50 protein-coding genes (2 of these 50 running past the window's edge) are annotated in these 57671 nt (G+C 37.8%); 19 read left to right on the top strand and 31 right to left on the bottom strand.

What is annotated here, in order from left to right:
- Together tdh and Q4493_RS06200 are read right to left on the bottom strand one after the other, a co-directional pair.
- A protein-coding gene (tdh, locus tag Q4493_RS06205; RefSeq protein WP_303450385.1) for an L-threonine 3-dehydrogenase crosses the window boundary here: on the bottom strand, positions 1–538 show its 5' portion. The gene continues 491 nt to the left of window position 1, outside the view; only the first 538 of its 1029 coding nucleotides appear in the window; it begins with the start codon at positions 536–538; the stop codon falls past the left edge of the window.
- A 10-nt stretch (positions 539–548) separates the two neighbouring features.
- Positions 549–1757, bottom strand: a complete 1209-nt coding sequence (locus Q4493_RS06200; RefSeq protein ID WP_303450383.1) for a glycine C-acetyltransferase — start codon at positions 1755–1757, stop codon at positions 549–551.
- 175 nt (positions 1758–1932) lie between these two features.
- Here Q4493_RS06200 and Q4493_RS06195 point away from each other — a divergent pair, with 175 nt between their 5' ends.
- Positions 1933–2361, top strand: coding sequence for an Lrp/AsnC family transcriptional regulator (locus tag Q4493_RS06195; protein WP_303450381.1), 429 nt, complete (start codon positions 1933–1935; stop codon positions 2359–2361).
- 5 nt (positions 2362–2366) lie between these two features.
- On the opposite strand, the gene Q4493_RS06190 is transcribed toward Q4493_RS06195, so the two are convergent.
- Positions 2367–3125: a hypothetical protein gene (locus Q4493_RS06190; RefSeq protein WP_303450379.1), complete on the bottom strand. Its 759-nt coding sequence runs from the start codon at positions 3123–3125 to the stop codon at positions 2367–2369.
- 260 nt (positions 3126–3385) lie between these two features.
- Between Q4493_RS06190 and waaA the strand changes: the two genes are divergently transcribed.
- Positions 3386–4738 carry a lipid IV(A) 3-deoxy-D-manno-octulosonic acid transferase gene (gene waaA / locus Q4493_RS06185; RefSeq protein ID WP_303450377.1) on the top strand — a complete coding sequence of 451 codons (1353 nt, stop codon included), beginning with the start codon at positions 3386–3388 and terminating at the stop codon, positions 4736–4738.
- Complete coding sequence (locus tag Q4493_RS06180) at positions 4731–5243, top strand: GrpB family protein (RefSeq protein WP_303450374.1); 513 nt, start codon at positions 4731–4733, stop codon at positions 5241–5243. Before waaA ends, Q4493_RS06180 begins: the two co-directional genes overlap by 8 nt.
- Positions 5244–5277: 34 nt before the next feature.
- Here Q4493_RS06180 and Q4493_RS06175 read toward each other — a convergent pair whose 3' ends face one another.
- A complete protein-coding gene (locus tag Q4493_RS06175) occupies positions 5278–6900 on the bottom strand; it encodes an alpha-glucosidase (RefSeq protein WP_303450371.1) in 1623 nt (540 codons plus the stop codon).
- 267 nt (positions 6901–7167) lie between these two features.
- Between Q4493_RS06175 and Q4493_RS06170 the strand changes: the two genes are divergently transcribed.
- Complete coding sequence (locus tag Q4493_RS06170; protein ID WP_303450369.1) at positions 7168–8946, top strand: alpha-amylase family glycosyl hydrolase; 1779 nt, start codon at positions 7168–7170, stop codon at positions 8944–8946.
- Between the two features lie 108 nt (positions 8947–9054).
- Positions 9055–9531, top strand: a complete 477-nt coding sequence (locus tag Q4493_RS06165; RefSeq protein ID WP_303450367.1) for a GNAT family N-acetyltransferase — start codon at positions 9055–9057, stop codon at positions 9529–9531.
- Positions 9532–9571: 40 nt separating this feature from the next.
- Here Q4493_RS06165 and Q4493_RS06160 read toward each other — a convergent pair whose 3' ends face one another.
- Positions 9572–11062: a tryptophan halogenase family protein gene (locus Q4493_RS06160; protein ID WP_303450365.1), complete on the bottom strand. Its 1491-nt coding sequence runs from the start codon at positions 11060–11062 to the stop codon at positions 9572–9574.
- A 125-nt stretch (positions 11063–11187) separates the two neighbouring features.
- A complete protein-coding gene (locus Q4493_RS06155) occupies positions 11188–13998 on the bottom strand; it encodes a TonB-dependent receptor (RefSeq protein ID WP_303450363.1) in 2811 nt (936 codons plus the stop codon).
- Between the two features lie 717 nt (positions 13999–14715).
- Here Q4493_RS06155 and pulA point away from each other — a divergent pair.
- From pulA to Q4493_RS06135, 4 genes are all read left to right on the top strand, one after another.
- A complete protein-coding gene (gene pulA, locus Q4493_RS06150) occupies positions 14716–17538 on the top strand; it encodes a pullulanase-type alpha-1,6-glucosidase (RefSeq protein ID WP_303450361.1) in 2823 nt (940 codons plus the stop codon).
- Between the two features lie 71 nt (positions 17539–17609).
- Positions 17610–19439: a glycoside hydrolase family 13 protein gene (locus Q4493_RS06145; protein WP_303450774.1), complete on the top strand. Its 1830-nt coding sequence runs from the start codon at positions 17610–17612 to the stop codon at positions 19437–19439.
- Positions 19440–19521: 82 nt separating this feature from the next.
- Complete coding sequence (locus Q4493_RS06140; RefSeq protein WP_303450359.1) at positions 19522–21558, top strand: glycoside hydrolase family 97 protein; 2037 nt, start codon at positions 19522–19524, stop codon at positions 21556–21558.
- 78 nt (positions 21559–21636) lie between these two features.
- Positions 21637–23127 (top strand): MFS transporter, encoded by a 1491-nt coding sequence (locus Q4493_RS06135; RefSeq protein WP_303450357.1) that lies wholly within the window; start codon positions 21637–21639, stop codon positions 23125–23127.
- 109 nt (positions 23128–23236) lie between these two features.
- Here Q4493_RS06135 and Q4493_RS06130 read toward each other — a convergent pair whose 3' ends face one another.
- Positions 23237–24259: a LacI family DNA-binding transcriptional regulator gene (locus tag Q4493_RS06130; protein ID WP_303450354.1), complete on the bottom strand. Its 1023-nt coding sequence runs from the start codon at positions 24257–24259 to the stop codon at positions 23237–23239.
- 86 nt (positions 24260–24345) lie between these two features.
- On the bottom strand, positions 24346–25395 hold the full coding sequence (locus Q4493_RS06125) for a glycosyltransferase family 9 protein (protein ID WP_303450352.1): 1050 nt from the start codon (positions 25393–25395) through the stop codon (positions 24346–24348).
- A 65-nt stretch (positions 25396–25460) separates the two neighbouring features.
- Between Q4493_RS06125 and Q4493_RS06120 the strand changes: the two genes are divergently transcribed.
- Positions 25461–26204, top strand: a complete 744-nt coding sequence (locus tag Q4493_RS06120) for a 3-deoxy-D-manno-octulosonic acid kinase (protein ID WP_303450349.1) — start codon at positions 25461–25463, stop codon at positions 26202–26204.
- Between the two features lie 75 nt (positions 26205–26279).
- On the opposite strand, the gene Q4493_RS06115 is transcribed toward Q4493_RS06120, so the two are convergent.
- Positions 26280–26942 (bottom strand): TetR/AcrR family transcriptional regulator, encoded by a 663-nt coding sequence (locus Q4493_RS06115; protein ID WP_303450346.1) that lies wholly within the window; start codon positions 26940–26942, stop codon positions 26280–26282.
- 185 nt (positions 26943–27127) lie between these two features.
- On the opposite strand from Q4493_RS06115, the gene coaD reads away from it, so the two are divergent.
- Both coaD and Q4493_RS06105 read left to right on the top strand, forming a co-directional pair.
- A complete protein-coding gene (coaD, locus tag Q4493_RS06110; RefSeq protein ID WP_303450343.1) occupies positions 27128–27610 on the top strand; it encodes a pantetheine-phosphate adenylyltransferase in 483 nt (160 codons plus the stop codon).
- Positions 27611–27683: 73 nt separating this feature from the next.
- Entirely contained in the window at positions 27684–28175 is a 492-nt protein-coding gene (locus Q4493_RS06105; protein WP_303450340.1) for a DUF6491 family protein, read from the top strand.
- Positions 28176–28183: 8 nt separating this feature from the next.
- Here the strand turns inward: Q4493_RS06105 and mutM are convergent, their stop codons facing one another.
- The 3 genes from mutM to Q4493_RS06090 are packed head-to-tail and all read right to left on the bottom strand — an operon-like array spanning position 28184 to position 30430.
- Positions 28184–28999, bottom strand: coding sequence for a bifunctional DNA-formamidopyrimidine glycosylase/DNA-(apurinic or apyrimidinic site) lyase (mutM, locus tag Q4493_RS06100; RefSeq protein WP_303450337.1), 816 nt, complete (start codon positions 28997–28999; stop codon positions 28184–28186).
- Positions 29000–29019: 20 nt separating this feature from the next.
- Positions 29020–29922 (bottom strand): RimK family alpha-L-glutamate ligase, encoded by a 903-nt coding sequence (locus Q4493_RS06095; protein ID WP_303450335.1) that lies wholly within the window; start codon positions 29920–29922, stop codon positions 29020–29022.
- A gap of 10 nt (positions 29923–29932) precedes the next feature.
- Entirely contained in the window at positions 29933–30430 is a 498-nt protein-coding gene (locus Q4493_RS06090) for a hypothetical protein (RefSeq protein WP_303450333.1), read from the bottom strand.
- Positions 30431–30573: 143 nt separating this feature from the next.
- On the opposite strand from Q4493_RS06090, the gene Q4493_RS06085 reads away from it, so the two are divergent.
- The 4 genes from Q4493_RS06085 (at position 30574) to Q4493_RS06070 (ending at position 35957) form a co-directional block, all read left to right on the top strand.
- Positions 30574–32319 (top strand): DUF885 family protein, encoded by a 1746-nt coding sequence (locus Q4493_RS06085; RefSeq protein ID WP_303450330.1) that lies wholly within the window; start codon positions 30574–30576, stop codon positions 32317–32319.
- A 218-nt stretch (positions 32320–32537) separates the two neighbouring features.
- Entirely contained in the window at positions 32538–33695 is a 1158-nt protein-coding gene (locus Q4493_RS06080) for a DUF547 domain-containing protein (protein ID WP_303450327.1), read from the top strand.
- Between the two features lie 238 nt (positions 33696–33933).
- The gene (locus tag Q4493_RS06075) at positions 33934–35091 is read left to right on the top strand and encodes a DUF547 domain-containing protein (RefSeq protein WP_303450324.1); all 1158 of its coding nucleotides are present in this window, start codon (positions 33934–33936) and stop codon (positions 35089–35091) included.
- Positions 35092–35258: 167 nt separating this feature from the next.
- Positions 35259–35957 (top strand): SOS response-associated peptidase family protein, encoded by a 699-nt coding sequence (locus Q4493_RS06070; RefSeq protein ID WP_303450322.1) that lies wholly within the window; start codon positions 35259–35261, stop codon positions 35955–35957.
- Positions 35958–36260: 303 nt separating this feature from the next.
- On the opposite strand, the gene Q4493_RS06065 is transcribed toward Q4493_RS06070, so the two are convergent.
- The 5 genes from Q4493_RS06065 to ubiE form a co-directional block, all read right to left on the bottom strand.
- Complete coding sequence (locus Q4493_RS06065) at positions 36261–36941, bottom strand: hypothetical protein (protein ID WP_303450319.1); 681 nt, start codon at positions 36939–36941, stop codon at positions 36261–36263.
- 178 nt (positions 36942–37119) lie between these two features.
- Positions 37120–39036 carry an alkaline phosphatase family protein gene (locus Q4493_RS06060; protein ID WP_303450316.1) on the bottom strand — a complete coding sequence of 639 codons (1917 nt, stop codon included), beginning with the start codon at positions 39034–39036 and terminating at the stop codon, positions 37120–37122.
- A 129-nt stretch (positions 39037–39165) separates the two neighbouring features.
- Positions 39166–40731: a ubiquinone biosynthesis regulatory protein kinase UbiB gene (gene ubiB, locus Q4493_RS06055; protein WP_303450312.1), complete on the bottom strand. Its 1566-nt coding sequence runs from the start codon at positions 40729–40731 to the stop codon at positions 39166–39168.
- A 24-nt stretch (positions 40732–40755) separates the two neighbouring features.
- On the bottom strand, positions 40756–41397 hold the full coding sequence (locus tag Q4493_RS06050) for an SCP2 domain-containing protein (protein ID WP_303450309.1): 642 nt from the start codon (positions 41395–41397) through the stop codon (positions 40756–40758).
- Positions 41398–41430: 33 nt separating this feature from the next.
- Positions 41431–42222 (bottom strand): bifunctional demethylmenaquinone methyltransferase/2-methoxy-6-polyprenyl-1,4-benzoquinol methylase UbiE, encoded by a 792-nt coding sequence (gene ubiE, locus Q4493_RS06045; protein ID WP_303450306.1) that lies wholly within the window; start codon positions 42220–42222, stop codon positions 41431–41433.
- A 163-nt stretch (positions 42223–42385) separates the two neighbouring features.
- Between ubiE and Q4493_RS06040 the strand changes: the two genes are divergently transcribed.
- Complete coding sequence (locus Q4493_RS06040; RefSeq protein ID WP_303450303.1) at positions 42386–42610, top strand: hypothetical protein; 225 nt, start codon at positions 42386–42388, stop codon at positions 42608–42610.
- A 57-nt stretch (positions 42611–42667) separates the two neighbouring features.
- On the opposite strand, the gene Q4493_RS06035 is transcribed toward Q4493_RS06040, so the two are convergent.
- From Q4493_RS06035 to Q4493_RS06020, 4 genes are all read right to left on the bottom strand, one after another.
- Positions 42668–42874: a zinc ribbon domain-containing protein gene (locus Q4493_RS06035; protein WP_303450300.1), complete on the bottom strand. Its 207-nt coding sequence runs from the start codon at positions 42872–42874 to the stop codon at positions 42668–42670.
- A gap of 82 nt (positions 42875–42956) precedes the next feature.
- Positions 42957–43406: a helix-turn-helix domain-containing protein gene (locus Q4493_RS06030; protein WP_303450298.1), complete on the bottom strand. Its 450-nt coding sequence runs from the start codon at positions 43404–43406 to the stop codon at positions 42957–42959.
- A gap of 424 nt (positions 43407–43830) precedes the next feature.
- Positions 43831–45363, bottom strand: coding sequence for a PAS domain-containing methyl-accepting chemotaxis protein (locus tag Q4493_RS06025; protein WP_303450296.1), 1533 nt, complete (start codon positions 45361–45363; stop codon positions 43831–43833).
- Positions 45364–45622: 259 nt separating this feature from the next.
- The gene (locus tag Q4493_RS06020; RefSeq protein WP_303450293.1) at positions 45623–46681 is read right to left on the bottom strand and encodes a DcaP family trimeric outer membrane transporter; all 1059 of its coding nucleotides are present in this window, start codon (positions 46679–46681) and stop codon (positions 45623–45625) included.
- Between the two features lie 310 nt (positions 46682–46991).
- Here Q4493_RS06020 and Q4493_RS06015 point away from each other — a divergent pair, with 310 nt between their 5' ends.
- Positions 46992–49274 carry a DPP IV N-terminal domain-containing protein gene (locus tag Q4493_RS06015; RefSeq protein ID WP_303450291.1) on the top strand — a complete coding sequence of 761 codons (2283 nt, stop codon included), beginning with the start codon at positions 46992–46994 and terminating at the stop codon, positions 49272–49274.
- 255 nt (positions 49275–49529) lie between these two features.
- Here the strand turns inward: Q4493_RS06015 and Q4493_RS06010 are convergent, their stop codons facing one another.
- A complete protein-coding gene (locus Q4493_RS06010; protein ID WP_303450289.1) occupies positions 49530–50342 on the bottom strand; it encodes a DUF1566 domain-containing protein in 813 nt (270 codons plus the stop codon).
- Positions 50343–51013: 671 nt separating this feature from the next.
- Here Q4493_RS06010 and Q4493_RS06005 point away from each other — a divergent pair.
- Positions 51014–53218, top strand: coding sequence for a M4 family metallopeptidase (locus Q4493_RS06005; protein ID WP_303450286.1), 2205 nt, complete (start codon positions 51014–51016; stop codon positions 53216–53218).
- Positions 53219–53297: 79 nt separating this feature from the next.
- Here the strand turns inward: Q4493_RS06005 and Q4493_RS06000 are convergent, their stop codons facing one another.
- From Q4493_RS06000 to Q4493_RS05960, 9 genes are all read right to left on the bottom strand, one after another.
- Positions 53298–53504 carry a DUF3565 domain-containing protein gene (locus tag Q4493_RS06000; RefSeq protein WP_303450283.1) on the bottom strand — a complete coding sequence of 69 codons (207 nt, stop codon included), beginning with the start codon at positions 53502–53504 and terminating at the stop codon, positions 53298–53300.
- A gap of 10 nt (positions 53505–53514) precedes the next feature.
- Positions 53515–53985, bottom strand: coding sequence for an OsmC family protein (locus tag Q4493_RS05995; RefSeq protein ID WP_303450279.1), 471 nt, complete (start codon positions 53983–53985; stop codon positions 53515–53517).
- Between the two features lie 59 nt (positions 53986–54044).
- Positions 54045–54263 (bottom strand): DUF6500 family protein, encoded by a 219-nt coding sequence (locus Q4493_RS05990; protein ID WP_303450277.1) that lies wholly within the window; start codon positions 54261–54263, stop codon positions 54045–54047.
- A 21-nt stretch (positions 54264–54284) separates the two neighbouring features.
- Positions 54285–54833, bottom strand: coding sequence for a DinB family protein (locus tag Q4493_RS05985; RefSeq protein ID WP_303450276.1), 549 nt, complete (start codon positions 54831–54833; stop codon positions 54285–54287).
- Between the two features lie 86 nt (positions 54834–54919).
- The gene (locus Q4493_RS05980; protein WP_303450771.1) at positions 54920–55087 is read right to left on the bottom strand and encodes a YqaE/Pmp3 family membrane protein; all 168 of its coding nucleotides are present in this window, start codon (positions 55085–55087) and stop codon (positions 54920–54922) included.
- 74 nt (positions 55088–55161) lie between these two features.
- Entirely contained in the window at positions 55162–55482 is a 321-nt protein-coding gene (locus Q4493_RS05975; protein ID WP_303450273.1) for a hypothetical protein, read from the bottom strand.
- A 44-nt stretch (positions 55483–55526) separates the two neighbouring features.
- Complete coding sequence (locus tag Q4493_RS05970; RefSeq protein WP_303450271.1) at positions 55527–55769, bottom strand: hypothetical protein; 243 nt, start codon at positions 55767–55769, stop codon at positions 55527–55529.
- Positions 55770–55894: 125 nt separating this feature from the next.
- Complete coding sequence (locus Q4493_RS05965; protein WP_303450269.1) at positions 55895–56593, bottom strand: exonuclease domain-containing protein; 699 nt, start codon at positions 56591–56593, stop codon at positions 55895–55897.
- A 12-nt stretch (positions 56594–56605) separates the two neighbouring features.
- A protein-coding gene (locus tag Q4493_RS05960) for a putative nucleotidyltransferase substrate binding domain-containing protein (protein WP_368506780.1) crosses the window boundary here: on the bottom strand, positions 56606–57671 show its 3' portion. Its footprint extends 821 nt past the window's final position; 1066 of the gene's 1887 nt are visible here — the last part of the coding sequence; its start codon lies beyond the right edge, outside the window — the gene reads right to left on this strand; the stop codon is at positions 56606–56608.

The following is a 57671-nucleotide window of genomic DNA, read 5'->3' as shown; positions in this document are numbered from 1 at the left end:
CTGCCATTATACCAATAGGGCCCGCGCCAGTAATTAAGACATCTTCACCGACTAAATCAAATGAAAGCGCGGTATGCACCGCATTGCCGAATGGGTCAAAGATAGCGGCTAAATCATCAGAAATTTCATCGGGTAATTTAAAGGCATTATAGGCGGGGATCACTAAATACTCAGCGAAACTGCCTTCACGATCTACGCCAACACCCACGGTATTTCGACATAAATGGGTACGACCGCCACGACAATTTCGACAATGGCCACAAGTGATATGCCCTTCACCAGAGACGCGATCACCAATTGCAAAACCTTTGACTTCTTCGCCAATACCAACAACTTCTCCCGCATATTCATGACCAACAATCATAGGTACTGGAATCGTTTTTTGCGCCCAATCATCCCAATTATAAATATGAATATCAGTGCCGCAGATGGCTGTTTTTTTAATTTTGATCAATAAATCGTTATGGCCTACTTTAGGTTTCTCCGATTTAGTCATCCAAATACCTTCTTTGGCATGTAATTTTGCTAATGACTTCATCCTAATCCCCTTAAATTATGCCCATTTCTTTACCAATTGTGGTAAAGGCCGCAATCGCTTTATCAAGCTGTTCTTTGCTATGTGCTGCTGAAATTTGTGTTCGAATACGTGCTTGACCTTTTGGCACCACAGGGAATGAAAAACCAATCACGTAAATGCCTTGGCTTAATAATCTGTCTGCCATATCACTGGCCACTTGTGCATCACCTAACATTACCGGAATAATGGCATGATCAGCACCGCCGCAAGTAAAGCCAGCCGCTTCCATATTCGTTCTAAAATAAGTCGCGTTGTCTTTTAATGTTTGGCGAAGATCATCACCTTCTGCCAGTAAATCAATCACTTTAATTGATGCATTAACAATCGCTGGCGCTAATGAATTAGAAAATAAATACGGACGTGAACGTTGGCGCAACCATTCAACCACTTCTTTTTTCGCGGAGGTATAACCGCCCGAAGCGCCCCCCATGGCTTTACCTAAAGTACCTGTGATGATATCGACGCGTCCCATTACCTCACAATATTCATGGCTGCCACGACCTTGTTCACCCACAAAACCGACCGCATGTGAATCATCAACCATCACCATAGCATTGTATTTATCTGCTAAATCACAGACCGCTTTTAAGTTAGCAATAACACCATCCATTGAGAACACCCCATCGGTGGCAATTAACTTAAAGCGCGCCCCTGCTTCATCTGCCGCGATTAATTGTTTCTCTAATTCAACCGCATCATTATTGGCGTATCGATACCGCTTGGCTTTACATAATCGTACACCATCAATAATTGAAGCATGATTTAACGCATCAGAAATAATCGCATCTTCAGGGCCTAATAAGGTTTCAAATAAACCGGCGTTCGCATCAAAACACGACGAATATAAAATGGTATCTTCCATGCCTAAAAAAGCTGACAGTTTTTGCTCTAAGGTTTTATGAATATCTTGTGTACCGCAGATAAAACGTACCGACGCCATACCAAAACCATGCTCATCTAAACCTGCTTTTGCCGCCGTAATTAACGACGGATGATTAGCTAGACCTAAATAATTATTGGCACAAAAGTTAACAACCTCTTCACCGGTAGTCACGGCAATTTTTGCTTGTTGAGCGGTAGTGATGATTCGCTCAGCTTTGTATAAGCCATCAGATTTAACTTGCGCGATTTCACTCGATAAATGTTGGTAAAAGTCATTTTTTGCTGAAGAATTTTTCACTTTCAGTCCTTAATAATTAATCTAACTTGTTGAAGGTCATTATCAGCCTAGTAGAGATAACAAAAAAAGTGACATATTTTAAAAATTTGACAATTTTTAGTGTTAAATTGACATATTTATCTGTCATTATGTAAATTAATGGTGACTTTATGTGATTTATAGAACGAGGACGACTGTGCTAACTGAAAAAGACGAAGAGTTATTATCTATTCTACGCTGCAATGCTAGAGCAAGTATTTCTGATATTGCCAGAGCAACCAATGTATCTCGTACCGCCATTCAAAATAGATTAAATAAATTAGAAAATAATGGCGTGATCAAAGCATACAGTGTCGTGCTCGGACATGAATACATCAACAAACTGATCACCGCTAATGTCTCTTTAAAGGTGAATCCCAATTTAAGGCAAACTATTTGTATCGCGATGCGAAAAACCCATCAAATTAGTCATATTTATTCGATCAGTGGTGAGTATGATTTACAAGTGACTATTCAAGCGCAAACGCTCGAGAAATTAAACGAGGTGCTTAATATCGTATGTTCACTTGAAGGGGTCGAGAGAACCAATTCTTCGATTATTCTCGATACTATTTTTGAAAGATAAACAGTTTACTTAGCAAGGGTATCGTTTAGCCATAGTGCAATATCTTGTGCTAAGTAACGCTTACCATTGAGTAATGAATGACCTTGGCGAATGCCTTTGAATATTTTGAAGGTTGAACCTCTATCGCCATTCCATTCAAACAATTCTTTTGTCGTTTGATAAGTATTGGCATGATGCATAGAGCCAATAAAATAAACAGGAATATCAATTAAGTTTTTAAAATGCTCTTTCTCCATATAATTTAATACGGGGGTGATCATGACAAAACTATTGATACGCATTTTTTCGGCTAAATAAATAGCTTGAGCAGAAGAGCATCCTGAAGCAACCACCGCAACATCACGATTTTTTGCCACCCTTTCACGTAAATATTGATAAGCCGCTAACACATCATTTTGCCAAAACGACGAAAGCTGGATAAATTCGGTTTGATAAGTTTGATAATCTTTAGAATTTAACTTGATATTGGCATGCGAAAACTGCTCTGTAACGCTATTGCCATAGCCTCTCAAGTCGAGTGAAAAAGCATGAATGCCATAATTTGAAAGTTCTTTAGTGAGATTGTCATAACTGCTGCTGTCATGATCACAATCATGAAGTAATAACACACCAGATTTATCAAGATTACCGGCAAAATAGTTACCCGACAGCATAAATTTATCTTCGGTGATAAACTTAACTTGATTCATCGATTCAGTTGCTAAGTCTTCAACGTTTGAGTCTTCTTCTTGCGCAAATACTAGCATGCTGATACTGCAACTCATGAAGAGCGTTATTTGCCTAAACAAACGGTTAAGTTTTTTACTAAAATGTACCGTCAAAATAATTCCCTATTAATTTCATGCATTGCCATCCCAGAATACCGCAATTTTTAAACCTCGGCTAGCATTGCAATATTAGTCAGCTAATCACTCAGTTATCGGCAATTTTTTTCATAAATCAAGGCAATATAGCAATAAATGATTACCCATACCTAAGTCATCAAAGAGTAGTACTTAGTGGTAAGAGAAGAATCGAGTATACTATGGCTAATCTCATTAAAAGAATGTTTGTTGTGCGTTACTCATTGTCCTTATTTATTTACCGAATTGCTTTGCTTTTACTTTTACCTTTGCTCCTCTTGGTATTTGCCATACGTTCGCACAATCATCCTGCGTATCGACAACGACTCTCTGAGCGATTAGGCTTTGTCAGTAAACTGTTTAAACAAGAAGGGATTATTGTGCACGCGGCCAGTGTCGGTGAAGTGATTGCAGTAACACCTTTTATCAAACAATTACTGCGCGATTACCCCAATACTCCACTAACCGTTACGACTTTTACACCCACGGGCTCAGCACAAGTATTAAAAACATTTAATGACAAAGTTCAGCATTGTTATTTACCACTCGATATTTGGCCTTGTACTTGGTTATTTTTAAAGGCGTTAAAACCGAAAGCCTTAGTGTTGATGGAAACAGAACTATGGCCAAATTTAATCGCACTTTGTCAGCAAAAACACATCAAACTTCAATTAATTAATGGTCGATTATCTGATAAATCAATGTCGAGCTACCAAAAACTGAGTTGGTTAATTAAGCCTTGTTTGCAGCGCTTTGATGCAATTTTGACGCAAAGTAAAGACAACCATCAAAACTTTATTACTTTAGGCGCTGAACCGAACAACTGTCAGATTTCAGGCAATTTAAAATTTGATTTACAAGTCAATCCAGACTTAGCATCAAAACAACAAGTACTTGAACAATTTATTACCGAGCAGCGGCCTATTTGGTTAGTTGCCAGTACCCACCCAGGCGACGAACAACTTATCCTAACGTGCTTTTCAGCGTTAAGAAAAGATCACCCAAATCTGTTATTAATATTAGTGCCCAGACATCCCGAACGCTTTACCAGTATTTATCAACTATGCCAACAGCATCAATTTCAAACGGTTAAACGCAGCGAAAATAGCCCAGTTACTTTGCCAGATGATATTTGGTTAATTGACACCTTAGGTGAACTACTACCTGCGTGTGCATTGGCTGACATTGTTACTATGGGGGGAAGTTTTTCCACCATTGGAGGGCATAACCCATTAGAGCCGGCATTATTTAAAAAAGCGATTATCGTTGGCCATGATATGGCAAATTTCAAAGAAGTATTGAGTCAACTTCAACAAGAGCATGGCATTGCACAGCTTAATTCAAATTCCTCATCTTCGGTGAATGAAATCACATCTGCACTAACAAACCAAATACAGCAATTATTAACGGATAATCAGTCGCGCGAGAAACTTGGTGAAAACGCTTATAAAGTCGTACAAGCCAATCAAGGCGCCAGTGAAACGTCTGTAAAAATCTTAGCTCAGTTAATTGATAGCCAACAAAGCAATGCTTGAAGATAAGATAATTATTGAGCGCTATAATAACAATTGGCCAGATAAATTTGCTGAAGAAAAAGCAATGCTCAGCATTTTATTGCGTCAATATATTCAAGGTTCGATAGAGCATGTTGGTAGTACGGCGGTACCTGGCCTTTCTGCAAAACCAATTATTGATATTATGGTGGGCATTCAATCACTTGAACATGCTAAACCTGCGATAGCAAAGCTGACTCAACAAGGCTATTGTTACTATCCGTACAAGCCTGATGTGATGCATTGGTTTTGTAAACCAAGTCCCGAAATAAGAACTCACCATTTGCATTTAATTCCTTATCTAAGTCCTTTATGGCAAGAAAGAATTCAATTTAGGGATGCGCTAAAAGCTGACGCCGCGCTTGCTACTCAATATCAACAACTCAAATATCAATTAGCTGAAAAATACTCCCAAGATAGAGAGCAATATACGACCGAAAAATGGCCGTTCATTAAAAAAGTGTTAAAAAAAAGCCTTATAAAATAAGGCTTAATAGTCAATATAAAAACTATAAGGGAAACTATAAAATTAAAAAGGCCATTTGAAATGCTGCTAAACGGATCTGTCCTTGCTCATCAAAGGTAATGTCTTCAAAGCCATGACCTGTCAATGGTTTAATATCTGTTACTGATGGCTGATAATAAGTTTCATCGGCGGTAAAGTTTGCAATCACCATGATTTGACTCTCTTGATAACGACGAGTAAAAACCAACCTGTCATCACTACTCTCAATAAATTCGATATCGCCATACTGTAAGCAAGATTGCGTTTTACGCCAATGTAAAAAAGTACGGTAAGCCTGTAAAACAGAATCTTTCGATGCCTCTTGCACATCTACCGCATTAGCAACATGTGCTTCGCTAACTGGCAACCACGGCGATTGGCTATTTGAAAACCCGGCGTTAACTTGTTTTTCTAACCAAGGCATTGGCGTACGACAACCATCACGTCCTTTAAATGTTGGCCAGAAAGTTACGCCATAAGGGTCTTGCAAGTCTTCAAAAGCAATATCGGCTTCTGTTAAACCAAGCTCTTCACCTTGGTAGCTACAAACACTGCCACGTAATGAAGCAAGTAACGCATTGAACATTTTGCTTTGTATCGGAGAATGTTCTTTATCAGCCCAACGACTGGCAACACGACTCACATCGTGATTACCTATCGCCCAACAAGGCCATCCATCAGATAATTTATCTTCAAGGGCTTCTACGGTTGAACGTATATAGTGTGGGTTTCCATCCGGGGTGAGTAACTCAAAGCTATACGCCATATGCAAGCGTTTATCACCTTGAGTATATTCCGCCATGGTTTGTAAAGAATCTTCCGAAGAAATTTCACCTAAGGTTACTACATTAGGGTATTGATCCATTAACGCACGGATCTCTTCCATAAAGGCAATATTTTCAGGCTGAGTATTATTGTAGTAATGATATTGGAACGCGTAAGGATTATCTTCACTAAATCCTCGACCTTGACGATCTTCAACCGCTTTAGCTGGGTTATCGCGCAACAATTTATCATGAAAACAAAAGTTAATCGCATCTAAGCGGAACCCGTCAACACCGTGATCTAACCAAAACTTCACGTTTTCTAAAACCGCTTTTCTTACCTCTTCATTATGAAAATTTAGATCCGGTTGCGAGGTTAAAAAGTTGTGCAGATAATATTGCTGACGACGAGGTTCCCATTGCCATGCGCAACCACCAAAAATCGACAACCAATTATTAGGCGGTGTACCATCTTCATTGGCATCAGCCCAGACATACCAATCAGCTTTTTCATTTTGCTTATCTTCGCGGGATTCAAGGAACCAAGCATGTTGGTCAGAAGTATGGCTAAGCACCTGATCAATAATAACTTTCAGATCAAGTCCTTTCGCTTTAGCCATTAATTGATCAAAGTCTTCCATGGTGCCAAACATAGGATCAATTTCACGATAATCACTAATATCATAGCCAAAATCTTTCATTGGCGATTTAAAAAAAGGTGAAATCCAAATGGCATCAACCCCTAAGTTTTTTACATAAGGCAGCTTTTGAACAATACCCGCTAAATCACCGATGCCATCATGGTTTGCATCCATGAAGCTTCGAGGATAAATTTGATATATAACGGCGCCGCGCCACCAAGGTTGATTTTCCATAACAGTCCACTTTCCGTCGACAAACCGATAATAACCAAATAAGCAGCTTGCTGTGCTACTTGTTATTCGCTTGTGACGTTATACTTTTTATTGATGCCTTAAGCATAAGTAGCCACTAATTTTTGTGCAATAACACTGCATACGTATGCATGACAATTTAGCCTTATTTTCGTTATGCATACGTATGTAATTTTTATACTTAAGCAATTGATATTTGTACTATGACTGTCTTTACTATGATGAACGGCTTTGTGCGATAGAATTATTATGAAAGAAAAACGATTAAAACCACGGTTATTGACACTTTTTAGTCTTATGTTAGGTTCGCTGTTTTTAAGCAATGTTGTTGCTGTTGAATCAAGTAAATTACTGACTAATGACTCAAAACCAAGCAAAAAACTATTAGCAAAAGATTTAACACATTATTCATCGCGTGATATTAAAGATGAGGTGTTTTATTTTGTTTTGCCAGATAGATTCAACAACGGCGACACCTCAAATGACCACGGTTCTAAAACAAAAGTTATTTCACAAGGTGGTTTTGATGCCAGTAATAAAATGGCTTTTCATGGTGGCGATTTACCGGGCTTAACCGCCAAGTTACCGTACCTAGAAAACTTAGGTATCACTGCTATTTGGTTAACTCCTATATTGCGCAATCAAGCGGTACAAGGCGATATCACAGGTTATCATGGTTATTGGGTATTAGATTTTACCGAAATAGATCCTCACTTAGGCAGCAATGCCGATTTGAAAAACTTTATTACCCAAGCGCATCAACTAAACATTAAAGTATTTTTTGACATAATCACCAATCACACCGCTGATGTCGTTAAATATAAAGAGTGCCATGGTGAAGATGGCTCGGGTTGGTCAGAAAGCGGTGAAGCATGTCCTTATATTTCATTAGCCGATATCGCCAACGGTAAAAGCTACACCACGATAGTACCGAAAGAAAACCAACAACTAAAAACCCCTGCATGGCTTAACGATCCTAAGCATTATCACAACCAAGGCGATTCAACTTTTCAAGGAGAAAACTCTCTTAACGGTGACTTTTTTGGTCTTGACGACTTAAATACCGAATCGCCAGTAGTGGTTAAGGGCATGATCGATATTTATCAAAACATTATCAGCGAATTTCGCCCTGATGGTTTTCGTATCGATACGGTGAAACATGTCAATATTGAATTTTGGCAACAGTTTATTCCTGCCCTTGAACAACATGCGAAACAACAAGGCATCGCTAACTTTTTCATGTTTGGCGAAGTCTATAGTGGCGATCCAAAAGAATTAAGTAACTTTACGACCACAGGGAAACTACCTTCTGTATTAGATTTTGGTTTGCAATCAGCGCTATATCAAACGTTAATAGAGCAAAAAGGCACCGATAAATTAGCCGAGTTATTTGCCCAAGATGCGTTGTATAAAAATGCCAATGAATTACTGAATTTCACCGGTAATCATGACATGGGACGTTTCGCTTATTTACTAAACGGACAAAATCAACAGTTTAACGAACAACAAACCAGTGAACGTTTAGCATTAGCGACCGCTATTACCTTTTTTGCGCGAGGAGTGCCGGTCATTTACTATGGTGATGAACAAGGTTTTATCGGCACAGGCGGTAATCATGACGCCCGACAAGATATGATGCCGTCGAAAGTCGCCAGCTATAATAATCAATCAATATTATTAAGTGAAAAAACAACCGCAGACGATAATTTTGATCAACAACACCCGCTTTATCAACTATTTTCGTCCTTTGCGCAAATATTTCATCAGCATCCGGCACTTAGACATGGCCAACAACAAACCATTTATTCAAGCAAGCAGGCTGGTATTTTTGCCCTATCTAGAAACCTAACGGATGAGCAATACCTAGTTATTTTTAATACTTCAGCTGACGCTAAATTGTTGTCGTTGCCACTCGATGCTAACTATCACTTACTGCATAGTAGTCATAATGCACCTACGCTTTTAAGCAATAAAGTCACTGATCAAGTCCTTCCGGGGCTGAGCTTTGCTATTTATCAACAAAGATAGTCTAATGTGATGCATCAAAAGCAGCAGCTTTCGAACATTCATATCAAATAACAGTATGTTCATCGTATTCTCGAACATACTGTTATTGATACTTTTGAGGAAGAAACATTGACGACACCTATTACGTTTCGAGCATTAACCTGTGATGATTTACCTACCGTTAAACAGATAATTGACGAAACAGAAATGTTTCCGTCTGAAATGCTTGATGAGATGACAGCACCATTTTTTGATCATACGAATTCAGATAACGAAGATTTATGGTTTGTTGCTTGTAGCGATCAACCTGTAGCCATCGCTTATTGCGCGCCTGAACGAATGACAGATGGCACCTGGAATTTGCTATTAATCGCGGTCAGTCCAAAGTGCCAAGGTTTAGGTGTTGGCAAAAAATTCATGGTTTTCCTAGAGCAACAAATTCAAAATATTCCAGGGAGAATATTGTTGGTTGAAACATCAGGCTTACCCGAATTCGCCATCACTCGAAATTTTTACCCACAATGTGGTTATACGCAAGTCGCTTGTATCCCAGATTTTTATGAAGCGGGCGATGACAAAATTGTCTTTTTGAAAAAGCTTACGTAGCTATTACACCTAGTAGGTTTATCCATGTAAGCTTGTGGCACTAGAGTCGACTTAAATACTCGTCATGACTGGTCATTTTATTGACCGAACGCTCGATAATGACTTTCAGGTTATCCATTAGTTCGGTGATTTGCTCTGGCGTTAAAGAGTCTACTAACGGGTGATGATCTTTAGGAATTAAGCCTTGCCCTATCATCACTTGTTGCCAAGCAATTTCGGTAAATAATTCGTCTTGTTCTCTAAATATTTTCCCACTTTGTTCAAATAGCGCCATTTTTTGGCGTAAGGTTTCTGGCACGTCCATACGCTGACAAGCTCGCCAAAATTCCGTATCGTCACGTTGATTTTGCTTGTAATGCAGGATAATAAAATCACGCATTCGTTCTGACTCAATCAACGACTGACGGTTATATTCATAAACCTCTTCATCTTTAATACCATGATGTGGGAAAAATTTTAATAATCGCGTTGCAGCAGTTTGCACAAGGTGAATATTGGTCGACTCTAACGGCTCAATAAAGCCACTCGATAAACCAATTGCGACAACATTTTTATGCCATTGCTTACGTCGCCTTCCGGTTCTAAACGGAATGACTTTAGGTTCACCCAGCGGCTTGCCATCGATATTTGCCATCAACACCTTTTTCGCTTCTTCATCGCTCATGTGTTTGCTTGAATAAACGATACCATTACCCGTACGGTGTTGTAGAGGAATACGCCATTGCCACCCTGCGTCATGAGCAATAGAGCGTGTGTAAGGTAAAATAGGAGAAGTCGCTTCACAAGGCATTGCCATGGCTCTATCACACGGCAGCCAGTGTGACCAATCTTCGTAACCTACACTTAAAGTTTCTTCAATGAGTAATGCTTTTAAACCAGTACAATCAATAAATAAGTCACCGCTTATTTCGTTACCATCAGCCAATTTAACACTTTGTATATAGCCGTTTTTTTTATCGACGGTTACTTGGTTAATCATGCCTTCAACACGCGTTACCCCTAACGGCTCACAAAAGCTTCTTAGGTATTTTGCATATAAACCTGCGTCAAAATGATAAGCATATTCAATGCCTGGTAAGTTAGTGCCTTCTATTTGATTCAATTTAGCAAATTTATGCTGTTTGGAAGCTTGGTAGTTTAGTGAAAAATCACCAAATTCAGACGAATAGCCTAATTGCTGGCTTTTCACCCAGAAATGATAGAAATCACAAAAAGGAAAATTTTTACCCACCCCACCAAAAGCGTGCATATATTTATCCCCTTTTTGCCGCCAGTTCTCAAACTCAATCCCGAGTTTTAACGTACCTTTGGTCGCTTTTAAAAACGCTTTTTCATCAAGACCTAATGCATTATTAAAAGGAATAATAGGGGGAATCGTTGCTTCGCCAACGCCTATGGTGCCAATTTGATCTGATTCAACAAGGGTAATATTCAGAGTTTTTCCTAACACTTTTACCATTAGTGCCGCAGTAACCCAACCAGCGGTGCCACCACCAACAATCACAACATTTTGAATTTTTTTGGTATTCATCTCAAATTCCATAGTCTTTCGTAGTAAACAATAAAGCCCTTGAGACATTACATCACAAGGGCTTTATAATACCAATCGCATTAATTAATGAAGCCTAATGCATTTAGGGTAATAACCTATTTAGATTAAAGCTTATAGCTAAAACCTAATAAGTAAGTGCTACCGTAATCTTGGTAATCACGTACTTGCAATGCATTTTCACCCTGTAATGACGTGAATGGTTCTTCCGTTAAGTTTTGCGCTTGGAAGAAAATTGATAAGCCTTTTAAGCTCTCAATGCCTGCTTCGCCAAAATCATAACCAATTTGTGCATCCCAAATAGTTTCACCTAAAATATCTACTTGGCTAGTTGAGAAACCTAAACCGTATACATCACCTTTAAAGTCACCACGTTTACGCATACTTGCACGAGCTTGGAAACCGTCTTTTTCATAGTAGAAAGTCAGGCTTTGAATTTTGTCTGATAAACCAGGTAATTCATATTCATTATCATTTTGGTCTTTCAGATCCGATTCAACCGCTGTATGGCTAGCAATTAAACCAAAACCGTCAAGGCTGTCATCAATCATTTTGAATGGGAATGAAAGTGATAACTCATAACCCCATAACGAACCTTCACCACCGTTCACTTTACCGTTACCGGTTGCGGTAGAATTTGCAGGCACTTGACCGGTTGATGGGTCAGCAACGCCAGACATATCAACTTCAAACGTACCGTCAAAAATCCACTGACTTAATTCTTTATTAAAAAGTGCTACTGCAAAGTAACCTTCATCACTGAAATAGTTTTCGTATGATAAATCTAAACCAACCGCTTCTTTAGGCTCAAGTGCTGGGTTACCACCATTGACACTCCAATGGTTACCATTTTGATCAGGTTGTTGATTATATGATGCATTTACAGAGGCATTCATTTCATCTAAACGCGCACGAGAAATAGTTTTTGCTGCACCAAAACGTAATGTTTGTTGATCATCAATACGTAATGATAAGTTTAAACTAGGTAAAACGTGTGAATAATCATGACTAATATCCGTTGGAGATGTCACTATTAAACCATCTACGGTATTAAATGCACTACCTTGAGAAGACTGTTTAGTGTTGACGTAACGCACACCAACATTTCCTGTTACTGGCAAACCACCTACTTCAGTATCGATGTTACCTTGAATAAATGCTGAGGTAACTTCTTCTTGTACTGTCCAAGACTGAGTAGAATGTGATGGATTCGTTAAACTTTCCGCTAATAAATCGTAATAACCATCTTTAATTAAACCGTTGGTATCATAAGCAATCATGTTGCCCATACCGATAAAGTCTAAATTCACACTACCTTCACGATATTCTTCTGGTACGACTAACATGCCCGGGTTGCTTGGATAATCAAACGAAGAAAGCGTCATGAAGTAACCTTCAGATTCTTTCGTTTTTTCACGCTCACGGTATGAAGCACCAAATTTAATAGAAGAAAATACCTCATTATCTAAGTCATGAGTTGCCGCTAATTTAAGAGCAGTTAATTCATCGTCAATGCTTGGCGCATTAATAAAACCATCTTGTAATTGGTTTTCGTATTCAGTACCAACAACACCATGCTTAGCATTTAGCGCACTACTCCAACCCCATGATAAAGGGCCACCTAATTGAATCAGGTTAAAGTCGCTATAATCAAGTTCATGAGTAAATTGTGCACCAGTATTACCGCCGTTAAAGGTATAGCCTAAGTTATCAGCTTCACCTCTTGCATCACCACGGCCAGTACCTGAGTAGCTTTCTATCGACCAAATATCACGGTCAACTTGTGAATAACTAGCATCAAATTCAACCTGCCAGGTATCGTTCAATTCATAAACTGAATTAAAACCAAAAGACGTTAATTCTGCTTTTCTTTCTTCGTAATCGTTACGAACGACAACACGTTGCCCTTCAGTGATAGCACTGGTAACAAAACCTGTTGCTGGATCGATTGTTGCGGTATTACCTGAGATTGAACCTTGACCCCAAGCAAATGGGATTTCAATACCGCGTAAGATTTTTTCATCAGTAAAATCTACATATAAAGCATCAAATGTCATATGTAGGTTTTCTGTAGGAGCCGCTTCAACCACTAACATCATTGAATCACGTTCAAGCGTTGATGAACGAACAAATGGTTTTGCACCACCTAAAATAGAGCCCGCTGAACCATCTTCGTATGTGAACTCAGGGTAACCCCATGAGTTCCAACGTTTCTCTTGGTTAGGAGAGCTCATTGTTGAATAAGCAAAAGCAACACCAATAGTGTCGTCAGCAAACTTATCCATATAAGAGAATGTGCCACGGAAACCAGCATCATTACCGTCTGGGTTTAACTTATCAAAACTTGTTTGTTCAAGTGAGCCGTTAAATTGAATAACACGGTCATCTTGACCAAGTGGCTTAACCGTTTGCATATCAACAATACCGGCAATACCTTCCGCTTCTAAACTTGCGCTTGGCGTTTTATAAACAGTTACGCCGCTCATAATTTCTGATGGGTATAAGTCAAACTCTACGCCACGGTTATCACCAATAGATACTTGTTCACGACCGTTAAACGTTGTACCACCTTCATTTTCACCAAAACCACGGATACTAACCTTACTAGCACGACCATCAAGACGTTGGGCGGTTAAACCAGGTAGACGAGCAATTGACTCGGCAATGGATGAATCAGGTAATTTACCGATATCTTCGGCAGAAATGGATTCGACTACTTCTGATGAAAAACGTTTGGTATTGATTGATTCGATAATACTGCCGCGAAATCCACGTACTTCAATGACTTCAACATCAGCTACTTTTTTCTTATCATCTTTTGCTTCGCTTTCTTGTGCATAGGCAAATGATGAACTCATCGCCATAAAACTCGTAGAAAGTATCGCGAGTGTTAACTTGCTTGGCTTAAAATTTAACATTGGTGCTCTCCCCTTTCATCCATGAATTTATATTTATAATTCAGCGTTCCCTACGACTGATGCAAAAACTATTTCATGTTTATTAATTTGTACCCACCAACTATGTGGATAGCTCTTAATATAGAGAGGTAACAAGTGTAAAAATATACTTTGCATACGTATTCAAAGAAGCTTACATAATGCATACGTATTCAACAGCTAAGTTTAGACGACTCAGTAAAATATATTGAAAATGTTCTCAAGCCCAATTAATTCAACCGTTCAATATCACTTCATTATGAGTGATTTTTAAACAAACATTTACATTTTTTCAAAATTAGACATGCATTGAATACGTATGCATAAATCCTTCACCTCAATGTTTATCGGTGGTTGAATGGTATATCGGCAATAAATTAACGTCTGGAAAGAACACTTTTTTATTCGTTTTCAAAAAACTTTTCATCAGAAAAAACGAAAAATGTCGCCTTTATATCTTCATAAGCGCCACATCTTCGTATTTGGAAACTTTGTATTAGGAAATATTCGTAATAAGAAACAATGCTAACTCTGCTTAAATAACACTCTACTGTTAGTCTACATTCATTATTCATATGCAATCGTGCTTAATCGGTTGGCAGTGAATACGTATGCATTTTGAGCAAGATACTTTTTAAGCGAATATTTCCCCTGTAGATTAATAACTAATAACTAAAATTAAAATTGTCCGGAAATATTATGCGTAGGTTACCTCTAACACTATTAACAACTACCCTATTATTGGGCGCTTGCGATAAACCAATCACTGAACATTCAACGAATAAAATCTCAAAAAACCAATTTTCAATGGTTAAACTCAGCAATATTCACTCTGACTTTTCAGCCCATTGGTTAACGCCAAACTTAATTTTATTACCGAAAAGTCAACTTGAAAGTCAATATACTTTACTCAGTTTACCCGCAAGCCGCTCGAACGAAACAACATCAGATACCCAGTTTAATGATGCGCTATTATCAATTTCATTAACGCAAACATCTTTACCTGAAAAGCTTGCTGAAAAATTTCCTCATTTAAAAGATTTTCAGGCCTTTACCGTTAATTTACCAACCGAAGACACTAAGTTATGGCTGAAAAAGCCATTAATGGTTGTTGAATCAAATAAACAAAATACGCCAATGAAAGGCGCATATGTTCAAACGGCAAATGTAATTGATGCGCTATACACAGCCGGTGAAAATGATGCCAACGAAATTACCGATCTAGGCGCGACCATAAAAGCAGACTCTGTTCAATTTAAGCTATGGGCACCAACCGCGTTATCGGTAAAAGTAAAATTATTTAATGATGATAAATCTCCAACAACACCCAACAGTGTGACGTTAAAAGAAGATAAAAAAACCGGTGCTTGGTCCGCGCAAGTTGAGAAAGACTTTCACAATAAATACTATCGTTATGAAGTTGAAGTTTATCACCCCGTTAGCAAGAAAATTGAGTTACTTACGGTTACCGACCCATACTCTTTGAGTCTTTCCACCAATAGTAAGTATTCACATATTATCGACTTAGGCCAACAAAGTACTTTGCCTGATGGCTGGTTTGAACAACATGACAACCCAGTAGTAAACCCTGAAGATAATATATTTTACGAAACTCATATTCGAGATTTTAGCGCGCACGACAGTTCAATTTCTCAACCACTTAATCGAGGTAAATATCTCGCCTTTACTGAACAAAACAGCGATGGCATCAAGCATTTAAAAGCACTGAAAAGCGCAGGCATCAATAGTATTCATCTGTTACCAACGTTTGACATTGGTACGGTTAATGAAAACAGTGAACAAGTGATTGATCTAAACGACCCGATCAGTAAAGCCTGCCAAGTGACAAAATCTGACTTATTGTGCGATGAAAAAATTGATGCTGATATTTCTATTCGCGAGTATCTAACGCAATTACCTAAATCAGATGGTAGTCGACAAGCCATAGTTACCGCGGTTAAAGCCGTTGATAACTATAACTGGGGTTATGACCCGTTTCATTACACAGTACCTGAAGGCAGTTATGCGATAAACCCTGAAGGCAGTGCCAGAATTCGGGAATTTAGAACCATGGTTCAGCGTCTACATAACCTTGGTTTTCGAGTCATTATGGATGTTGTTTATAACCACACCCATCAAGCAGGGTTAGAGCCAACCGCAATTTTGGACAAAATAGTACCAAATTATTATCACCGTCTTGACCCCATCACTGGTGAAATCGCGCAATCAACTTGTTGTGATAATACCGCAACAGAGCGAGCCATGATGGAAAAACTCATGATCGACTCTTTAGTTGTGTGGACAAGAGATTATAAAATTGATGGTTTTCGTTTTGACTTAATGGCACACCAACCCAAATCGGCCATGTTAAAAGCCAGAGCCGCCGTTCAAGCAATAGACGCAGATAATTACTTTTATGGCGAAGGCTGGAATTTTGGTGAGGTCGCGAACAATCAACGTTTTACTCAAGCGAGTCAATTAGCGCTTAGCGGCACAGAAATAGGTACATTCACCGACAGACTTAGAGATGATATTCGCGGAGGAGCATTTACGGCTCAAGGTGCCCAGCTCAGAAAAGATCAAGGTATTGGCAATGGTTTAGCGACGATTCCAAATGAATTAAACAGCGAAAATATCACTGAAAGCATCAATCATTATTTCATTATGGCGGATCAATTACGCATTGGCTTAACAGGTAATTTAATCAATTTTCCTTTAGTTACCTACAAAGGAGAAACCGCATTAGGAAAAGATATTCGTTATGGCGATCAACCTTCAGGTTATGCCCTTGATCCGGCTGACACTATCAATTACGTCTCAAAACACGATAACCAAACTTTATGGGACAACAATCAATATCGCATAGCTTACGATGTTTCGACCCATGACAGAGTACGAATGCAACTACAAAGTTTAGCCTTTGTGGTATTCGCCCAAGGTATTCCGTTTATTCATATGGGGTCTGAGCTGCTGCGCTCGAAAGGCTTTTTACGTGATTCCTACGATTATGGTGATTGGTATAATCGCGTCGATTTTAGTAAACAAAGCAATAATTATGATATTGGGCTTCCGCCAGCCGAAAAAGATCAAGCCAATTGGCAAATCATTCAGGAAGTACTTAAACGAAATGAAGGGCGAGATATCGTCAGTCCCGATGATATTGCATTTAGTTCAGAGGTATTTCTTGAATTAATCAACATACGTATGTCTTCCCCTTTATACCGATTAACTACCGCTGAAGACATTATAGAAAAAGTTCGCTTTCACAATGCGGGTAAAGACCAACAACTCGGTTTAATTATCATGTCGATAAAAGGAAATCAGCAAGAGCCTGCACAGCTCGTTGTTTTTAATACCTCGGCTGAAGCAAAGTCATTTACCTTAGCAGAATTTACTCAGTATCAATTACATCCAATTTTAGCCAATGGTGTGGATAGTCGAGTAAAACAAAGTGTAAATAAGCAAGGTACTTTTACCATTCCTGCACTAACCACCAGTGTTTTCACTGACCGTTTACCATAACAATAAAATAGGATTAAAGCCTCGTGATAACCACTATTTTTAAGCGCTTCGTAACAGTTAGCATACTCTCGGTGTTGCTATGCCCCACCATTCAAGCTCAAGCATATAAAATTGAGCATTTAGAACCTATATCGTGGTGGAATAATATGCAGTCAAATAGCCTGCAAATTATGGTTCATGGTAAAAACATCAGTAACTTAACCCCACGAATTCAACATGATTCATTGCGTATTGATGGCATTAAGAAAGTTGAAAACAGCAATTATTTATTCATTGACTTAACGCTAAGCGAAAACCTAAAGCCTGGAAAGTATGCGATTGATTTTTATCAAGATAACGTGAAAGTTTTAACGCACCAATACGATATTCTCTCACGTAACAAGTTGTCTGCAGCAGAGACTTCTTTTACTGCTAAAGATGTGATTTATTTGATTACTACTGACAGATTTTCTAACGGTGACAAGTCAAATGATAGCGTTGAAACGTTAATAGAAAAAGCAGATAGAAGTAAAAAAGGCGGTCGTCATGGTGGTGATATTCAAGGCATCATTAATCAATTAGCTTATTTGCAAGACATGGGCTTTACCCAAATTTGGACCATGCCTATGGTTGAAAATGATATGGCTGATCACTCATACCATGGCTATTCAGCCACAGATTTTTATCAAATTGACCCTAGATTTGGCAGCAATGAATTATACCAAAAACTTGCTAACCAAGCACAAGCGCATGGAATAGGTTTAATAAAAGATGTTGTTTTAAACCACATTGGCGCAAATCATTGGTGGATGAAAGATTTACCAACCAGTGATTGGCTTAATTATCAAAATAGTGACTTTACCGGTACACAGCATCGTAGAGAAAGTTTGCATGATCCACATGCAAGTCAACATGACAAAACACTTTTTGCAGATGGTTGGTTTGTACCTACCATGCCCGACTTAAATCAACGCAATGAATTGTTGAGTAACTACTTAATTCAAAACACATTATGGTGGATAGAATATGCTAATTTATCTGGCTTACGGGTTGATACCTATTCCTATTCAGATAAAGCGTTTTTATCAACATGGACTAAGCGCATTACCGAAGAATATCCTAATATCAATATTGTTGGTGAAGAATGGGCAACAAATCCTGCAATCGTGTCATATTGGCAACGGGGCAAGAAAACACATGATGGTTATCAATCTTATTTACCTAGTGTGATGGACTTCCCCTTACAAGCAGCAATTGTTGCCGGTTTAACACATCAAGAAAATTGGAACACTGGTTTAAATGAATTGTATCAAGCCATCGCAAATGATTTTCAATATGCTGATCCTTACAACTTAGTCACCTTTACCGATAATCATGATATGAGCCGTATTTATACACAACTCAATGAAGATTTATCCCTGTTTAAAATGGCGATGGGGTATTTGCTAACAAGCCGCGGCATTCCACAAGTTTACTATGGCACTGAAGTATTATTAGCTAACCCAACCTCAACGGATCACGGCATTATACGAAGTGACTTTCCCGGTGGTTGGCAGGGGGATAAACATAATGCTTTTCAAGGCTTAGGGTTAACTAATCAACAAACGGAAGCACAAAGCTATATTCGGTCATTATTGAATTGGCGTAAAAATGCAAAAGCCATACATCACGGTAAATTAACGCACTTTGCGCCCAAAAATGGTGTGTATGTTTATTTTAGAGAATATCAAAATGAAAAAATTATGGTGGTTTTAAATAAAAACAAACAACAAGTGCCATTAAACCCAATGGATTACAACGAAGTCATTCAATTAAATAAACAGGCAATCAATGTGCTAACGGGTGAAAGTCTGTTGTTAACGAACCCCGTGTCGATTCCAAGTCAAAGTATCAGTATTTGGCAAATCAAAGAACATGAATGAATTGAATACGTATGCAGGTAGCTGTAATTTGCCTCAGCTACTTTTATGCTGTTCAACAGATAAAATACCTTCGAGAATTAAAATGAAAAAAATATCGTTGTTTTTAACCACCTGCTTGATATCGCCATTGTTATTCGCGCAGACCCTTAAAGTCAGTTCACCTGATGGTAAAATAGTCCTTGCCGTTAATGACGATGCAATGCCTAATTACAGCATCGCTTTAAATAATGAAACCGCCATTGATGCTTCACGACTAGGCTTGCGCTTTAAAAAAGCGGCCGAGCTGGGCGATGGCTTCATTATCAAAACATCTTCAACGACAAGTAGCGACACAACATGGCAACAACCCTGGGGTGAACGTAAAAATGTGCGCGATAATCATAATGAGCTTTTAGTCACCTTTACCACGAACCGAGAAAGTGCAAATACCTTTAATGTTCGCTTTAAAGTGTTCAATGATGGCGTAGGCTTTAGATACGAAGTGCCGAAACAAGTGGGTTTAGCTGGCGATATTGAAATCACCAACGAAATGACAGAATTTGCCATTAACGGTGCAGAAAAATCTACCGCATGGTGGATCCCTTCTCGTGGTTGGAACCGTTATGAATACTTATATCAAACCACTAAATTTACCGAGATAGATCGGGTTCATACTCCATTTACGTTTAAGTTAGATAACGGCACTCATATTAGTATTCATGAAGCGGCGCTTGTTGATTATGCCGGAATGACATTACAACAAATGCGAGGCGGCGTACTAAAAGCAGATTTAACGCCGTGGTCAGATGGTATTTTAGTGAAGAAAAAAGCAAACTTCACCACCCCTTGGCGAACCATTCAAATCAGTGAAAATGCCGTAGGCTTGTTAAACTCAGATCTTATCTTAAACTTAAATGAACCCAGTCAATTAGCAGATACTTCATGGATTGAACCCGGCAAATATGTTGGTATTTGGTGGGGCATGCACATTGCGGAAAACACTTGGGGTAGTGGTGATAAACACGGCGCAACGACCAGTGAAACCAAACGCTATATGGATTTTGCCGCAAAATATGGTTTTGATGGCGTGTTAGTTGAAGGTTGGAATATTGGCTGGGATGGCGATTGGTACAACAATGGCGATGTTTTTAATTTTTCCAAAGCCTATGATGATTTTGATATCAAATCAATTACAGATCACGGCTTAGCTAAGGACGTTCGATTAATAGGCCATCATGAGACCTCGGGCAATGTCACTAACTATCGCAACCAAATGGAAGATGCGTTTTCTTTGTATAAAAAACATGGTGTCCGCCAAGTAAAAACAGGTTATGTTGCCGATGGTGGTAAAATTAAACGTATTGATGAACATGGCATTGTTCGTTATGAATGGCATGATGGCCAATTTATGGCAAATGAATATTTACATAACATAAAACTTGCCGCCAAATACAACATTAGCATTAACACCCATGAGCCAATAAAAGATACCGGCTTACGACGCACTTATCCAAACTGGATTTCTCGCGAAGGCGCGCGTGGTCAAGAATATAATGCGTGGGGCTCACCACCGAATACACCTGAACATACAGCGATTTTACCCTTTACCCGCATGCTTTCAGGCCCGATGGACTTTACCCCTGGCACCTTTGATATGGGATTTAAAGGATTAGGAGCAAATACCGATCGCCCACAAACCACACTGGCAAAACAATTAGCTTTATATGTTGTGATATATAGCCCGATTCAAATGGCGTCAGATTTACCGAGAAATTACGAAGCAAACTTACCCGCTTTTCAGTTTATTCTTGATGTGCCAACCGACTGGCAAGAAAGTAAAGCTATCGCAGGCGAAGTAGGCGAATACGTAGCCTTTGCTCGTCAAGAGCGCGATGGTGATGACTGGTTTTTAGGCGCATTAACCAATGAGGAAGCTCGAGATATTACCTTACCTCTAGACTTTTTAGATAAATCCAAGCGTTATCAAGCACAAATTTATCGTGATGGTAAAGAAGCAAATTGGATCGACAATCCTTACGAAATGATTATCGAAGAAAAGAATGTTAGCGCATCAGATACATTAACTATACCTTTAGCAACGAGCGGTGGTGTTGCAATAAAGTTTAAAGCGCTAGACTAAGCTCAATGACTTGAACTAAATGAATGACAATTTAGTTCAAGTCAGCCCAACGAAAGTAGATAGGTACAAGATATAATAATGACGACAACAGCCATACCAACACAACACAAACCAACACTCAGTTTCTGGCAAATATGGAACATCAGTTTTGGCTTTTTAGGCGTACAGTTTGGCTTCGCCTTACAAAATGCCAACGCCAGTAGAATTCTGTCAGATCTAGGCGCTGATTTACATTCACTTTCATTATTTTGGTTAGTCGCTCCCATCATGGGATTGATAATTCAACCCATTGTTGGTTCAGCGTCTGATAGAACTTGGAATCGAATTGGACGACGTAGCCCTTATATTCTAATGGGAGGGGCTGCTGCCGCAATTGGTATGTTATTAATGCCAAATTCAGCGACTTTGGCTAGCTTTATTACTCCGCTATTTTTTGGCGCTATGATGCTAGCGGTAATGGATGCTTCTTTTAATGTTGCCTTTCAACCATTTCGCGCCTTGGTATCTGACATGGTGCCGGATGAACAACGCACCTTAGGGTATTCGATACAATCCTTTTTAATCAATATTGGCGCTGTCTGTGGTTCAATTTTACCTTTCGTGTTGACCAATGTTATTGGCTTAGACAACACCGCAGCTACGGGTGAAGTTGCTCCTTCAGTAATTTGGGCGTTTTATCTTGGCGCCAGTGTGATGTTTGGCTCGGTTTTATGGACAGTGTTGCGTACTAAAGAATATGCGCCGGGTGAATTTGGCTTAGCGCCTTTAGAAAACGCCAAACAACAAGGTTCACTTTTTAGTAAAATTGGTGAATTCATTGGTCTGATGAAATCTATGCCCAAAACCATGAAACAACTTGCTGTTGTCCAGTTTTTCTCATGGTTCGCTTTGTTCATTATGTGGGTTTATACCATGCCGGCTATTGCTCAACATATATGGGGGGTAGAGGCTAAATGGTTCGATCCTGATTACTTAGCCAGTGTTACAGAAGTTCCTGCTCATATTGCAGCCGCTAAAGGTACCGCTGGAGATTGGGTCGGTATTATCTTTGCTGCTTATTCACTTTTTGCGGCTATTTTCTCGATATTTTTGGCTAAAATTGCGAAAAAACTTGGTCGAAAGCTGACTTATTCTTTGTCATTAATGGCCGGTGGCATAGGCTACTTAAGCATCTTTTTCTTACATGACGCGACCATTACCACAGTGAATTTATACATTACCCAAATTGATGTGCCACAAGGTGCTGTCTCATTATTTCTCCCTATGATAGGCGTTGGTATTGCTTGGGCAGCTATTTTGGCTATGCCTTATGCGATTTTAGCTGGCAGTATTCCGATTAAACAAACGGGTGTTTATATGGGTATATTCAACTTTACTATTGCCGCACCTCAGATTGTTTCTGGTGTTTTTGCCGGTTGGATTTTAACCGCCCTGTTCGACAATCAAGCGATATACATTTTAATGATGGCCGGTACTGCAATGTTATTCGCGGCTGTTGCGGTATATTTTGTTAAAGATGGAGCCAATGCTAACCAAACATCCTCGCAGGATAACTCTGTTACGGTTTAAATTGGTTCACTCAAGTCTTTAATGCCACTAATAATAAAGCCCTATAATATGCGTTATAGGGCTTTTTTTAGTTTCAATGAACGGCTGTTTTATTTTCTGCTTGGAGTCATTAACTACCGCATGATTTACGGATCATAAGTTTGGTTGGCATTAACGTTGTCGCTGGGCTCTCACCATGGATAAGCGCAATTAAATTATCCACTAACACTTCACCCGCTAAAGTTGTGTCTTGTTTCGCCGTAGTTAATGCCGGAATAGTGAAACTTGCCACCGCAATATCGTCAAAACCCACCACAGCCACTTGCTCAGGAATTTTAATATTATGCTCTTGCAGAGCACGCATAGCACCGATAGCAATTAAATCGCTGGCACCGAAAATAGCATCAAAAGGGATGTTTTTTTCAATTAACTGGCAAGCCGCTTGATAGCCTGATTCTTCAATAGAAATAGCGTCTATTTGTAACTCACTTATCACAGATAACTTATTATCGGTCAGTGCTTTACAATGACCATTATAGCGTTCTAAAAATTCAGGAGCGTGACTTGATGCGTCGCCTAAAAAGGCAAAGTTTTTCCGACCATTTTTAATCACATGCTCAGTCACTTGATAACCACCATGAAAATTATCACAACCGACAGAAACAATTTTTTCATCAGCAACATCAGCACCCCAACGCACAAAGTGAGTGTTTTGTTCGCTTAATTTTGTCAAGGTTTCTTGATAATCAACAAAGTCTCCATAACCTAATAATATTAAGCCATCCGCCTTTTTGCTGTCTTCAAAATCAGCATGCCAATCATCACTTAGTTGTTGAAAGGAAACTAAAAGATCGTACCCCTTTTGTGCACAAGCCCGGGTAATACTTCCAAGCATGGATAAAAAGAAAGGGTTAATCAACGAATCATCGTTAGTTGGATCTTCAAACAGCAATAATGCAATGGTATCACTTTGCTGTGTTCGAAGACTGCTGGCATGCTTATCTACTTTATAATTAAGTTCTTGGGCGATCGCTTGAACTTTAAGACGAGTTTCTTCATTCACTAACGGACTATTACGAAGTGCTCTTGAAACAGTTGATTGTGAAACACCAGCCCGATAGGCAATATCAAATGATGTGGCTTTAGACATCATGTAAGCTCATTAAGTAAAACTAAAATTATATTACCTGAGTGAATAATTTAAGTACATAGTCTATTTTAAAGCCACGCTTAACTAAGCTATTGTAATTCTGGGTAATGATCTGCAATAACTTGTTTTATTTTATCTTTCACTTGACCAACGGTAATCGCATTCATTAAGCCATGCCCTTTCGCACGAATTCCCCAAGGCAATTGAGCTAAAGGGGTTTTATATTGCTGTTGAATCGAACTTTGATAACAACTCACCACATAGTCTTTATAAAGATAGGGACCAGTACGATATGGATTAGAATGAGCATACAAACCTATTACCGGTGTTCCTACTGTTACAGCCATATGAGCAGGACCAGTATCAGGCGCAATCACCACATGAGCGAGTTTTAAAATAGCCAGCAATTGCTTAAGCGACGTTTCGCCAACCAAATTGGTTAATGAATGTTGACTCAAAGCATTAATTTCTTCGGCTAATAATTTCTCTGCTGTTGTCGGGCCGCCACAAATCACCACATCAAATCCACGTTCAATAAAGTGATCCGCTATTTTTGCATAGCCTTCACTATGCCAATTACGCTCTGCTTTGCTGGCGGCTGGCGAAATAATCGCAATAGGTTTAGTCGATGATATTGCTTCACTGGCCCACAGTTGATCTTCATCTGATATTGGCATTTTCCATGATGGCGCTTTAGTTTTCACCCCTAAAGCCTTTGCGAAACCTAAAAAGCCATCAAGGACATGTGGATTTTTTTGTGGCAATATTTTTTGATTGGTAAATAACCATTGCCCTTCTTTAGCGCGTAAACGATCAAAGCCTATTTTCACTTTTGCCGAAATGCAAAGGCTCGCTAAACTTGCTCTTAATGCCACTTGCATATGAAGTAGCACATCAAATTTTCGTCCTTTTAAAGTTTGACGTAAATCTAAATAGCCTTGCAAACCCGCCCTTTTATCAAAAATAACAAACTCAACCCCATCAAGGCCTGCTAATAAAGAGGCTTCAATTTTACCAATCACCCAGGTAATTTTTGTAGTTGGGTATTGAGCTTGAATTTGTTGTACCATAGCCACGGCATGACAAACGTCACCAATGGCGGAAAGTCGCAATAAACATAAATTTTTTGGCGCTGTCATTTGACCCAGCATAAAGGAATCACCACAATAGTTGGCTGATAAATTAATTTAATAGGTACATTATCTTGAACCCATCGGCAATTGTAAAACCCTGTCAGGAAAAAATTATTCAACAAGGCGATAATTATTATTGTTTTGATGAAAACGCGATTGCAGATTTTAATATAAATATGCTTTCGCCCGACTATTGGCAGCAGCAAGAAGCGATTACAGGCACTGCACAAGGCCGTGGCACAACCTATTTTATTAAACATATCAACGATGAATGGGTGTTACGTCATTATTATCGTGGCGGCCTGATTGGTAAATTAATCAATGACCGTTATTTATTTACCGGCTTTAACACCAGTCGCGCAGCACTTGAATTTAGTTTATTAAAAACCTTATCAACATTAAATCTACCAGCCCCTAAGCCAATTGCTTATCAGGTAAAAAAATCAGGGCTAAGCTATCGAGCAGATATTTTAACCGCTCGAATTACCCATGCTCAAGATCTTGTCGCTAGTTTAACTAAGCGTAATATTGAAGAACAAACTTGGTATAACATTGGTCGCTGCATCAAAAATTTTCATCAGCATGGCATTTATCATCACGACTTAAATGCCCATAACATTTTACTCGATAAAGACAATAAGATTTGGTTAATTGATTTTGATCGAGGCGAGCAACGACAACCGGTAAAACAATGGCAACAAGCGAATTTAGATCGGCTGTTACGTTCATTCAACAAAGAAAAAAATCAATTAGCTGACTTTCATTGGCATACCAATGATTGGCAAATATTACTTGAAGGTTATTTGTCGGTATAAACAACTTATCCGCAAAATTGTGCGGATAAGTTCTATAAGTCGTTTGTTAATTTTATTGCGTAGAAAGGTAACTAATTAAGCGGCAACTAACGCGTCTTTATGACGTTGTTGATACATAGTTCGAGCTTCTAAAAAGTCTGCTTTTGCCGATTCTGTAATATAAGGACGTAAAAGCACTAATATTTTCAAAACACCTTCTAAAAATACCGAATCATTAATTTCGGTGTTTTCATTTTGTGTTTGATAAAAGCTTAACCAGAAGGTATTGATCAATCGTAAGATACTCACAATATCCGCAAGTTCATCGTCGTTAAAATCCATCATATCCGCTTCACGTAACGACACTAACATTTCGCTTAAACGCTGACTAATGGTGTGCTGAACTTCAACATATTTACCATGTAACAATGGATTTTTTGCCAACAAAACGGGTAAGTTAGCGTAAAAGAAGCGAAATTTCATTAAGGCTTGGAATACCGCATCCATATATAAAATAATGGTATCAAGCGGCTTCATATCAGGGGTAACTTGCGGGAAAGTATCGAGTAACAAGTTACGCGCATATTCTTCATAAATTGACAAAATAATGTCTTCTTTATTGCGAAAATGATAATACAAATTTCCAGGACTAATGCTTAAATGGGCTGCAATATGATTAGTAGTTACGTTTCGTTCACCTTGCTCGTTAAATAACTCGATACTGGCTTGAATTATTTTATCACGGGTTTTCATGCTCATTTACTTCTGCTTGATTAGTCGATTTCTCTATCATACTATCAAATTTCCTTAGATTGAAAGCCTTTTTCGAGTAAATACTTTAACGTTTGCGCTTCTATTTAGATAATATTGTACTAACTTAGTTGTCATCGACTTAATCTAGCCCTTACAATGGAGAAAATTACGTTAAGAACTTTGATCAAATCATGACAGTAAAAGCTATTTATCCCGGTACCTTCGATCCTGTAACCAATGGCCATGCCGATTTAATTGAACGTGCCAGCCGTTTATTCGATGAGGTTGTTGTCAGTGTTGCCGCTAGTCCAAGTAAACAACCGCGCTTTGATTTAGCACAACGTGTTGCAATGCTCGAAGAAGTCACACGAGATTTAACTAATGTCACTGTCGTTGGCTTTAGTGGTTTATTAGTGAATTTTGCGAAAACTCATCAAGCCAATGTGTTGATTCGAGGTCTAAGAGCAGTTTCAGATTTTGAATATGAATTTCAATTAGCAAACATGAATCGCCGACTGTCGCCTGATTTAGAAAGTGTCTTTTTAACACCGTCAGAAGAAAATTCATTTATTTCCTCAACCCTAGTGAAAGAGGTTGCGCTTCATCAAGGTGATGTTAGCCAATTTGTTCACCCCGTTGTTGAAAAAGCTTTAACTGAAAATAACTCAGCTTGATAACGGTTTAATCGAATATATTGATAAAAAATACTAATATTGGGGTTATCACGTTTAATTAAATAGGCAAATTATGAAATTAATGACTGTTATTCTTACTATATTTCTCTTCATGAGCGCTTGTGCGTCTAATAATAACGCCATAGAAAAAGCGAAGAATGCCGCATTTAAAGACTATGTAACTAGCCAAAATATTGAGCCGGTTAATAGAGTGTCACGCTTTAGGTTTCAGGGCTGGTCAAGTTTAACCAATGATTTTTTAATTCTATCTTCAACTCATAAACGAAAGTTTTTAATTGAATTAACCGGTTATTGTTCTGACATTCGTTGGGCCCATGCCATTATTTTAAATCGCTTAAATACCGCTACCTTAAATGCGCGTTCAGATTCTATTTCGACGGTTGAAGCGCCAAACATTCATTGTCGAATCCAAACCATTTATCCGTTAACTTTAGAGCAACTTGCCGATATTCGTGCAATTGATAACCCTGAAGAAAATAAAGCAGATAAAGAAGAAAGTGCGGAAATTCAAGCAGCATCAACTGACGAAGCTAAGCCAAATTAACCTTAGCTTTACTCATGTTGACAACTTGGACAAAAAACCGAACTGCGATTCGCTTGTCGGATTTCTTCTAGCGTTTCCTGACAAGTAAAACATTTCTCGCCGGCACGCCCATACACTTGTAGCTTTTGGGCAAAATACCCAGGTCGGCCGTCTACTTGAGTAAAGTCTTTTAATGTTGTGCCGCCTTGTGCAATCGCATCCGCCAATACGTTTTTAATGATATCAGTTAAAGTATTTAGCCGTTTTTCAGATAAGTTACCTGCTAAAGCCGTGGGCAAAATACCCGCTTTAAATAACGCTTCGTTGGCGTAAATATTTCCCACACCAACAACAACTGGGTTCGACATTAAAAATGTTTTAATCGGCACCTTTCTATTTTTGGCTTTGTTAAATAAATAACCATGAGCAAAATCATCACTTAATGGCTCAGGCCCTAATTTACTGAGAAACCCTTGTTCATCAACATGGTCAGCAAGCCACAATACCGCGCCGAATCGTCTTGGATCATTTAAACGTAATGCTTTGTTATTAGCAAAGACCAAATCAAAATGATCATGTTTCGCCACAGGTGTTTTGGCATCAATAACGCGAATAGTGCCTGACATCCCTAAATGAATTAACAGCGTGCCATGGCTAAATTCAATCATTAAGTATTTAGAGCGGCGCTTAATCGCTAACACGTTTTTACCCACCAAACTTTGCACTTCATCTGGAATAGGCCAACGTAATTGTTTATGACGTACAACAACGTCAACCACTTGTTGATTAATGATATGGGGAGTGATGCCTAAACGACACACTTCAACTTCTGGTAATTCAGGCATTTATTTCATTCTTTTTTAAGTTATAAGGCAAGATGTTGCATTCGTTTTACAAAGGCTTGTGCAAACCGAAGCGGTGATTGATCATCCATATTAAAATATAACGACGGTTCAATCAGTTCAGCTTCCATCAAGGCAAAGCCCTTTTGATGACGTACAAAATCAACGCGCGCATACAATGGCATGTTAAATAAGTCACTGATCGCCCTCATACATTGCTTTGCATGTTCTACTAATGCTGACTCGGGATCAATCGTTGTCAAACGTCCGCCATGCTCCTCTTGCACGCGAAAATCATTCGCTTTCGGTGTTTTTAATATGGCATGACTATATTCGCCATTAAAATAAAATAATGAATATTCACCTTCAGTTACAATATGTTCCATAAAAGGTTGGATCATAAAATCACGATCACGAAAAGCTTCATTAATAGCAGCAAGCGACTGTTTTGCATTGGCTTTGGTTAGCCAAAAAGTATTATCGGCATTAGCACTAATACGGGGTTTTAACACAATTTGCTCTTGGCCAAAATCGGTAAAATACTGATTTAAATCATCTTCGGTGATTGATGCTTTGGCCTGCAGTGAATCTCGCCACAATGTTGGCACTAAATTAACGTCACGTTCTGCTAATGCTTTAAGGTAAATCTTATCGATATTCCAGCGAACAATGGCTAAATTATTTTCTAAATGCGCAGTAGATTGTTCAATATCTTCAAGCACTTTTATAAAGGCTTCAGCATCTTCTTGATAATCCCAAGGCGTACGAATAATCACAGCATCATAGTTATCCCAATTAACATTTTTTGCTCGCCATGAAACCACCTCGACTTGCCAACCAAGCGCCAATAAATGCGGCTCAATTAAATGATCATAAGCCTCAAAATCATCTAATTTATCCATTGATAAAACAGCGCATAACTTCATAGTAAAAACCTTAATTTCCAAATATTTGCAGGGGTAATAATTGTGAATAAATCTGTAGCGGTAACGCCGACCAAAGTTTAGTTTGATGATTGAAAATCAGCAACTCATACTCAGTTGTATGCAAGCTTAATAATAAAGCGTGCGGTTGGCTTGCTAATTCAACACTAACAATAAGCGCTAATTGCTCATCAATTCCAATTGGTGCGTCAACAGGAGTGGCTATACTTTTTTGCCAGGTCATCATCATTTGCTCGAGTGCTTGCCCCGAAATATTTGCAGGAATTGCTCGCCACGTTTTCCCAATGCGCTCTATCTTTATTTGTTGATTAACCGTTAACGTTAACACTACGGCATTATCACCTAAAATGGGGGTTTCTTGCCGTGTTTGCTGTTCAGTATTTTCCGCCGAACTAAACACGTTATCATGGGTTGCGTTTATCAATAAAATAAAGCCCAATACCGCAAAAATAATAACGTTATTCCAACCGGCACGTGAAAACTTAATCATAATGCATACCTAACCGAACCCTAAATTTCGCAACAAATTATGAACACATGATACGAAACTAACTCACAAAGCGCAGCGATTATTTTCATTAATTACCTTATAATGACCACAACAATAACAATCCCCCTAAAAGGTTAATTACAATGAGCAACTATGCAAAAAACACTTGGTTTAGCGTGTTAATAGCGCTTGCGGTAAGCTTTTCAGCGCAAGCTGTTGATAACAGTGCCAGCCAACAATTTAAACAATTAATTGATGAACATTGGCAAACCGCCAATAAAGAGCAGATTTTTTTCCGCAAAGACCCCGATGCATTTCGCATGAATGGTAAATTGCCTGATATGTCAAAAGCAGGCCGTGAACGACGTGAAAAATACAATCAAACGTTATTAACACGATTGGCAAAAATAAACGTTAATGAGTTATCGAGTGAAGACCAAATCACTTATCGATTATTTAAATATGAACGTCAAACTGAAGCCAATAGCTACCAACAACTTGATCACCTATACCCATTAAATTACTACTCAGGGTTTGATAGTTACTTTGCCGGCGCTCCTGCGAATATGTCGTTTTTAACCAAGCAAGATTATCAAAATTACTTAGTCAGTTTGGCCGACTTCCCACGTTACAACCAAGAGCATATTGTGTCATTAAAAGAAGCGATTTCTGTTGGCCATGTTCATTACTGTGAAACGTTTAGTAAATATCATAAAGGCATTAGTCAGCACATTGTCGATAACGTAAAGCAAAGTGTTTTTTACGCCCCACTTGCCAATATTCCTGCTAATTTTTCCGCACAAGATAAGCAGCACTTTCGTGAAGCTGGATCTAAACTGATAGAAGATTCGATCATTCCAGAATATAAAAAATTCTATGAATTTTTCACCAAAGAATACATGGCCAACTGTCGTAGCAAAGTCGGCATAAGCGAGTTAGCTGGCGGTAAAGACTATTATAAATATTTAATCGAGTTTTATACCACCACAGATATGACGGCTGACGAAATACATCAATTAGGGTTAGATGAAGTCAAACGTATCCGTGAAGAAATGCAAACCATCATTAAACAAGTAGGTTTTAAAGGTGACTTTAAGGCTTTTATTGAATTTTTACGAACTGATGAGCAATTTTATACAACAACAGAGCGCGATTTACTCGAAAAGGCCAGTTACATCACGCGTAAAATGGCGGCACAATTGCCAAAATGGTTCACCAAATTACCACAACAAACCTTTGATATAAAATCGGCTCCTAATGGCGGCGCATATTACGTTGCATCAGACGGTAGTGGCACGACATCGGGTACTTACTTTTTAGATACCAAAGATTTAAAAAGTCAGCCACTTTACACCTTAGAAGCGTTAACCTTTCATGAAGCAGAGCCTGGTCATCATTTTCAAAGCGCTATTGCTCAAGAAGTGGATATGGCAGAATTTAGAAAAACCTTATATCACGCAGCTTATGGTGAAGGTTGGGGGTTATATTCAGAAAGACTTGGAAAAGAAATTGGCTTTTATCAAGACCCATACAGCGACTTTGGCCGTTTAACCTATGAAGCGTGGCGCGCTTGTCGTTTAGTTGTTGATACTGGTATGCATGCCAAAGGTTGGTCTCGTCAACAAGCGATCGACTATTTAGCCGAAAATACCGCATTAAGTATGGCGGATGTTATTGGACAAATTGACCGCTACATTAGCTGGCCAGCACAAGCCTTATCATACAAAATTGGTGAAATTAAAATCAGACAATTACGTGCTTTAGCTGAAGCAGAATTAGGCGATAAATTTAATATCCGTAAATTTCACGATCAAATGCTTAAAAACGGCAGCTTACCGTTAGCCCTGTTAGAAGAACTCACCAAAGATTGGATTGCACAACAAAAGTAACCTTTCTTGATCAACCTGATATGAAAATAGTTATTTTCATATCAGGCATTCACACTACAAGCAGCAGTATAATATTATGGCAAAATCAATTTTATTGAATACCTTTGTAAGCCATTTAATACATAGCCTCAATTGTGTTTAATTAATATACTATTGTGATCTACGCAAAGATAATTTACCGTTACTTATCAAATTTATAATCGCTACAGGAAGTTAATATGAATTTCACCAAAGTATTACTGCTAACATTTATGTTTTTATTGAGTTTAGATGCTCTAGCACTCGATAAAAAAACGTTAGAAAAGTTTAGTAAATATGATAATAATTCTGAGTTTGTCATCATTTATGACGATGTAGAAGCTATATTAAAAGCCTCGGTATTATATATGGGTAATTCTACTCGACAAAAAGCTAAAAAATCTAAAGGAAGCATCGGCACTCGTTTTAGAAACAAAGTGAAAACGTTAACCGACTTAGAAGGTAATCGTTTTCATTATGAAGCATTTGATACCCCTGAAAAAATTCAGTTAATGACCAATGTTAGAAAAAGTTTAGAATTGCTACCAAGCAACTCACCATTACACTTTTTCTCTAAAGATGAACAACTCGCCTATTGGCTCAACCTTTACAACATTTCACTTATTGAACAGTTATTACTTATTTATCCTCGCAGAAATCTCGAATCGCTCACCGAAAAAGGCCAATTGTTTGATCAAAAGAACTTACTCGTTGACGACGAGAAACTTAGTTTAAATGATATTAAAGCAATTGTTATTCACAACTTTGGCTACGACCCATTATTAATTTACGGCTTTCATCAAGGCTACATCGCAAGCCCTGATATCAGAAGAGAACCTTATACAGGTAAAAGAGTGTGGAAAATTTTAGAACGAAGCGCGAATTTATTTATCAATTCTAATCGCGGAACCTTTAGTGACGGTTCAAAAACTTTTAGAGTATCGAAACTGTATGAGCAAAACAAAGCATTCTTTAAAGATTTTGATGAAGATTTACGAGATCATTTAAAGAAATATTTAATTCGATCATATAAAAGTAAATTACTCGGAACCGACAAAATTGAAACAACTACCACTAATTGGAAAATTGCCGATTTATACGGTACGGAAAGAAAATATGGTGGCAGTGTATCAACAAGTTCGGCAGCACTTATCGGGGCATTTGTTGCAAAAGAAGGGAAGAATGAACATGTTTCATTTACCAATTCCGGCTATATGGACAGTAATATCACTAACTTCTCACCACTTAAAGGAAGATTTTCAGATGCTCAAATTGAAAAAATAAAAGCGATGATGAAAGTGCAAGAACTTAAAAAAGGCACAGTGACAATTAATGACGAAGAAGAAATAGATAACTAAGCAAAATAAACCTACGTTAAAAGTAAATAGGTCATAACAAAACGATAATATTAATTTATCGGCTTTGTTATGACTCTATTATTGCGACCTTTCTTAGGCTCAACTTTCATATTCATTTCTCACACTCGATATAATTCAATGTATTTCAATAACCTATTGATCAAAATCACTCTATTGAGAAACTCTTCATAATAAACTAATGTAATTCAGGATACTAAAATATATACAGGACGTTAACATGAAAATAACAAAAGTGATTTTGCTAATTACTACGACTTTTTTAAGTTTTAATACACTTGCAATCGATAAAAAAACCTTAGAAAAATTCAGTCAATACGATAATAATTCAGACTTCGTCATCATGTATGATGATGTCGATACATTATTACAAGCTTCTGTTTTATATATGGGTAATTCAACTCGACAACAAGCCAAACAATCAAAACCCTCGATAGGTACTCGTTTAAAAAATAGAGTAAAACCGTTGACTGAATTAGAAGGAAACCGATTTTTCTATGAAACCTTCGATACCCCAGAAAAGATCGCATTAATTAGTAATATTAGAAAGAGTTTAGAGCAAATACCAACAGACTCACCTTTGCACTTTTTTTCTAAAGATGAACAATTAGCCTACTGGTTGAATCTTTATAACCTGTCATTAATAGAACAACTAGTGCAAATTTACCCTAAAAAAAATATTCAATCGTTAATTGAAGAAGACAGCATATTGGATAAAAAACATTTAAGTGTTGCTAATGAAACATTAAGCTTAAATGACATTAAGACAATAGTAATAAATAACTTCGGCTACGACCCGTTATTAATTTACGGTTTTCATCAAGGAAACATCGCCAGCCCAGATATCAGAACTAAAGCTTATACCGGAAAAAAAGTTTGGAATAATCTAAAGCGAAATGCCAATGTGTTTATTAACTCTAACCGAGGTACGTTTGGTGGTGACTCAAATACTATGAGAGTGTCTTATCTTTATGAACAAAATAAAGCGTTCTTTAAAGACTTTGATGCGGACTTAAAAGCGCATTTAGCTAAGTATTTATTAAGATCATATAAAGATAAATTACTTGCAGCTAATCACATTAAAACTAACATAAAAAATTGGAATATTGCCGACTTATATGGCACGACTCGTGTTTATGGAGGCAGTGTAGCAACAAACTCGGCAGCATTAATTGATGCTTTTGTTTCAGCTCCCGGTGACGCATATATGAATACAGGCGCAATGAATGCCAATATATCTGAATATTCACCTTTGCGAACACGACTATCAACAGAACAAATGGATAAAATGGTGGCATTAATGAAAGTGCAAGAGCTTAGAAAGGGCACGGTAACTATCACTGACGAAGAATATGCAGAGGGTAATAAGCAACCTTAATTTATGTTATCAGCATAAAGTCTGAACAGTTATTAAAAGACTTCTATAGTTTAACTGTTTAGGCTTCGATGCTTTTCAATACAAGATAAGTTAATACTCAGCTACTAATGACTTTCTCATGTAAAATAAAATGCTAAGCTTTTTAAAAAAACAACAAGATTGTTATTATGTGCGGCAGATTTAATGCAACTTTTGATAGCGGGGTAAAAAAGCTTTATACCCGTTTAAATATCCATAGAGTTATCGATAAACCAATTGATAAACGTTTCGTTAAGGCGGCTGATAATGTCTCTATTGTCAGAAATAGAAACAATAGCAGAGTCGTAGAAAACGCTATTTGGTGGCTATTGCTCGAACAAACCGATGACAGCTTTAAGCCATCAAAATATACTTCGTTTAATACTCGTTATGATAAATTAAATACGCCAAGCAGCGCCGGCTACCAAGCCTTTCGCCATGCTCGTTGTATCGTCGCGGTAAAAGGATTTGGTGAAACTGAATTTAGCAATAAAAAGCCGATTCATTATTATGATATGCTAGCCGAAAATGGTGGGTTATTGCTCGGTGGATTGTGTCGAGATTGGCTACATCCCAAAACCGGCAAAGTAAAAACCTCTTGTTCAATTATTACCTTGCCCGCCCACGACAAACTCAAACATATCCACAGTAAGGCTATGCCATTAATTCTTCCCCAAGATGAGCAACTAGTGGATGATTGGTTAAATACTGAAATAACCAATGTAGAGTCATTTAACCCGTTATTAATGCCGCGAATACCGCAAAACATACTCGCCCAACAAATCGATAAACCAATGACACATCTGCCATTAGGTGAAAATGAATTAATCATCCAAGATGCGATGTGATAATTATTTGCCTAGTTAATTAATTTGACTTAGCCATAACTTAATCTAGCATTATTTAAATTAGCTTAAGACAAAATATGGCAGACGCCAAAGAGGGAAAAGCAAACTTTTAATTAAGGTGTTTTATGACAGTTTCTCCGACATAACAGTCGTTAGTAGCTCAACCAAAATAAATAGTTCAATTCACAGAGAAACATATTGGGATTATATTTTGTATGGGTAATGCTCTAATAAACGGCAAAAAATTGTTGAGGTACGAAACACAACCACTATATTTTTTCTTTATTTAACAGCACGTTATGCTTATATATCGCCGCTATCCATCTTGTTTATAATTAAACGCCTTAATTGATAATATGAGTCGGTTAAATAGCCTTGGCCGCCCTCATAATCCATGAAAGCGCCAGTAATTACAGAATATAGCCCCGTCCTTTGTAATCTAGATAAGGCAGATTCTAGCAAAGAAGGATTAAGTCCTAATTTATGCTGTACCTCATTTTCGAAATCAGTCCAAAATTTGCTACATCGTTGGAGCATATTTTCATTTTGAAGCTTTGGGTTATTGTTTTCAAAAACCTCTAGAATGAACAGGATATTCATTTCTCGAGTTGATAAGTCTTTTACTATTTGAAGTAACTCTTCATATTCATCAACTTTAGAAAAGCTATTCTGTTTGTAAGAAGAAATAAAGAGATCAGCCATTAGCTTTATTTTTTCTTTCTGTTGCGTAGCAGATACTGCTTTAGCAGTTTGTAAGTATGCGTGAATGAACTCTTCACTTTGAATTATTTCTTCCGTTAATTCTAAGTTACCTTCAATGAGTTCATTTATTAGAATTTCAAACCTTTCCTTCTTAATTCTATCAACACGTTCTTGAACGAGAATATCTAAAGTCCCACCACCAGGTACAAGTTGTGTAAGGGATCTAATATATGGATTACTAAAAATTCCTTCAGACGCTTTACTAACTAGATTCTTGCTCACAATTTTCCTTATAAACCTAATATCTTATTATGGAAACTTCTCAGTAATGTCCATCCATAATTTTGATTGTTTAATAGTTAATATTCCATAATTTCAATGAATTAGAAAGGTTAATGTGGAATGAAATAGAAATCACCTCGTTAATCTTATTTCAGCCATCTTAAGATAAGTTTGCCTGTTACTCTGCTAACTCATCTTTTGCGTGAAAGTTCACCGTATTGTTATCAGCACAAATCACACTGGCTTGCACAATATGTTCATCATCGGTCAAGGTGATCAACCCAATACCGCTGCCGTTATAAAGCGTATTGTCGTCAACATCATTGGGCTTTCTTACGCGTATTTTCATGCTTCTGCGCTTAGTAAACCAGTTGAGCGGTGAGTATGGCGCATATAAATAGCGATTTAATGTATCTAACCAACTCAGTAATTTAGCAGGAAACTGGTTTTTAATACCGCTACAGGTAATTTGCACAATTTTAGAGTTGCTGCGTTGAAAGCGATGAGTCACATCATAAACAAAAGAGTAATGAACATCGCCCGAAAGGATAATAAATTCAGGGGGTGTTTTTACATGACGAAAAATATTCAACATGACATTAGCCGTTCCAGAATGTGCCATCCAGTTTTCTGCATCCACCATTAAAGGTTGACCAAAAAAAGTGAATATTCGTTGAATGGTTTCTATCATTTTTACGCCATAAATGGGCGCTGGTGATACCAAAATAACTTTTGGTTCGTTGATCAATTCTTGTTGTAGCTCTGACAAGGCTTCCCAGTCCATTAAACCAGAAGGTTTAGATGCACGACTTTCTGAACGCCAGCGTTGCGTACGTGTGTCTAATACCACCACTTTTGGCGTTGTTGCTAAACTATAATGCCATTGCTGCCAATCAAGCAGTTTCTCTACTAATTCTGAGTGCTGATTAATGCCTTTGTCGGTAAAAAAGTTATCGCATTGCTCATTTAATGTGGTGAACTTTTTCGGGGCATTACCCCAGCCTTGGCAAAGCCAATAACTGATCAAGCTATTACCAATAATACGTTTCGAAAACGGATGGCCATAGGCTGCCTCTTCCCAACCTCGGGTTAAGTTCCAATCATCGGTGATGTCATGATCATCAAAAATCATGTAACTAGGAATATGCGCTAATGCACGTCTAACTTTAGGTAACCCACGAATAAAATCTTCTATAATGACTTGTTCTTGTTGATATTGCGTTTGATATTCGACGGGTATTTTCGCTTTCGAAAAATCAACCAATTGCCACAATTGTGGTGACCATACTAATAGGTACATGGCGATATTTTCAGAGAAAGTTACTAAATGATTTTTTGAATTAACCGAGGTGAAAATTGGTTTTTTACTGGCGGCAAAAAACGATTCATACAGCGCTTTATTCGCTTTGGTGTAAGGTAGTAATTGATCGCGTTGATAATAACAAAGCTCACTATTAAATAAACCGTCACTATCGTTTACTACCGCTCCTTGCCAGCTTTCGTGATATAAACCTAATAATTCAATAACTTGATGGATAGCGACTAACGTTGGGCCGGCCACGTCATCCGCATAAATTTGATCACCCGACATCATTAACATGGCTGGGCGTTCATCATCCCCTTCAAAACTATTAGCAATAACGTTATCAACTTGCTGCAAGCCATCAGTACTATCAAAGTGGGGTTTGCGGCATGAGCCGTGGAGCATAGTATTAATGTCACGAGTAATAATAAAGTTTGGAAGCTTTTCATCTTGATATAAAAATTCAGGCAGCTGCTCACTTATTGATTGAGCAACGCCGTCATCATTAAATTCAAAGTCATAATGAAGCAAAGTTTGGTAAGGGAGTGGCTGGTCAAAATCAATAGCAATGAGGTGAATAAACGCCTGTTGACCAATGGTGATTATCTGTTGTTCTTGTGACGTTAGAGCGCGATCAAACAGCGAAACATTATCGTGAAATAATTTAAAAGTTAAAGGAAAAGGTTTACTAGTTGCTAGCCAAAACGTTAGTTGATTGGCTTCAACGTGCCTGATAATAGGCCCTGACAGTAATGCTGGTAAAGTAGACAGTTTATTGATAATGAATTTCACTTATGATTCACACGTTATCGTAAGTGTATATCAAGGGAATTTACATTATCAATAGCTATTCTCAATGCGACTCTTGATAGTGCTTATACTAGAAAGGGTACTGAACAACGTACTCAGTAAGTCATAAAATCAGCTGAATATTATCGCCAAGCTAATTAGCAAAGCGCCAAATACAATAGCATAAATCACTTTTTGGTTATCTTGCTGCTGTTGCTGTTGCATTTGTTTGAGCAAAGCCACTTGCTCTAGTTGACTCTCTTTACCATGCTTTAAATAGTCATAAACGAGATCCGGCAACTCAGGTAATTTTTCATTCCAAAAGGGGATATTTTCTTTAATTTTATTGAAAACCGCTTTCACGCCCATTTGTTCTTTTACCCAATTTTCTAGAAACGGCTTTGCGGTTTGCCATAAATCTAATTGTGGATAAAGTTGACGACCAAGACCTTCGATATACAGCAAGGTTTTTTGCAACAACACCAATTGCGGTTGCACTTCCATATTGAAACGTCTTGCGGTGTTAAATAAATTAACCAATACCTGACCAAATGAAATTTCAGCCAATGGTTTATTAAAAATAGGTTCGCAAACCGTACGAATAGCAAACTCAAATTCGTCTACGCTTGTTCCGGCCGGCACCCAGCCAGAGTCGACATGTAACTGAGCAACTTTGCGATAATCTCTGTTGAAAAAGGCAACAAAGTTTTCGGCTAAATATCGTTTGTCATCTCGATTTAACGTACCGACAATACCACAATCGATGGCAATCCAAGTGGGATCTGCTGGCTTGGAAGCATCAACAAAAACATTACCAGGGTGCATATCAGCATGAAAAAAACTATCGCGAAAAACTTGGGTGAAAAATACTTCTACGCCACGCTCTGCTAATAGCTTCATATCAACATTTAAACGGTGAAGCTGCTCAATATCGGCAACACCAATACCATAAATGCGCTCCATAACCAGCACGTTTTTGCTACTATATTCACTATAAATATCTGGCACATAAAGAACGTGATCATTCTTTCGACCTTGGCTGAAATTACGCTTTAATTGAATGGCGTTAGCCGCTTCTCTATTTAAATCAAGTTCATCTAGAATCGTTTTTTTATACTCAGCAACCACTTCTTTGGGTCGTAATCGTTTACCGTCAGGAAGCCATCTTGAAAAAATTCCGGCAAACATCGCCATCACTTTAATGTCAGCATGGATCACTTTGTCAATGTTAGGACGTAAAACTTTAATGACCACTTGTTTAACTTGATCATCTTGTTTCAAAGTAGCGGTGTGAACCTGTGCGATGGATGCAGAGGCTAAAGGGGTTAAGTCAAAATCTTCAAACGAATGCAAAAACTCATCTTTGCCAATAGCATCAATAATTAATTGTTGGGCAATTTCACCATCAAATGCCGTTACTTGGTCTTGTAGTAAAGCTAGTTCATTTGAAAAATCGTCAGGTAATAAATCTCGTCTTGTTGATAACATTTGGCCAAATTTAATAAACACCGGGCCTAATGATTCAATCGCCAACCTAAAGCGTAATGCTAAGGCTTTATCTTTGTGTTTGTTCCGCATCCAAAACACACTAAAGCGAGCACATTTGATATACCAAGGAATAGATTTTTTTGGTAGCAATTCATCTAAACCAAAGTTTAAGAACGTTTTAACTATGCGATATAAACGAAAACTACTCACAACAATTCCTAATTAAACGATACATTAATAATTTTCCTGATTGGAAATGCTGAAGACGTTAGCGGATAACTTTGCCAGCCTTTGTTCTAAATCAGCCACTTCACGAGTCACTTCATTGACTTGTTGGTTAAATGCCGAAATTTGACTTTCAGTAACGACTAACCGTTTTTCATGTACCAACCACTCACTCGCATCTGCTTGAATTTGCTGACTGGCAAACGTTATTTTATCATTTAACCATAATGAAAATTGCGACAATTTATACGTTGGAATATCACCAATATGTTGAGCAAGCTCTGATTGCCAATCAATGGTTAATTGTTCAAAGACATTCGCAAATTGTTGAGCCACTTTAATATCACCCAAGATATCAAGTTTACCTTGTTTAATTAATTCAGTGAGTTGCTGCTCTTTTTGTAATTCAACCAAAGTTGAAATACTCGTTTTTAACTGGCAATCACTTCGCTCAGTTAACGTGGTCACTAACATCGCTTGCTGATTTATCGTGAAGCTAATCGGAAAGGCAAGTTCAGCTAATTCAAGGGTTAAGGTTTTTTGCTCTAACGGTGTTAATACTTGCAAGCCATGAATATTTAAAGACAAGGCTTTATTGAGTATTTTTTCTAATACCGAACAAAGGACTTGTTGATGCATAATTTGGCTCATATTCTCTGACTCAGCTTTACTCACTGACAAAAACTAAAATTTATAACCTTTATGTAAAGCAACCACACCGTCGGTTAGGTTTTTATAAGAGGTTTGCTCAAACCCCGCATCATCCATCATGCTTTTTAAGGTTTCTTGATCTGGATGCATACGAATAGATTCCGCTAAATATTGATAGCTTTCGCCATCTTTCGCAACTAAATCACCCATTTTCGGCAAAATATTAAATGAATAAAAATCATAAATTTTATTGATAATATCGTGCTCGGGCTTAGAAAATTCTAAAACAAGTAAACGACCACCCGGTTTTAAAACACGATACATTGAACGCAACGCCATTTCTTTATCGGTAACATTTCGTAAGCCAAAAGCAATGGTAATAATATCAAAGGTATTATCTTCAAACGGCAAATATTGTGCGTTGGCCTGTACATATTCGATATTTTGCACTAAGCCTTTATCACGTAATTTATCGCGACCAACATTGAGCATAGAACTATTAATATCAGCCAAAATCACCTTGCCTTCACGGCCAACAAGCTTAGAAAATTTTGCGGTTAAATCACCAGTTCCGCCGGCAAGATCTAATACTTTATTACCGGGTCTTACACCACTGGCATCAATAGTAAATCGTTTCCATAAGCGATGAATACCAAACGACATTAAATCGTTCATAACATCGTATTGTTGTGCGACAGAATGAAAAACACTGGCCACTTTCGACTCTTTTTCGTTTTTCTCAACGGTTTGGTAGCCAAAATGTGTCGTGTTTTCAGAATCAATTGAATCTTGCTGACTGACTGTGGGTTGTTCTGAAGATGACATAAGATTTTCACAAAGCTAAAAAATTAGCTGTAGTCTACCGTATTTTCCCTGAATAATTAACACTTCAAATCAAGTAAACTTGACAGCTATCTAAATTAGCAATGAACTTTTCTGTCTTGCTCACTTCTAAGCTAAATAAATGTTACCTAGTTAAGGAAATTTTATGTCATTTAAAAGCCTGTTACTTGCAGTTATTGGTTTATATCTATTGAGTGGTTGTTCAGCAAAGGAATTATATAATGCTGGTATAAAACAACAAGAAACACACTGTAATCAATATGTTGGTTCTGAAAAAGAACAATGCTTACGAGACATTAATCAAAAAAGTTATGATGTTTATCAGCAAGAACGCCAACAAGTCATCAAAGGTGATATTGAGGAGCAGTAAGGTTGAATGTTTAGTCTTAAATAGTGAACGTAAATCAATCACACTGCTCAATATTCATTAATGCGTAAATAAATCAAAAACATTACCTAACGTACTCGTTTTGCCACGATAAAACTCGGTATAAGTACAGTTTGAACAAATTACCGCCGTAAACTTTCGATTTTGCATATCAAAAATTTTTGACCAACCACTGCCCGTTGTTGCAATGGTGTCTGTTTCATATTCTTGGCAATCGCATTTTGGGCATTTCCAACCATTTGACATAGTCATTCCTTAATAAGTTATCATATTAGTTGAGCACTGCTGTAAATCGCACTGCTCACCTTTAAATTAGCTATTATGAGCACTAATTATCATACCAAATACCGTATTTATCGCCTTGGCGCTTTAAGAAGTGATAAAGATAAGCAATAAATAGTAGTATTACTCCACCCGAAAGTGCCGCTTCATTAATTAAGCCAAGACAGCAGAATAAAAAGCCAAAGAGGTGACCAACTATTTCCACTCTTTCGGCAGACTTTCTGCTTGGGCGTGTTTCTAAAAAATTAAAAATAAACCATAGTTTTAATAATATAGGTAAGGTTTTCCAATTATCAGATTGTTTGTTCACCGTAAATTTCTCCTGATTTAGCGTTGACATATCAACGTCTAGGGCAGCGGCGAGACACTTTAACGATTCTAAACTGGCATTATTTCCACTCTCAATTCTTTGAATGGTGCGAACATTCAATCCCGACATCTGTGCTAATTGCTCCTGAGAAAGATGACGACTAATGCGTAGTTCTTTTAGAATCATAAAATTACCTCTTCACTTAAAACAACCAAGATACAATTTACTGGCAGTGTCGGTTACGACATATCCCCGACACTATACCGACAATAGGGCGTGTTGATCTTTCGAGGTTAAATTTTGTTCAAAATAAAAGTCATTTATTCAAGGCGTGAGTTAAGTAGCATGGTTGTTCCATGTAAATAGCGAACAACGAATAAAAAATAGCTTTTAATTGAACCCTTCGGGCAACGTTTGTTTGTCATTTCTACTACATTTTTGCTCATTGAGGTGGAATAACCACATATCATTCGCAATGCTTTGTATAAATACCAAACAAACTGTTGCAAAAATCATCGCGAAAGTTCAACACGCCCTAAGGTCACAGTAAAAATCTTTGCTAGGTAAAATAACGCTAAGAAAAAATCCTATACTTTATAACGGGTCAATTTTATCGAAAAGTAGAACTTAATTTTTCTATTTCTTGTGCTTTTTCTGTAACATTTTCGCCATGTTCATTTACTTGTTCTGCGTTGCTAACATTTTCTTTAGAAATACTATCAATATGATGCACGCTTTTATTAATTTCGTTGGCAACGGCACTTTGTTCTTCAGAGGCGGTTGCAATTTGCGCGGTAACATCGGTTATGTCATCCATCATAGCTTTAATGTTTTCCATGCTTTCTTTTGATAACTTTGAATCATCCACACAGTTTTCAGCATCATCACGACTCGCCAACATAACTTGACTCCACTGCTGTAAAGTATTTTGCAGCTCAACCACAGAGCCCCTAATTTGCTCCGTCGCCGATTGCGTTCTACTCGCTAAGGTTCTAACTTCATCTGCAACTACCGCAAATCCTCGGCCTTGTTCGCCAGCTCTCGCCGCCTCGATTGCCGCATTAAGCGCCAGTAAATTGGTTTGATCGGCAATGCCTTCAATTTCAGACATAATCGTCGATATTTTATTGGCATCTTCAACTAAGCTATTTGCCGAGTTTGCCGCTCTTTCAACTTCAGAAGCAAGATGGATGATTTTACGTTCGCTGTTTTCTATGGTTGCAATAGTTTTTGTACTTTCATCTTGAATAAAAACTACTTTGTCATGAGCGCCAGCAGTATTTTGACTGACTTCATCTATAGTTGCTGTCATTTCATTAATAGCAGTTGCCAATTGGTTCAGTTGTGAATTTTCTTCAAACAATCCTTCTAAGGTTTTATTTGAAGTACTTTTCAACTGTTCAGCTAAATAAAGTAAACTTTTCCCTGTGTCATTTCCTCGACCTAAAATGGTTCGAACCTTTGCTTGCTGTAAAAGGTTTGGGTAATTCAGTAAGCCAAAAATGCCTTTTCCTGAAAATATCAATCGAGACGGACTGTCATAATTGGTTTTTGTTTCAGAAATTTTCGCAGGCAACAAAATTAACTCGTCGTTAAAAATCAAAACAAGCCCTAGCAAGGTGAACAACATAATAAATGCAGCCAGCAATGAAAAAGCATAAGCCAAATAACCACATGACATTACACAAATTACTGCCGCCAAAATTCGTTTAACATGAATATTGGTTGAAAATTCTCGATTGTTTTTATCTTGATTTAACGCATCGTATAATGCTTGTGCAGAAGCTTTTTCTTTTTGACTAGGTAAAGTTCGTACCGACTGGTAACCAACAATTTGGTCATTTTCATATAAAGGGGTTACATAGGCATCAACCCAATAATAATCACCATTTTTACAGCGATTCTTCACCATGCCACGCCAAGAATCACCACGTTTCAATTTTTGCCATAAATCAGCGAAAGCTGCTTTAGGCATATCGGGATGGCGAACAATATTATGATGTTGCCCCATAAGCTCTTCAATGCTGTAACCAGCTACGCGGCAAAAGTCCGCATTGGCATATTGTATTACCCCTTGAAGATCTGTAATAGAAACAAGCTGCTCAGATGAAGAAAAAGTCACTTCATTATTAGTGATATCCATGTAAACAATTTATCCTTAACTATTTAACAAAACTTAATTGTCGTTTTATCTATTGTGAAAAATATTGACCCCTCTTATATTCGTTCATATTTATAAATTTAGCCAATAAATAATTGTAAAATTTTGCGATGAGATATTGATAATTAACAAGTTATTTACAGTTTCCAATATACATTAAAAAAGGGGAAGCAATAACGCTTCCCCAAAGTAACCTCAAAATATTGAGGTTAACTAACGCAAGGTTGAACATTAAATTTTGTTATAGAACATATTTCACAGAAAGTTGTGCATAATTTGAGTCGGCTTCAAGGTCTTCTGCGTCAAAGTTACCCACTTCAACCCCATAAGAAAGTTTCGGCGTAATAGCTTTAAAAATATTGACTCCCCAATGGGTGCGATCTCTATCTGATTCTTCGGTTTGGGTATTACCGTAGAAGAAGTTTGAACGAAGATCTTCTGTCCAAAAGTGACGGTAAGACACTAAAAATGATGTTGTTTCTTCAACTTCCTCACCAACTAAATCAGTCGCAGCCGCCGCACCTACATAGCGTCCGGTATTACCGCCATGAAATTGAAAACGTAAATCATCTTTGCCAACGGTATTAATTCGACCAGCAACACCATAACCAAACGCTGATTCGGACTCTCCCATTGCAGTTTCAAGTTGTTTAGCTACGGCAGCAACTGAAACATTACCCCAGTCACCTTTAAAAGTGTATTTACCAATCACATCTGGCATAGAATCTTTTGAACCATACCCTCCGGCACCTACATATCCTCCGTAAGATTCTGGGTTTTCAATTGAAACTTGAAAACCGCCATTGGTGTAACGTACTAAATCTTGACGAATAAAGGCAGATGCCACTAATGGACCACCAAAATCAGCCGCTTCTGCGATTGCACTTGTGTTAACAAACGTTGACCATGTTTGGCCTACAGTCCAGTTTTTATATTTGATAAACGCATGTCTTAAACGTGGATGACGTGAGTTAGTTAACCTTTCATTACCGCCGCCACCAAATAAATCAAACTCGATGAAACCGGTAATATCCCCACTCACGTACTTAGTGTTAAAGCGTGTAGAATCCGCATGAAATCGAGTGTTAGAAATTTCGTCTTTAACGACATGGCCGATCCAAAAATCATCATTAGTTAACGTTGATGCGGCATTACCATCGATATAACGAATATCACCTTGAATATAACCGCCAAATGTAATGGTATCTGTGTCATTTACTTGAATTGAATAACCTGCATTCGCTGAACCTGCTAAAAACAATAAACTGGTTGCCAACAGGCTTTTTTTTCCGTTTAACATTTCACTTTCCCCGTAGTTTTTTTGTCAGCCTTAGAAAGAAAACAAAACAATCCTTTGGCTTTATTTTTTAGTGCTTATAATTTTTATGTTTAATACGGTAGAGAGTTAGAAGAATTTTAGGAATTAGACCTAAGTCTACATTTGTTGATTTTATCGTTAGACTTTAGTCGTAAAAAGTTGAGCCTGTAGTCGTATTTTACCTTAAATTATTGATGCTTTATCGTATGGTTAACCAAAAAACTAGCAGGATTATGTTAGGCTCTACCAGCAAAATTATGCGCTATTAAAATATAATAAAAAGGTTGTTTTTATGAAAAAACTATTCTCTATCACTGCCTTAACGTTGTTCACTACAGGGTTAATCCAAGCAAAACAATTAACGAAAGAGGATTACCAACAAGCTGAAAAACAACTTTCTGCTACCACAAAAAAATTAGTGACTGGCACAGTTGAATATCCACATTGGTCGAATGAAAATGTGCTTTACTATCGCAGCCGCACACAAGAGGGCAATAGATTTTATCGCCTTGACGCAAATAATAATAAAAAATCTTTGGCTTTCGATCATCAAAAATTGGCCGAAGCACTCGCCCGCATTACAGAAAGTGATATCAATCAAAATGATTTACCCTTCACTACCGTTAATTTTTCTGAGCAAAACGTAATTACCCTATCAATTAAAAAAGAAGATTACCGTTGTGATATACAGCGATATTTGTGTCAAAAAGATAAATTAGCAAAAGCATCCAATGAATTATTAGCCCCAAACGGTAAACAAGCGGTTTTTATTCAAAACCATAATTTATGGTTACGTGATATTGCCACGAACAAAAAAACACCACTAACCACTGATGGCATTGAAGATTTTGGTTACTCAACCAATAACGCAGGCTGGGTGCGACGTGCAACGCCGGTGGTAAAATGGTCTCCCGACTCAAAAAAACTTACCACTTTCAAACATGACAGCAGAAATGTCGGCGAAATGGCAATCGTTTCAAGTGCCGTTGGTCATCCAAAAATTGATGTTTGGAAATATCCCTTACCCGGTGATGAACATATTTTTAAAATTCATCGTGTGATTATCGATATAGAAAAAGCCAAAGTGATCCCGCTTGATATGGCACCCGATGATCATCGGTCAACCATTACCGATCATGTTGCAGGCCGTGACGGAAGTTTATTAGATATCGACTGGGCAGAAGACAGTAATAGTTTTGCCTTTGTTTCTTCTTCTCGTGATCATAAGCAGGCTACATTACGTATCGCTAATGCGAATACAGGAAAAGTGAAAACCATTTTTACTGAAACTGAAGAGAGTTTTTTCGAGTCTGGCGTACAAGGCATCAGTTGGCAATATTTGGAAAAAACGAATGAGGTTATTTGGTTTTCGCAACGTTCAGATTGGGGACATTTATATTTAATTGATCTCGAATCAGGCAAGGTTAAAAAACAAATTACTCAAGGAGATTGGACGGTAGTTTCTCTACTTCATGTTGACACTGACACTGGTAAATTAATTTTCACCGGTGCCGGTAAAGAAGGTGGCGACCCATATTTTCATTATCTTTATAGTGTGAATAAAGATGGTTCAAATCTAAAATTATTAACACCTGAAAAGCAGCATCACCGAATTACATTAGCCGACAATGGGCAATATTTTCTCGATCGTGTTTCAACCTACAACCAAGCTGAGCAAAGTTATGTGAGAAGCACTGAAAATGGTCAAAGTTTTGCTGTTGAAACTATGGATATTTCCAAACTAGAGCAAACCGGTTGGCAAGCGCCGACCCCGTTTGTTGTTAAAGACAGAAATGGTCAACACGACATTCATGGATTACTGTATAAACCTGCTAATTTCGACGCAAAAAAATCTTATCCTGTCGTCAATTATTTATACCCTGGCCCGCAAGTAGGTAGTATCCGTGGTCGTCATTTCAGAGACGCGAGAGGCGATAACCAAGCCATTGCCGAATTAGGTTTTATTGTGATTGAAATTGATGCACTGGGTACACCAGGGCGATCAAAAAGCTTTCATGAGTTTTACTACGGAAATATGGGCGACAGTGGCATTCCTGATCAAGTTGCAGCGATCAAACAATTAGCTCAGCAGTATTCTTGGATTGACGATTCAAATGTCGGTATTTGGGGGCATTCTGGCGGTGGTTTTGCTTCAACTCGCGCCCTTTTACTTTATCCTGATTTTTATCGTGTCGCCGTTTCTCAAGCCGGTAATCATGATAATAGAAACTACGCCGATGAATGGGGTGAAAAATTTCATGGTTTAGCCACGGAAAACGAACTGGGTGAAAGTAATTACGACAGCCAAGCGAATCAATTAATCGCAAAAAATTTAACCGGTAAATTACTCATTGCCCATGGCACAAGCGATACTAATGTGCACCCCAATAATACGTTAGAAGTGGTGAATGCGTTAATTGAAGCAAATAAAGATTTCGACATGATTATGCTACCTAATCGCGGTCATGGTTTTGCTCGTGAACCTTTTATGATGCGCAAACGTTGGGATTATTTTGTTGAACACTTAATGGGCGCTAAGCCACCAAAAGAATTTACTTTTGAAACGTTAAAGTAAAACCGACTACATTAATATGTACTCGCTCATATCTGGTCTTACAGTTTATCTGATAGGCAGTTATGAGCGAACACCGGAAGTACAGGAAAAGATCTATATACTTCCGTTTAGGGCCTAAAGCGGAAGTTAAAAAGCTTGAAACCTAACGGTCTGCTCCAAGCTCATAGCTGCCGTCTTGAATACTAATCACAGTTCAATAGTGGAACAAGTAAGAAAAAACCGCCGATAATATATTTTATCGACGGTTTATTTATGTTAGTTAGATGTGCTTCGAGCATACATTATGTAGTTTGAATATGTTTTCTTATCAATATTTTCGGAATACTCTTTATATTGACTACTATGACCAGCATGTGTGTCAGAATATTTTTTTGAAGGTGTCGATGTCCAATATTCCCCCTTATCACCAAAGAAATTAGAGCTAAATTCCTTATGAGTAGTTGAGTTTGGTATACCTTGTCCGTCAAAAAATTCTCTTGTAGTAGGGATTCTCCAATCATTCCATCCACATGTTTTATTTTTATTTTGTATAAGTAAGTGACTTTCTGCTTTTGAGTAATCACCATGAAGGTGAGATACATCCCAAACCATATTATTTTTAATATCTAAAACACATTTCAATTCTTTATATGGGTGATTTAATTTATCCCCATTTTCATCTAATGCGACCAAATCACTCAGTAATAAAGCTTCTTTAGACCATACCTTTTCGGTGATAATTTTACCAGCAACAAACTCTGCCTCTATCGCAAGAGCGCCGTTTTTATACCACTGTTTATAGTTACCATTAAATTCACCTCCTTTGTAATATAGAGCATATTCTTGCATACCGTTACTATACCATCGCTCAAAGTAGCCATCTCTTTTGCCATCTTTATATTGTGTTTTATGGTGAACTTGTTTGTTAGTAAAGTATTGAATCGCAACTCCTGTAAATGGTGTTTGTGATCCAACTTCAAAAAATACGCCGTTTCTATCCTGAAGCTTAGAGGTTGATATTTCTTTAGATTCACCACAACTAGATATAAATAGAGTGGATATAATTGTAATTATTAGGTGGGGGCGCATATTTAAATCCCTTTTAGTTATTAATCTACAAATAAGCATTTATTTCCGATAATTCAGATTATCAGAAATATCCCCTTTTTTGAATAAAAAAACAACATGTTAGACATTTCAAAAAAGGCTACATAGCTAGCTCTATTTATAGTGTTTGAATGACCGCTTTGGTGGCAAAGCAGACCATAAACATTAGTTATATTAAGTAAATTTAACGTCTGCTATTGGCACGTATGCGACTGTCATATTTGATTGAGTTCGATTAATCGAATATGACAGACAAGTTAAGACTACTGTATTGCATACCCTAAAATCATTAAAGGGCTTGCGAGCCCTTTAATTTTACCCTACTGATTTTTCCCTGCTAATTTTTCCATATTAGGTCGAGACTCGAATTCAGCTAATCCACTCTTCCCTAACGAGATTGTTACACTTATTCGTTAACAATTTTGTAAAAACTAACCGATTAGCGTTAAATGCAATTTTGGACATAAATCAAAAAAAATTATTATTTAAATACAAAGCTTTAAAAGTAAGTGTAAAGAAATGTTTCAAGCCTCATTGTTTATTTTTTGTTAAATTATTGTTTAATATTTGTTAAATTTTAAGTTTTTATTATGGTGTTAATACTCGTACTAAACGAGTTAACAATAATAATTAACTAAAAATAAGAGAGATTTATGAAAATTAAACACCTCAATTACCTGTTAGTAGCAATGTCGGTTTCACTTTCTCCGACTACATTTGCGGCTAATTCAGACGGTATTCAAGCAAAAACAAATAACGGCCAACCTATGTTTTCATCTGGAAAACTCGGCACAATTGGCGAAACATTTAACATGAAAGATATCCACAGTGTGTTATCAAATTATTCAAAAACCCCATTAGCCGGTAATAATTCATTTATTATCAAAAGAAAATGGCAAGATGAATTGGGTCAAAATCACACGCAATTAACCCAAAAAATTAATGGTATTGAAGTCTTTGGTACCAATGTAACCATTCATGCTAAATCAAATCGTGCTTTAAAAGGGCTACAACGAAATATCGGTAAAAGCGAAATTTATGCGATCTCCGGTGTTATTGCACATGCTGAGCCAATAAACACTAAAAACAAAGCTAGCCTAAGTGCAACAAACACGAGCGAGCGTATCATTGAACTTGCACAAGAATTTGGCGAAGTGACCTCTACCCCTGTTCAAGCTTATGTATATTTGCCATTAAGTGAAGAAACAAAACTGGCTTGGCAAGTAGAAGTCACGTGGGACAATGGTGGTGAAGATTTTGGCCGCGATATTTTATATTTTGACGCAAGCTCATTCACGTTATTAACGCGTCATGCACAAGTGCATTCTGCAAAAAATTGGCGCTCGTATACATTACAAAATCAGAGTCAATCGGCGGCACCAGGTCAGCTACTGTGTACCAACAATCAAAGCTGTGGTGACGCATCGGCACAACGTGCTCATGATGGCGCGTCTAAAGTGTACGATTATTATAAAAGCCGCTTTAATCGAAATGGTATCAATAATAATGACATGACGATGATTTCTAGTGTGCATTTAGGCAATAACGTTGCAAATGCTTATTGGACTGGTAGCCAAATGATGTACGGCGATGGCGATGGACAAGTATTAGATGACTTAACCTTAAGTTTCGATGTTATTGGTCATGAACTAACACATGGGGTTACTCAACATACGGCCAACCTTATTTATAACAATGCTTCAGGCGCATTAAATGAAGCTTGGTCTGACATTTTAGGTGTAGCAGCTAAGGCGTATCGTGATAATACAACGCAAGCCGATTGGTTATTAGCGGAAGAAAGTTATACCCCTGGAGTCAGTGGCGATGCTATGCGCTATATGAAAAATCCAACTCAAGATAATTATTCTAAAGATTGGTGGCCAGAGCGTATTCCTTATGTCAGCAACCCAAATAACAACAATGATCAAGGTGGTGTTCACGGTAATTCAGGGATAGCTAATTTAGCTTTTGCTTTGTTAACTGATGGCGGACAACACCCTCGCAATAAATCTAATGCAACCGTAAATGGTATTGGCTTATTAAAAGCCGAACAAATTTTTTATCGCGCTTTAACTACGTATATGAATCAAAGCACTAACTTTGCAGGAGCAAGAAGTGCAACCGCACAAGCAGCGGCTGACTTATATGGCGCTGGAGAAAAAACAGCGGTAGAAACCGCTTGGTGTGCGGTCGGTGTAGGCGCATGTCCAACCACAGGTAATACAACTGAAGTGTTACAAAATGGTGTAGCTAAAACTGGAATTTCTGGTGCTGAAAAAGCTGAAATGTTTTACACACTTGATGTACCAGCTGGCGCAACCAACTTAACATTTACTACAACAGGAGGCTCTGGAGACGCAGATCTTTATGTGAAATTTGGCAGTGCACCTTCTTTGTCATCATCTGATTGTAGTAGTACCACAGCAACCAGTAGTGAAACCTGTAATATCTCAAATGTGCAAGCGGGTACGTATTACGTAATGGTTCAAGCATGGAATCAAATTAGTGGTGTGACTTTAACGGGAAGTTACCAAGGTAGCACCGGTGGACTTGATCCAATTTATGAGAGCGTTAGTGGTGTTTCAGTTGGACAATCTGCTTGGAAACGTTATACCTACAATTTACCTGCAGGCTATGCAGATATGGACATTTCAATCTCTGGTGGTACGGGCGATGCTGATTTATATATTAACTTTGGCTCGCAGTCGACCACTAACAACTGGGATTGTCGTCCATGGAAAAACGGCAATAATGAAACCTGTTCGTTTAACAATCCATCAGCAGGCACTTGGTATATCGATATATATGGTTATAGCAGTGCTTCAGGCGTTACCTTGTCGTTATCGGCAAATCCATAATATCTATAGGTAGTATTCATAAATGGCTCACTGATTAAGCAGTGAGCCATATACGTAACATCAACCCGTAAATCGTTGATTAAACCTTATCTTTTGGTGCCTTTTCATCACATTTTTTACAGACCAATGCTTGACCTAACATGGCATTTCTTCCATGTTCAGTGATCACCCAGGGACGATTAATAAATGGCGGTTGGTGTCTGACATGTTGAAAATGATCACAAGCTAACTCCGCCACCCAATCAGCATTTTCATCTAAATGATAACCAACAATAGCTTGCTTCATGATTTGACAGTCATTTCGTGATAATTTCAGTAACCACTTCTGTTTTCACTGAATTGGCGATAAAACATTGCTCATGAGCTTGATGATGCATTTTTGTTAATTGCTCTTTCGTTGGTTGTTTGTCACCAGAAAACACCACGAAAGGCTTTAACGTGACTTTGGTCATCGAAATTTTTCCAGTCGAATCTTTGTTCATCTGACCAACCGCGTTATCGACATAAGAATCAACAACACATTTGTTTTTCGCCGCGATAGATAAAAAGAATAGCATGTGACAACTGGATAAAGAGGCAATAAAAGCTTCTTCCGGATCAACATATTCTGCCACCGAATAAGGGATTGGTACAATATGAGGCGATGACGAAGCGCGTACCTTTGCACCACCATCAAAAGCCCATTCGTGACCTCGGCTATATTGATTGTCTAGGTATTTTTCGTCCGGCTGCCTTTCCCAAGAAATGTTGGCAAAATATTCTGACATTATTCGTCCTTATTATAAAACGCTAAACATAATTTCAAGAAGTAGAAACGCAGGTTACGCTACATTCCCTTTTCAATCATAGTTTTAATTTTTTCAGCTTTAACAAAGTGATCTAGCTGATGGGTTTGTATCCACCACGTAGCTACTTCCATTAAGAGATCAGGCCTGTCATTTTTATTGGCAAAGAAAGCATAAAAAGACAAACCGACATTCGACCCTTTTTTCGCAATTTTTTCTTCGCAAACCTCGATAATTTTCGTTCTTAATTCATCTCTCATTTGATTAACTTTTCATTGAAATTAGTGCTGACAATGACTTCCTTCAGGAACTATCACAGGAAGATCCATACAACCATAGTCCACCCCACATTGACTTAACACACAACTTAATTGCCCACGATGGTGTGTTTGATGATTAAAGAGATGTTGGATCACATCCCCTACTCTTTTGGTTAACAGTTCGCCTTCAGTCGTCGTGTATGAAATAGCTTGCTCACACTCGTTATCTGTTAATTTTTGACAAAAACGAATAATTAATTCATCCAATTGCTGCCGACACATGTTGAGTTGAGGTAACTCTTGATAGTAAATATCTTGAGGAAATTTAGGTGAAGGAAAACTCGCAAAATCTGTGAGCGCCAATTGTCCAATGTTGTGATGCGCTAAACGTGTTAACAAAATTAAATCACCAAAAAGTAGATGATTCCAATAGCTGATAATATTTGTAAAAAAAGACTGGCTGTCTTGCTCAAGCACCTTAACGGGTAATGGTAGGCAGCAATGCATTAACTGCCTATTTATTCGCTGATTATAAAGCGACATCATCTTAAAATTATTAACTAAACTCAAGAGATTATCCCTTTATATCCCTGCTAAAAACAGCTCGATGTTCCGACAATGATGTTCTAACAAGATGATTGAATAACTTGCCTTTCTTAGTCTTTAGTAATAAGCCAAAGCGCGTGTAAAATACCTGGAACATAAAAAAAGATACATAAAATAATATTGATTAATAAGTCTTTTCCAACACCACTTTTTAAAAACACAGCCACTGGCGGTAATAATAAAGCAATAATGATATGGAGTAATTTATTCATAATGATTCCCTGTAAATAAGTTAAAACGGTTTTATTTCTCCTAACTTACAACAAACAGCCTTTTGTAGCCAAGATAAACTTCAACGAATTTTTAACTTTATTTTTACGTAAAATGACGCAACTATCGGCACTAAAGCACAAGGTAGGATAAAATAAACGAGTTCATCTTCGGTGAAAAAATGTAAAAACCACAACAAGGTGACAATTGCTAATAACACCGCCATCACCATTAAACTTGTGCCGATAATTCTACCGCCTTTTTCTGGATCAGATATTTTATCTTCCTGCCAACCAGAAATTAAGCCTCGACGCCCCTGAAAGGCAATAAGAAAACCCAAAACTAAACAAGGCAAAACGGCAGTAAATAAAACAATTAATCCACCAAGCATAAACTCATCCATACACGCTCCTCGTTAATGTTTATGTATCATTTTTATTTATGTTGTTATGCATTTTTTGTCGATTTTTGAAAATATCCCTTCAACAAATAAAAGGAGAAACATAAGGGGATAGCAAGGGCAGTGAAAATTTGAAATAGAGCCTCAGACAGATTTTCATTTGGCGCGATTATTATCATCAAGGTCACGCCAATCGCACACAATAACGATAACACTATGCTTCCAACCAAGATTACCTTGCGCATAAATACCTGTTCACGTTTTGCTAAATTTTTTACACCAATCCCCATCAACTTTCCTTGTTAGATTACCGTTTGATTGGCAGAAATAATAACGGAAAACCATCTAACTTGCACGTTCAAAATAGTGGAACTAACGCTCTGATTTTCTTCTCTTATCAGCACAAGTTAGGCGTTTACAATAAAAATTCTTTTAACCGTGTTTTATTTGAAAAATGACAAGTTTGAGCCAACAATAATTCGGCGGTAGCTATCGCATCATTGAGGGCATTATGAGCAAAATATTGAGGAAGATGATATCGTTTTCTTAACGCGCCTAACCTCAATTCTGACGGATCATAAGCAACGTCTTTTTTATCTAATCGACGTTTGGCAATAGCCAAGGTATCTATGATTGGAAATGACGGCGCCACGCCATATAATTCAAGGCATGCCTGCTGAAGAAACTCTCGCTCAATACGGGCATAATGCACTAGCATCACTTTGCCTGCCAATGCCTTTAATAACGCTTCAACTACCACTTCTAAAGGTTGCCCCTTTTGCTGTTGTTGATCGGTAATTTGATGGATCACCACGTTATTCGCCTTAAGCTTTTGCTTGGTATTAATAATTTGATGATAACAAGTATTCAGTTTTATTTGCTGTTGTGACATTTCAACAAAGCCAACACTAAGTAACTTATCCTGTACGGCATCTAAGCCGGTTGTTTCAAAGTCGACTGCTAAAATATTCGCTTCATGAAAGACACTATGCACATCAGGAAATGGCACCGAGAGAAAGTCTTTCAGCGGACCAGATGGCGCGAGCAATAAGTTGCGCTTTCGTTCAATTTCATAACCGATGAGCCATTTAAACAGAGGGTGATGACTTAACATAATAGCTCGATATCAATAAGCAGACTGACGACTGTCTTGAAGGGTTTTGATCACTTTAAAAGCATCTTTTAAATGTTCACGTTCAAGCTTTGAAATATGTTTGGGTACTAGATAATTATCTGGTTGCTCATTAATTTGTAGTTTTTTTGCCTGATGTTCCATTCGTAATAAACCTAAAAATTCATACGCATCAATTAAATTGGCTGCTGACGCTTTTGTTAACGATGGCGAACCGGCTACTTGTTGTAACCGTTCTATGGTATTGGTAGCTGAAACACCTTCACTTAACGCGTAAATTCGTGCTAAATCAACAATGGGAGCAATACCATTGTGCTTTAAGTCGAGTACTTTTTTATTTTCACCATTTTTAACCAACACAAAGTCTCGAAAGAACCCAAGGGGTGGACGATGCATTAACGCATTTTTTGAAAGATGCGCTAAAAATAATGTATTACCTTGGGTTTTATTGAGTAAACGTTCTCGTACCTGTTCAAGTAAAGTAATATCACCATGAACCGTCGTTAAATCAAAAAACACACTACTGTTTAACAAGGCTTTAGGGCTTGGGGTTTCTACCCACTGACTAAAATATTCATGCCATTTTTTTTGCGGTTGTCGCCATTTCGGATTCGTCGCCATAATGTCGCCAGGACAATAAATAAAACCGCATTTAGCCAGTCCATCACAAACGAACCGCGCTAATTGTTCAAACCATTGGTCATCTTCTGGTTTCATATTATCAGCAATAATTAAGGCGTTATCCTGATCCGAGTGAGCAAATTGCTCTTGCCTCGCTTGTGAACCTGCTGCTAACCATGCATAAGGAACCGGCGCTTGACCAAGTTTTTGCTCTGCCAATTCAATTAAACGGATAGTAAATGCCATGGTAATCGCACTAATACTTTTACCTACATGATCGGCCGTTGTTCCTAACTTAGCCATACGAATTTGTAACTTAGGTAATAACAAACTAGTTTCAACAAGCTCATCTATATTTTTTGCCTTACGAATAATATGCGTTAAATTGACGGCATTTTGGCTCTCGTTATTCATTAAGTCCGTGATAGTTACCATGGCA

Source organism: Colwellia sp. 1_MG-2023, assembly GCF_030546755.1.
In the GTDB taxonomy this organism is placed as follows: Bacteria; Pseudomonadota; Gammaproteobacteria; order Enterobacterales; family Alteromonadaceae; genus Thalassotalea_H.
The sequence above is the reverse complement of the archived record's forward strand: the minus strand, read 5'-3'. Positions and strand labels throughout refer to the sequence as shown.

Bases quoted from the DNA above. Each gene is read 5' to 3' on its own strand.
- Q4493_RS06190 (WP_303450379.1), bottom strand. From the start codon at position 3,125: ATGAGTTGCAGTATCAGCATGCTAGTATTTGCGCAAGAAGAAGACTCA.
- waaA (WP_303450377.1), top strand. From the start codon at position 3,386: ATGGCTAATCTCATTAAAAGAATGTTTGTTGTGCGTTACTCATTGTCC.
- Q4493_RS06180 (WP_303450374.1), top strand. From the start codon at position 4,731: ATGCTTGAAGATAAGATAATTATTGAGCGCTATAATAACAATTGGCCA.
- Q4493_RS06175 (WP_303450371.1), bottom strand. From the start codon at position 6,900: ATGGAAAATCAACCTTGGTGGCGCGGCGCCGTTATATATCAAATTTAT.
- Q4493_RS06170 (WP_303450369.1), top strand. From the start codon at position 7,168: ATGAAAGAAAAACGATTAAAACCACGGTTATTGACACTTTTTAGTCTT.
- Q4493_RS06160 (WP_303450365.1), bottom strand. From the start codon at position 11,062: ATGAATACCAAAAAAATTCAAAATGTTGTGATTGTTGGTGGTGGCACC.
- Q4493_RS06155 (WP_303450363.1), bottom strand. From the start codon at position 13,998: ATGTTAAATTTTAAGCCAAGCAAGTTAACACTCGCGATACTTTCTACG.
- pulA (WP_303450361.1), top strand. From the start codon at position 14,716: ATGCGTAGGTTACCTCTAACACTATTAACAACTACCCTATTATTGGGC.
- Q4493_RS06140 (WP_303450359.1), top strand. From the start codon at position 19,522: ATGAAAAAAATATCGTTGTTTTTAACCACCTGCTTGATATCGCCATTG.
- Q4493_RS06135 (WP_303450357.1), top strand. From the start codon at position 21,637: ATGACGACAACAGCCATACCAACACAACACAAACCAACACTCAGTTTC.
- Q4493_RS06130 (WP_303450354.1), bottom strand. From the start codon at position 24,259: ATGATGTCTAAAGCCACATCATTTGATATTGCCTATCGGGCTGGTGTT.
- Q4493_RS06125 (WP_303450352.1), bottom strand. From the start codon at position 25,395: ATGACAGCGCCAAAAAATTTATGTTTATTGCGACTTTCCGCCATTGGT.
- Q4493_RS06115 (WP_303450346.1), bottom strand. From the start codon at position 26,942: ATGAGCATGAAAACCCGTGATAAAATAATTCAAGCCAGTATCGAGTTA.
- coaD (WP_303450343.1), top strand. From the start codon at position 27,128: ATGACAGTAAAAGCTATTTATCCCGGTACCTTCGATCCTGTAACCAAT.
- Q4493_RS06105 (WP_303450340.1), top strand. From the start codon at position 27,684: ATGAAATTAATGACTGTTATTCTTACTATATTTCTCTTCATGAGCGCT.
- mutM (WP_303450337.1), bottom strand. From the start codon at position 28,999: ATGCCTGAATTACCAGAAGTTGAAGTGTGTCGTTTAGGCATCACTCCC.
- Q4493_RS06095 (WP_303450335.1), bottom strand. From the start codon at position 29,922: ATGAAGTTATGCGCTGTTTTATCAATGGATAAATTAGATGATTTTGAG.
- Q4493_RS06090 (WP_303450333.1), bottom strand. From the start codon at position 30,430: ATGATTAAGTTTTCACGTGCCGGTTGGAATAACGTTATTATTTTTGCG.
- Q4493_RS06085 (WP_303450330.1), top strand. From the start codon at position 30,574: ATGAGCAACTATGCAAAAAACACTTGGTTTAGCGTGTTAATAGCGCTT.
- Q4493_RS06080 (WP_303450327.1), top strand. From the start codon at position 32,538: ATGAATTTCACCAAAGTATTACTGCTAACATTTATGTTTTTATTGAGT.
- Q4493_RS06075 (WP_303450324.1), top strand. From the start codon at position 33,934: ATGAAAATAACAAAAGTGATTTTGCTAATTACTACGACTTTTTTAAGT.
- Q4493_RS06070 (WP_303450322.1), top strand. From the start codon at position 35,259: ATGTGCGGCAGATTTAATGCAACTTTTGATAGCGGGGTAAAAAAGCTT.
- Q4493_RS06050 (WP_303450309.1), bottom strand. From the start codon at position 41,397: ATGAGCCAAATTATGCATCAACAAGTCCTTTGTTCGGTATTAGAAAAA.
- ubiE (WP_303450306.1), bottom strand. From the start codon at position 42,222: ATGTCATCTTCAGAACAACCCACAGTCAGTCAGCAAGATTCAATTGAT.
- Q4493_RS06040 (WP_303450303.1), top strand. From the start codon at position 42,386: ATGTCATTTAAAAGCCTGTTACTTGCAGTTATTGGTTTATATCTATTG.
- Q4493_RS06035 (WP_303450300.1), bottom strand. From the start codon at position 42,874: ATGTCAAATGGTTGGAAATGCCCAAAATGCGATTGCCAAGAATATGAA.
- Q4493_RS06030 (WP_303450298.1), bottom strand. From the start codon at position 43,406: ATGATTCTAAAAGAACTACGCATTAGTCGTCATCTTTCTCAGGAGCAA.
- Q4493_RS06025 (WP_303450296.1), bottom strand. From the start codon at position 45,363: ATGGATATCACTAATAATGAAGTGACTTTTTCTTCATCTGAGCAGCTT.
- Q4493_RS06020 (WP_303450293.1), bottom strand. From the start codon at position 46,681: ATGTTAAACGGAAAAAAAAGCCTGTTGGCAACCAGTTTATTGTTTTTA.
- Q4493_RS06015 (WP_303450291.1), top strand. From the start codon at position 46,992: ATGAAAAAACTATTCTCTATCACTGCCTTAACGTTGTTCACTACAGGG.
- Q4493_RS06010 (WP_303450289.1), bottom strand. From the start codon at position 50,342: ATGCGCCCCCACCTAATAATTACAATTATATCCACTCTATTTATATCT.
- Q4493_RS06005 (WP_303450286.1), top strand. From the start codon at position 51,014: ATGAAAATTAAACACCTCAATTACCTGTTAGTAGCAATGTCGGTTTCA.
- Q4493_RS06000 (WP_303450283.1), bottom strand. From the start codon at position 53,504: ATGAAGCAAGCTATTGTTGGTTATCATTTAGATGAAAATGCTGATTGG.
- Q4493_RS05995 (WP_303450279.1), bottom strand. From the start codon at position 53,985: ATGTCAGAATATTTTGCCAACATTTCTTGGGAAAGGCAGCCGGACGAA.
- Q4493_RS05990 (WP_303450277.1), bottom strand. From the start codon at position 54,263: ATGAGAGATGAATTAAGAACGAAAATTATCGAGGTTTGCGAAGAAAAA.
- Q4493_RS05975 (WP_303450273.1), bottom strand. From the start codon at position 55,482: ATGGATGAGTTTATGCTTGGTGGATTAATTGTTTTATTTACTGCCGTT.
- Q4493_RS05970 (WP_303450271.1), bottom strand. From the start codon at position 55,769: ATGGGGATTGGTGTAAAAAATTTAGCAAAACGTGAACAGGTATTTATG.
- Q4493_RS05965 (WP_303450269.1), bottom strand. From the start codon at position 56,593: ATGTTAAGTCATCACCCTCTGTTTAAATGGCTCATCGGTTATGAAATT.